Source organism: Pseudomonas sp. ICMP 561, assembly GCF_002699985.1.
GTDB classification, from domain to species: domain Bacteria; phylum Pseudomonadota; class Gammaproteobacteria; order Pseudomonadales; family Pseudomonadaceae; genus Aquipseudomonas; species Aquipseudomonas quasicaspiana.
Genome location: NZ_LKBT01000069.1, coordinates 1 through 57671, shown reverse-complemented (window position 1 = coordinate 57671; position 57671 = coordinate 1). Strand labels below are relative to the sequence as shown.

The window sequence follows — 57671 nt, the reverse complement described above, 5'->3', positions numbered from 1 at the left end:
GCTGCCAGCCTGGGCGAGCAGGGCGTCGATCTTGGCCAGCACCTGGCGAGTCTGTCCGGCGCAATCCTGGCTGCGGTCGTCTGGCACCTGGCCGGACAACCAGGCCAGACCATTGTGGACAACGGCGCCTGCAAGGCGTGGGGTGACGGAAATTCTCTGGATGCTCATGGCGACTCCTGACGGGATAAGTGAGTCAGGGAAACTAGCCAACTCCAACCTTCAGCGCCAGTACCGATTTGACGGTCAACCATAACCCCGTGCTAATCAACCAAAGGAGACACAGCGTGCAGGTAATCGTGATAGGTGCCGGTGTCGTCGGGCTGACCAGCGCCTGGTATCTGGCTAACCAAGGGGGTCAGGTGACCCTGCTGGACCGCCATCAGGAGGTCGCTCAGGAAACCAGTTTCGCCAATGGCGGGCAGCTCAGCTACAGCTATGTCGCGCCCTTGGCTGATCCTTCGGTGATCAGCAAGTTGCCGCAATGGCTGCTGCGTGACGACTCGCCCTTGCGCTTCCGCCCGCGTCTTGACCCCGCGCAATGGCGCTGGTGTACGGAGTTTCTCGCCAGTTGCACGACCTCGGCGGTGCGCCGGACCATTGGTGACATGCTCGGCCTGTCGTACTTGAGCCGCGATTCGCTGGATGAGCTGTTGAGCCAGCACGCGTTGCAATTCGACCTGTTGCGCAGCGGCAAACTGGTGATCTATCGCGATGCCAAGGCCCTGGCGGGCGCTGAACCCATGGTTGACTGGCAGCGCTCGTTGGGCGCGGATCAAAAAATCCTCGACGGTGCGGCGTGCGTCGCGCTGGAGCCGACCTTGCGCGGTATCGGCCATGAGCTCGCCGGAGGCATCTACACCCCCGGCGAAGCGACTGCTGACTGCGCGGGCTTTTGCACGGGGCTACGCGGTTTGCTGGAGCTGATGCCCAACGTGACTCTGGCGCTGGGAACCCAGGTGCGCGAACTGGTGCATGAGGGGCATCGGGTGGTGGCGGTGCGCACCGATAAGGGGGACCTGGAAGCCGATGCTGTGGTGGTCGCCGCCGGGATGTTCAGCGTGCCGTTGCTGCGTCCATTGGGTGTAAAACTCCCGCTGTATGGTTTGCGCGGCTACAGCCTGAGCGTGCCCATGGCGGCGGGCAGCGAAGCGCCGAGGCTGAGCGTGACCGATGCCTCACGCAAAGTGGTCTATGCACCGCTGGGTGAGCGTCTGCGTATCGCGGCGATGGTAGACATGGGCGTGGATCGCGCCGAAGTCGACCCGGCCCGGATTGCGTTGCTCAAGCAGCAGGTCGCCGAAACCTTCCCGCAGCTAGACCTTGATCAAGCCCGGACCTGGGCCGGTCTACGCCCCAGCACCCCGCACAGCAAACCGATCATTGATCGGGCAGGGCGTTTCAGCAACCTGTGGTTGAACGTCGGGCAAGGGGCTCTGGGCTTCACCCTGGCACTGGGCAGCGCCAGACTCCTCGCCGCGCAAATACTGGACCAGCCTTCGCCGATTGATCCAGCGCCGTTTCTATTGGGTTGATGTATTTTCTGCAGGCGCGCACGGGGCACCAGCAGACTCTGTCTTGCTCCAGACAGACCTCGCCCGTTGGGAGCCAACTTGTTGGCGAGGCGTTGTGCAGGCCACTGTTTTTTTCAGAGCAATGGCCTCTCGCGAACACGTCCCCATAGAGACCGCGCTATTCCGTATGACCAGCTTTAGCCGGGAGGACGTCGCATTGTAATGCGGCGGCAGAAGCTGATCGCGGCCCGTGGGCAACAAAACGTGGACAGCCAGGATCATTTATTTTTATTATAAAAATAGTTAGATTTCTTATTTTCTTATATCGATTCGTTCTATGGTTACAACCGTTTCCATATCCCGATTTTTTATCCATTACTTCACCGGGACCCATCGAGTGCCACCCCGACACATGATGGTTTCCATTCATCCCGTTATCGAGTTGACCCATGAGCAAGCTTGATCGACATATGCGCCTGGGCCTGTTCATTCAGGCCTCAGGTCATCATTCTGCGGGCTGGCGTTACCCTGGCGCCCAGGCAGGCAGCGAGAACTTCCCGTTGATCCGCCAACTGACCCTGGCTGCCGAACGGGCCAAATTCGACATGGTGTTCTTCGGCGACAAACTGGTCACCAATGGCAAGGAACATCCATCGATGATCGTGCGCCTTGAGCCGGTGGCACTGCTCGGCGCACTGGCTTCCATCACCGAAAAAATCGGTTTGGCCGCCACGGCATCTACTACCTACAGCGAGCCGTACACCATCGCCCGACAGTTCGCCACGCTGGATCATCTGTCCGCAGGGCGGGCTGCCTGGAACGTAGTCACCACTGGTTACGACAGCGCCGCCAACTTCACCCGCGCCACCCATCCTGACCACGCTCAGCGCTACGCGGTCGCCGAAGAGTTTGTCGATGTGGTGCGTGGTCTGTGGGACAGCTGGGAAGACGATGCCTATGTACAAGACCCGGATACCGGCGTCTTTCTCGACCCGGCCAAGCTGCATGGGCTGGATCATAAAGGCGAGTTTTTCTCTATCGCCGGACCGTTGAACGTCACCCGTGGGCCGCAAGGTCATCCGGTATTGATTCAGGCCGGATCGTCGGGGCCGGGCATGGCATTGGCCGCGCGAATCGGCGAAGTGGTGTTCACCGCTCAGCAGGGCCTGGCCGAGGCCCAGGAATTTTATCGTGACCTCAAAGGCCAGGTCGTCGCTCAGGGCCGCAAACCGGAACATTGTCTGGTGATGCCGGGCGTTATGCCGATCCTTGGCGCAACGGCCGCCGAGGCGCAGGCGCGCTTTGATCAACTGCAAAGCTGGACCGATCAGGAAGCAGCGTTATTGATGGTCGCCGACCGTCTTGGCCACGATTTGTCCGGGTTCGATCTGGATCAGCCGCTGCCGGACTTGCCACTGCCGCAAAACATGAAAAGCCGTGCTCAGTTATTGCTGGACCTGTCCCATCGGGACGGGCTGACCCTGAGGCAGATCTGCAACCTGGCGGCAGGTGCCCGCGGCCACAAAATCATCGTCGGCACGCCACAAACCGTGGCCGATGAATTGATCGCCTGGTTTGAGGGGGAGGCTGCTGACGGCTTTAACCTTATGCCGGCTTACTTCCCTGAAGGCCTGAATCATTTCATCGACGGCGTGCTGCCGATCCTGCGCAAGCACAAGCTGTTCCGCGAGGAATACAGCGGCGCAACGTTGCGCGAACACCTTGGCTTGCCCATTCCGGCCAATCGGCACGGGTAGCTTTCGAGGTCGAGTCCGATTCTGTAGGAGTCCGCGAGCTCTCATCAAACATGAAATAACTACCCGTACCGGGATGCTTTTCAGCTGTAGGAGCGCGCTTGCCCGCGATGGCATGGGGTCAGGCAGCGCATTTTTCGCTGACGCATCGCATCGCGAGCAAGCTCACTCCTACACAGTCTGTACAGGACCGGGTTCATCTCGGAACATCCATATTCATGCTATATGCTGATATAAAAAAATAAATTAATAATAAAAAATAATATTAGGTTAGATCGCATTGGCATTTCACAGGCCTGTGTTCAACGCTTATGTTCATGCTCAATCCGGCCTCATGGCCGTTAACCATGAACGGGTGGCCTTGCGCGCCACCCGCGTTCTAGCCACGAGGTTTTCATGACACAGACTGTAATTGCCACTCAGCATGACGAAGAGGTCAACGAGCTGCTGCGTCGGCGTTTGCCTGAGTACTCATTTGTGCCGGTTGGCACCGGTGCGCCGAGCTCTATTCCCGCCGAGGCGACTATTTTGCTGGCACGCCCGGTGTTCCGCGCGGGCAGTGGTGAGAAGCCGCCACGTCCAGAGGGCTGGCCGTTCAACCTGCAATGGATTCACCTGTCTTCTTCCGGCATTGATACCTACCCGGAATGGCTGTTTGAAGTGCCGCAGGTCACGTCGGCCCGTGGCACGTCTGCGGTGGCCGTAGCGGAGTTTGCGTTGGCGGCGATTCTTGCCAGTGCCAAGCGCTTTCCCGAGGTCTGGATCTCCGAAGCATCGCAGTGGCAGCGGCATTCTCTACAACTGGTCAGTGGCAGCGTGTTGGGAATCGTTGGCTTTGGCGCGATAGGCAGTGCGTTGGCGATTCGCGCACAAGCGTTGGGCGTGAAGGTGATCGCGACCAATCATTCAGGCAAGCCGTTTTATGTGCCGGGCGTTGAGCGTGCGAAGACTCTGCAGGCATTGTTTGCGGAGTCTGATCATGTGGTCGTCGCGGCCCCCGCTACGGAGGAGACGCGGCATCTGGTCAACGCCGAGTTGTTGAGTCACGCCAAGCCAGGTCTGCACATGATCAACATCGCACGAGGCAGTCTGGTCGATGAGGAGGCACTGGTGGCTGCGCTGGATGCCGGGCAGTTGAGTCGGGCAACGCTGGATGTCGCCCAGAAGGAGCCATCTCCCGCCGACCATCCGTTCTACAGCCACCCGAAAATCCGCCTGTCGCCACACGTTTCCCCGGCTACCGGCGACCTGTGGGGTAATGTTGTCGACCAGTTCGTGAGCAACCTGCTGCGTTTCCACAAGGGCGAGCCACTGGCTGAACGGGTGGATTTCAAGCGGGGGTATTGAGGGGGACTTCCGGGCACTTGTACCGGAGGTTTTTTGTGTTGCCTGCAAGATCGCTATCGCGAGCAAGCTCACTCCTACAGTCGGAACGGGGTCCTGTAGGAGTGAGCTTGCTCGCGATAGCGTCGATTCAGTCACCTCAAACCGCGATCTGTACCTCGCGTTCACCCAGCGCTTCGCTGACCGCCTGTACGATCACCTCGGCTTCGGTGCGCACCAGCCAGTCCGGGCTGACTTCAGCAAAGATCACTTCGCCGTGCTGACCGATCACCACCACTGCCGGTTGCGGCAATTCCCAAGTGCCGGTGCCCGTGACTTCGCCAATACCGCCGCCACCTTTGCTCAAAGCCGCTTTGCGCGACGCTTCGTCGAAGCTGTAGAGAATGCCCAGCTGCCGCGCCAGGGTATTGTCCTTGTCGGTCGCGACCTGAAACTGCAAGTCATGACGCTGTTTGATCTCGATCAGCCGTTCCGGTACTTGCGGGCTGACGGCTACCAGCGGCACACCCAATGCCTGCAGTTTCGGGAACAACTGGCGCTGGTAGTAAGGCAGGGCAATGTTGCACGCCGGGCAGCCCGCAAAACGGAAGAAAATCAACACTGCGGGGCCATAGGCCGTGAGTTTTTCACGCGTCAGCGTACCGCCTTCGACGTTGAGCAACTGGAAGTCCGGGATCGGATCGCCGCTCTGAATAAAGCGCGCATGTTGCGCGGCATCTACCAGGGTCTGGCGCTGGTTGATATTGACCTGCAAGGCTTCCGGTGCCCAGTTGGCCAGGCGTTCGGCATGCAGGTCTGCCAACAGTTGATTCAGTGATTCGCTCATGGGTGAAGCTCCTGATGTCAGTTTACTGGGGAAGGGGTTTGCTTTTATGCATGACGGCTTCCTTGGGGCTCGCAGATGTTGCTTGCGCGCACTTCTGTGGGAGCATGGTTTGCCAGCGATAAGTTCACCGCGGTCTGAAGTGAACCGAGTCCAGCCTTATCGCCGACAAGCCGCGCTCCCACGGGGAGTCACTTGGCTTGAATGTTTGGTTCATGCGTTAGCCGGACGCCGCACTCGATGCGGAATATCATCGTCGGCGATCAGCACGCGTTCCATGCGTCGCGGGTAGTCGCCGTAGTTGTAGACCGGGTAGTGCAGGGTGGAGCGGTTGTCCCAGAAGGCGATGGAGTGCTCGCGCCATTTGAAGCGCACGTGGTGTTCCGGCTTGTTGAATGCCTGAAGCAGGCGTTCGATCAGTCGCTTGCTGCGCTCAGGTTCCCAGCCGATCACTGAAGGGTTTTGCGAGAAATTGATGAACAGGCTGTCTTCACCGGTTTCCGGATGGGTACGCACCAGTGGATGCGCCAGGATCGGGTAGTCGTAGCCCACTGCATCCAGGGATTTTTTGAAGTCGTGGACCACAAACAGCGTGTCGATTTCTTCGCGCAGTTGATCCGGCAATGCCCGATACACCGCACCGGCGTCGGCCCAGACGGTATCGCCGCCGACCTCCGGCAAGTCCACCGCCCGCAGTACCGCGCCAAACGTAGGCTTCAGTAACCAACTGGTGTCGGTGTGCCAACGTCCCGTTGTTTTCGGACCGTACAGCTCTCGTGCCTCTTGGGCCTGAATCAAGTGTGCGTAGGGTTTGCTGGTGTCGTTCTTTTGCGTGGTCGGGTGTTCGTACAGCTCGCCGAACTCCTTGGCAAAAGCGATCTGTTGCGCGCTGTCGATGTTCTGGTCGCGGAAGAAAATCACTTTGTGTTCCAGCAACAACGCGCGGATTTCATCGCGTTGTTGGGGCGAGATGGGCCGAGTCAAGTCCACTCCGGCAATCTCTGCACCGATGGTGGGCTCCAGCCTGGTGACTTTCAGGGACCTGACTACTTGCAGTGCAGGTTGTTGGCGAGAAGGGGATTGGACCTGCTGCTCAGGAATCGTGGACATGGCGGTCACTCTCTTTGTTGTTAAGGATTAACCTCCGCCTGGAGAGGGGTCGGGTAGGGATGCTGTTGTGCTGATCGAGATATAAGCATAATGATTATTTTTAATATGCTATTTTTTTATGATTAACATAGAACAAAAATGCATTAACTGATTTCAGAGGCCTAACAGGTTGCCGGTTTCAAAATCAGTAAATTTAATAATTAGCTTAGATTAAAATGTGCTTTTTAAATGGTTTCTTATGCGTTTAGGCTGCTCCCACATGTACCGCATCTGTCGGTCCCGCATTTTTACGGAGCAGCCCCATGAGCAATGTCAGTCCCTTGCCTCTACAGTCCCAACAGTCCGGCAGCGTCCGCGAGCGTGTATCGCCAGAAGAGTGGGAGGTACGGGTCAAGCTGGCGGCGGCTTATCGTCTGGCGGCGCAGAAACGCTGGACCGACCACATCTACACGCACTTTTCGGCGCGCGTGCCAGGCAAGGAAGAGCACTTCCTGATCAACGCTTTCGGCTTGCTGTTCGATGAAATCAGCGCGTCGAATCTGGTCAAGGTCGATCTCGACGGGACCATCGTCGACGACCCGACCGGCTTGGGCATCAACTACGCAGGTTATGTCATTCATAGCGCTATCCATGCTGCGCGCCACGATCTGGTGGCGGTGCTGCACACCCATACCCGCGATGGCATCGCTGTTTCAGCACAAAAAGGCGGTTTGCTGCCGATCTCTCAACACTCACTGGGCTTTTCAGGGCGCATTGCTTATCACGGCTACGAAGGTGTGGCGCTGGACCTCGACGAGCGCGAAAGGCTAGTGGCGGATCTGGGCGACAAGAGCGTGATGATCTTGCGTAACCACGGGCTGCTGACCGGCGGTGTCAGCGTCGAGCATGCGTTCCAGCAACTGCATCGTCTGGAATACGCCTGCAACATTCAGGTGGCGGCGCAATCGGCGGGCAATGACGAACTGATCTATCCGCCGGCTGAAGTTGTGGCCCGGGTTGAAGAGCAGGCCAAGGTCTTCGCGGACGGCCATGGCCCAGGCGTTGCCCGCCACTGGAATGCCCTGATTCGTGAACTGGAGCGGACTGATACTTCTTATAAAGAGTGAGTTTCTGTTGCCGGTAGCCCCGGTCTCTATGGCACGACGCTACCTCGCAGCAAGCATTGGATTTGTAGGAGCTGCCGAAGGCTGCGATGGCGGTGTGTTCGGATGATCGTTTCGCAGCCTTCGGCAGCTCCTGCAGAAAATGCATTTCAATTCAATAATGTGCACTTTTTGATAGATCCCGTTTGATAAGCCTCACGTCTCAGGAAGAAACCCATGTCCGAAAAAGCCCTTGATTCACAACATTCGGAAGGCGGTTTTCTGATCGTCGACAAGGCCCCGTCCGTCGCGACTTCAGCACGTCGGGAGCGCTGGAAAGCCCCCGATTTTGCTGTACGTCTGCTGAGCCCCATTGCCTTGCTGTTGATTTGGGAGTTGGCTTCACAACTCGGCCTGCTGCCCAGCCGGGTAATTGCCGCGCCGTCGCAAATCGGCGGGACGTTGTGGGCGATGATCGAGTCCGGTGAGTTGGGTACTCACTTGTGGGTGTCTCTGCAACGGGCGCTGCTGGGGCTGAGTATTGGTGTGATCATCGGAGTGGTGGCCGCTTTGATTACCGGCCTGTCGAAGAAAGGCGAGGTGATCCTCGACTCGCCCCTGCAGATGCTGCGCACCATTCCTTCGCTGGCGTTGGTGCCGTTGTTCATTCTCTGGTTCGGCATCGGCGAGTTCACCAAGATTGCGCTGATCGTCACCGGCACCACGTTTCCGGTTTACCTCAACCTGTACTCCGGTATTCGCAACATCGACCCCAAGCTGATTGAAGCGGCCAATACCCTGGGCCTCAATCGTCGCCAGTTGATCTGGCACGTGATCCTGCCTGGTTCGTTGCCATCGTTTTTCGTCGGCCTGCGTTACTCGCTGGGGATTTCCTGGCTGGCGCTGGTGTTCGTCGAACAGATCAACACCACCGCCGGTATCGGCTATCTGGCCAGTGATGCCAGGGACTTCATGCGTACCGACGTGATCGTTATTTGCCTGTTGATCTACAGCATTCTCGGGCTGGTCATCGACGCAATCATTCGCACGCTGGAGCGCTATGCGCTGGCCTGGCGTCCCACTTTCGCAAGGAATTGACCATGGCTGCTCTGGATGTTTTGCATTCCCATCAAACCCCTTTACCGGCGAAAGAGCCTGCGCCGGTACAACTGCGTAATGTGGTCCGTCAGTTCGGTCAGCAGAAGGTGATCGACGAGCTGAATCTGGACATCGCGCCGGGTGAGTTCGTCGCGTTGCTGGGGGCCAGTGGCTCGGGCAAAACTACCTTGTTACGGGCGCTGGCCGGGCTGGACTCCATCGACAGCGGTCAATTGCGGGTTCCCTTGGCACGGGCGGCGGTGTTTCAGGAGCCACGGTTGATGCCGTGGAAAAACGCCTGGAAAAACGTCGTGCTCGGTCTGGATATCAAAAATCCACATGCCCGAGCCCTCGAGGCGCTGAATGAGGTGGGGCTGGCCCATCGGATCAATGCTTATCCGGCGACCCTATCAGGTGGTGAAGCTCAGCGGGTTGCACTGGCCCGGGGGCTGGTGCGCGAGCCCAGGTTGCTGTTGCTCGATGAACCGTTCGCGGCGCTGGATGCGCTGACCCGGATTCGCATGCATCAAATGATCATTGAACTATGGCGCAAACACACCCCGGCGGTGTTGCTGGTCACGCATGACGTGGACGAAGCGATTCTGCTGGCTGATCGGGTGATCGTGCTGGAGCAGGGGAAGATCGCCGCAGAAGTACGCATCGACCTGCAGCGTCAGCGCAGCACCGGACAGGCCGGGTTTCAGGCGATTCGTGCGCGGTTGCTGGGCTTGCTGGGTGTGGACAGCGCGGCGGCTCAGGAGGCTGTAGAGGCGCCTGCCGTGCAGGATAATCTGCGCCGGTTCGCGAATGTGCGGTGAGCCTTTCAAGGCTGGATTTGTGAATGAAAACCCTTTGTATGTGGGCTATTTTTGACTGCAAACACAAATCCTGTGTGCGAATTCATTCGCGAAGGGGCCGGTAAATCCACAGCCTTTGTATCGTCTGAAATACCGCCTTCCCGAATGAATTCGGTCCCACAGTTTTTGCACAGGCTTGCAACAGGGTGGTGTTAGCTCAATCTCAAATCACATGCGCCTGCTGCAACTCTGTCAGCGAAAGCGCTTTGAGGTTCGCCATCACGGCATCCCGCCGATCCCTCGGGTGCGCCAGTTCCACGGCCAGCTCCTGACGAATATTGCCCGGCCGGTTGCCCATCACCAGAACCCGATCACTCAGGTACAGCGCTTCATCCACGTCATGGGTCACCAGCAACAGGGCGATGGCGTGCCGTTGGGCGAGCTGCAGCAGCAAATCCTGAAGCTTCATCCGGGTAAAGGCGTCCACCGCGCTGAACGGCTCGTCCAGCAGCAGGACTTTGGGATGCGAGTACAGCCCGCGGGCAATGGCCACGCGTTGCGCCATCCCGCCGGACAGCGCCTTGGGCAGGGCATCGGCAAACCCCGTCAAACCGACTTCTTCGATCAGCCGGGTGACCCAGGCCTTGTCGTAATGCTTGTCGTCGCTGAAACCGATGTTCTGCTCCACCGTCAGCCACGGCATCAGGCGCGGTTCCTGGAACACAAACGCCACTTCGTCGGCGGTGCGGTTCAACTCGCCCTGATAGTCTTTTTCCAGCCCGGCGACGATCCGTAAAAGTGTGCTCTTGCCGCAGCCACTGGGTCCCAGCAGGCTGATGACTTCCCGGTCGTGCAATCGCACATGCACGTTGTGCAGCACGGTGGTGCTGCCGAACGACTTGCGGTGCACGTTGATATCCAACAGGACTTCGCTCATCTCTATTCTCCTGTGCCCTGGCCACTGAACGTGTCGCGCCAGGCCAGAAAGCGCTTTTCCAGACCGGCCAGAATGCCGTCGCTGATCTTGCCGAGCACCGCCAACACGATAATGGCTGCCAGCACGATGTCAGGCCGCGAGGTTTCCCGGCCGTCGCTGAGCAGGTAGCCGAGGCCTTTGGTGGCCGCTATCAACTCTGCGGCGACGAGAAACATCCATGCCAGGCTCATGCCGCTGCGCAAGCCGGTGAACNCCGGTGCAAAAGCCGGTGAACAGGCCGGGCAGGGCGGCGGGTAACAGAATGCGGCGGGTCAGCCGACCCCGACTGAAGCCATACATCTGGCCGACTTCCACCAGTTTGCGGTCGATATTACGAATCGCCGCCACGCCGTTGAGGTACACAGGAAAGAACGCGCCGATTGCGATCAGGACAATTTTCGAGGTTTCGTCGATGCCCAGCCATAACAGCAGCAGCGGCACCCAGGCCAGGCTGGGGATCGAGCGTAGACCTGCGAATGTGGGTTCCAGATAGGCTTCGGCTTCACGGCTCAGGCCGACCCAGGCAGCGAAAATCAATGCCAGGCTGGTGCCGATTGCGAAGCCGATCAACACCCGCAACAGGCTGGCGCTGATGTGTTTCCACAATGGTCCGTCAGCGAGGTCGCCAAGGGTCAGAGCGATCTCGCTGGGCGCCGGCATCTGATAAGAGGGCAGCCAGCCGATGCGCACGATGATCTCCAGAAATACGATGATCAGTAGCGGCAGCACCAGGCCCTTGCTACGCCGCTTCCATGCAGCGCCGGAGGACGGAGTGGGTAGCGCGAGCGGCGCTGGCAGGTCTTTGCTTTTGCTGTTCATGGGGGTTCTCTAGCTAAACATAACCATCTGAACTGGAATGCATTCCCCCTGTGGGAGCTGGGCTTGCCCGCGATAAGACTGGACGCGATTTACTTTAGATCGTGTCCAGCCTTATCGCGGGCAAGCCCAGCTCCCACAAGGGGAATGAAGCAGCTCTGGGTTTTACTTACTCGCCGTCAAGGTCTTGCTGAAGGCAGGATCGATCAGTTGATCAATAACCTGGTCAACATTGACGCCACGGCGAACCAGTTCTTCTGATACCAGAATCGGCGCTGCGCCCTTGGACGAGGCGACATCCTTGCCACTCAATTGCGGAGTGCTCAGGTCGGTGCGGGTCAATTGCAGCTTGGCAACGTCCAGCGGCAGGCCGGACTCCTTGGCCAGTAACTCAGCCAGTTCATCCGGGTGCTTGACCGACCATTCGCGTGCTTTTTCGTAGGCGCTCAGCACGGTTTCGATGGTCTGCGGATGTTCCTTCGCAAACTTCTCGGTGACGCTCAGCACGCCATAGCTGTTGAAGTCCTTATTGCGGTACAGCAGGCGCGAACCGGCCTGGACTTCGCTGGCAGCCATGTGTGGATCAAGACCGGCCCACGCGTCCACATCACCTTTCTCCAGTGCGGTACGGCCATCCGGATGCTGCAAGTGCACCAGTTCCACGTCGTCTTTTTTCAGACCCGCCTGTTGCAGGGCGCGCAAGGTGAACAGGTACGGATCGGTGCCTTTGGTGGCGGCGATTTTCTTGCCTTTAAGATCGGCGATGGTCTTGTACGGCGAATCCTTGCGTACCAGCAGCGCGGTCCATTCGGCGCGGCTGTAGACATAAACTGACTTGATCGGGCTGCCGTTGGCGCGGCTGAGCACGGCGGCCAGACTGGCCGAGGACGCGAAGTCGACGCCAGCGCTGTTCAGGTATTCCAGCGAGCGGTTACTGCCCTGGCTCAACACCGAGCCCACTTTGCTGTCAGGCAGGGCTTTTTCGAGCCAGCCGAAATGCTTGAGCACCAGGCTCACGGGCGAGTAATAGGCGTAATCCAGCTTCACTTCTGCTGGGGCGGTCTCTGCTGCGAAGGCTAAGGGATTCATGCCCAGAGCCAGCACACCGGCGCCGATCAACAGCTTCACGCGAGTAAAGGAAAACAGGGTTTTAGCGTTCATTTGGAACAGCTCCAGGCAAGGCGATGGCAGAGTTTTTTCTTATTCACAAAAATGGCAGTCAGCTGATCGGCTTCCTGCTTAAAAGGAATATTGCAGGCTCTGTGCCAAAGGGGCGGGAGTTGAAATACAGGGGCTGGGAAGGGACGCAGCACGGGTTTGCTGTCGGTGGAGGAACAGTCTGTTGGGCGACTGTTGCTGGGGCAACATTTTGCGGTGGTGAAGGACGATGGCCATTTTGGCTGTCATGCATTTTCTGCAGGGGCTGCTGTGTCCATAGCACTGCGCTGTTTTGCAGCAAACAGGGCCTGTAGGAGCGCGCTTGCCCGCGATAGCTTTACCACATTCGATACATTACTGGCCGTGGTGACGCTATCGCGGGCAAGCGCGCTCCTACAGATAAAAAGCATTCCAATCAGTGTGTTGGGTATTTAAGGCTTCCAGATCTCCACATCCTTGGCATCCACTGCTTTTGGCAGCAAGCCTGCTGCAAAGAACGCGTCGGCGATTTTCTGTTGTTCGCCCAGTTGGTCTGCCTTCACCGGGCGCACTTCATACGTGCGGTGGCTGTTGGCGATTTCTACCGTGGCCGGATCAAGGTTGCCCCACAGCGGGCCGAGCAGGGCAGCGGCTTCTTTCGGATTGCCTTTGACCCAGTGACCGGCTTTCTGCAGTTGATCGAACACCAGCTTGAGCACCTCCGGATGGGCCTTTGCGTACGGCGTACTGGTCAGGTAGTAGCGCTTGTAACTGGCCAGGCCGGTGCCGTCCGCCAGGGTGCGGGTGGGCAACTGGCGCTGCACGCTGGTCAGGAAGGGTTCCCAGGTCACCCAGGCATCAACCTTGTTGTTTTCGAACGCGGCACGGCCATCTGCAGGCGTCAGGTAAGCAGGCTGGATATCGGAGAACTTCAAGCCGCCTTTGGTCAGTGCTGCGATCAACAAATAGTGAGTACCGGCAGCTTTTGTTACAGCGACTTTCTTGCCTTTCAGGTCCGCCAGTTCCTTGATGGGCGAATCCTTTGGCACCACGATCGCCTGGGCGGAAGGCGACGGCGTCTCTTCGGCGAAGTAGGTCAGTCGAGCCTGAGCTGCCTGAGCAAAGATCGGCACGGTATCGGCGACATCGGCGCTGATATCGACGTTGCCGATATTCAACGATTCCAGTAACGGCAAACCGCTGGGGAATTCATGCCAGCTGACGTCGATGTTTGCATCGTTCAGGGCCTTTTCCAGCGTGCCCTGGGTTTTCAATACGGTGATCAGCGTCGAGGACTTCTGATAACCGATACGCACGGTTTCACGGGCTTGGGCAGGCAGCATCAGCGTCCATGCGGCAGCAATGGCCAGGCCCGCAAGCAGTGGGCGACGCAGGCGAATGTTCAATAGCGGTTTCGACATGGCACTCTCGAAGACAGATAAGTATTTGCAGACGAAGAAGAGGGCGCTATTGCGCCCTCTGGAAGTTTTGCAGCGTCATCAGGCGACTTTCTCCTGAGCCTCCCGCTCGCGCTTGGCGACCAGCTCGCGAGTCAGCGGAATGAGTTTCCTGCCGTAGTCGATGGCGTCGTCCAGTGGGTCGAAACCGCGAATCAGGAAGGTGGTGATGCCCAGGTCGTAGTAATCCAGCAATGCCTCTGCGACCTGCTCTGGCGTGCCGACCAGTGACGTCGAGTTGCCCTGCGCGCCCAGTAACCCGGCGATGCCTGTCCACAAGCGTTTGTCCAGGCGCGAACCTTGCGCCGCTGCCGCCAGCAGGCGACGCGAACCTTCGTTCGGCGGCTCGCGACGCACAAAACCATTACCTTCTGCGATGGCTTTGGCGCGCTCTAGAATGCTGTCGGCACGGGCCCAGGCTTTCTCTTCGGTTTCCGCCAGGATAGGGCGAAGGGACAGGCTGAATCGCACGGTCCGGCCATGTTTCGCCGCTTCGGCGCGGACTTCCTTGACGACCGCGCGGACCTGCTCGTAAGTCTCGCCCCACAGTGCATAGACATCAGCGTGCTTGCCTGCCACGGCGATGGCCGCAGGCGAAGAGCCGCCGAAATACACCGGGATGTGCGGCTGTTGCGGGGACTTCACTAGCGAGTGCGCGCCTTCAAACTGGTAGTACTCGCCTTTGTGGTCGAACGGCTTTTCGCTGGTCCATTCCTGACGCACGATGCCCAGGTATTCATCGGTGCGGGCATAGCGCTCGTCCTTGCCGATATGGCTGCCGTCGGCGCGCAACTCCTTGTCGTCGCCACCGGTGATGATGTGGATCGCCGTGCGCCCGCCGTTGAACACATCAAGCGTTGCAAACTGACGCGCCGCCACGGTTGGCGATATAAAGCCAGGCCGGTGGGCGATCAGGAATTTGAGTTTTGTCGTGACGCTGGAGGCGTGGGCGGCAACGAAGGCGCTGTCCGGGCTGTTGGAGTGGTAAGCCACCAGCGCGCGATCAAAACCAGCGTCTTCATGAGCCTTGGCAACTTTCGCCACATACTCGGGCTGGATGGTCGGGCCGCTGCGCGGGTGGATTTCCGAGCCGGGTTGGGTCGCGATGTAGCCGATGAATTCGATGCTCATGAACAGCTCCTTCTTGTATTCATAACGTATAGAGGGGGGGAAGCTCGGGTTGGGTTATCCCGAAAACTGGATCCGTACCTGCAACATATGGCTATAGAAGTGAGCTGTGAAATTCTATTTTGACCTAAGGTTATTATAAAAATATTGCATGTATTCTGCGCTCCATAATTCGAGTTTATAAAGTCGATCAACGGCCTCGAATGTGCCGAATTGCAATGCTTTCTCTGTGGGCAAATCTGTGTTTTCCGGCAAGTGCAAATTCCCGGTGGGAGCGAATTTATTCGCGAATGGGTAGGTAAATCCTCAGCCAATGTATCGCCTGAAATAATGAATTCCCGAATGAATTCGGTCCCACAGGTCCAACGCGAACTTGAGAGCCGGTTCGGCCTCTCCTGGCGTTCGATTCCCCGCTCAAACCGGCACATCACCCAGAATCGTCGCCCGATGCATGACCCGGCGCTGCGGCCGGTAGTCATCCACGGCGTAATGCTGGGTGACGCGGTTGTCCCAGAAGGCCACGTCATCGGCCTGCCAGCGCCAGCGAATGGTGAACTCGGGACGGGTCGCGTGGCTGAACAGAAAGGTCAGAATCGCCGCACTTTCTGTTTCACTCAGCTCGTTGATACGCGAGGTGAAACCATCGTTGACGAACAGCGACTTGCGACCACTGACTGGGTGCGTGCGAATTACCGGGTGCGAGATCGGCGGGTACTGACGGCGGGTCTGTTCCCAGCGGGCGATGTCTTCAGGTGTGGTGCCGAAGCGAGCCAGCGGAAACGAGCGGGTGAAATCATGCGTCGCGGTCAGGCCTTCGAGTAGCGTTTTCAGGGGCTGTGACAACGCTTCGTAGGCTGCGATGCCGCTGGCCCACAACGTATCACCACCGTATTCCGGCAGATGTTTTGCGCTGAGCACTGCACCCATTGCCGGTGTCGGCAGGAACGTCACATCGGTATGCCAGATGGCGTTGTCACGCACATCGGTGACGGCTGTGTCGAGGATCAGTATGTCGGGTTGTTCCGGCACGTTCGGGTAGATCGGATGGATATGCAGATCCCCGAAACTGGCAGCGAATCGCGCCTGTTGTCGGGGTGTCAGTGGCTGATTGCGAAAGAACAGCACCTGATGCCTGAGCAACGCCTGCTCGATGGCATCGCGTTGTTCGTGGGTCAGCTCCTGACTCAGATCAATGCCGCTGATCTGTGCGCCGAGGGCAGGGCTTAGGGGGGAGATCTGGAAGTTCATCATAAGATCCGGGTTTCTGCGGAGTTCGTCGTAGGACCGGCTTTAGCCGGGAGGACAGTATTCCTGACGAAGTAGTTTATCGAATGTACCGTCCCCCTCCCGGCTAAAGCCGGTCCTACGAGGTCTGTGGAGATCTATGGGGCAGAATCATTAATGACTCTGCCCATGCCACGGCACCAGCTTGCGCTGCAGGGCTCGCAAACCCATTTCCATGGCAAAGGCGATCAGGGCGATGACCAGGATTCCCAGTACCACCACATCGGTCACCAGAAATTGCGCCGCTGACTGAACCATGAACCCCAAGCCGCTGGTCGCGGCGATCAGTTCTGCAGCGACCAGGGTCGACCAGCCGACACCCAGCCCGATGCGCACGCCGGTAAGAATTTCCGGCAGCGCGCTGGGCAGGATCACGTGGCGAATCAGCTGCCAGCGAGTGGCACCCAACGATTGCGCAGCACGCAATTTCGTCGGGTCAACGGTGCGCACGCCGGTCGCGGTGGATATGGCGATGGGGGCGAAAATCGCCAGGTAGATCAGAAGCACTTTGGAGAACTCGCCGATGCCGCACCAGATCACGATCAGCGGCAAATACGCCAGCGGCGGGATAGGGCGATAGAACTCGATCAGCGGGTCGAAAATACCTCGCGCGATGCGGTTGTGCCCGATGGCGATACCCACCGGAATGGCCGTGAGTACGGCGACCAACAGCGCTAGGCCGATGCGCTGCAAACTCGCGGCCAGGTGCTGCCAGAGTGTGGAGTCCATGTAGCCGCTGGTCATCAGCAGCCAGGCTTTTTCCAGCACAGCCGAAGGCGGTGGCAGGAACAGCGGTTCGATCAACTGCGCGGCAGTCACCGCCCACCACGCGGCCAACAGCACCACCAGCGTCAGCACGCTGATTGCGCGGGTACCGAGGCTCCAGCGCCCAGGCGTGGTGCTCGGGTTAACGGTTTCAGTCCCAGTGTTCTGCAATTCATAGCTGCTCATGCGTGTTGCTCCCGAGAGACGCCACGCTGGGAAAACACGCTGGCCAGTACATGCTCCCGGGTGTCGATAAACCTTGGGTCCGACTTGATCGAGCGGGCCGACTCTCCCGCGGCATAACGTTGCCCGAAGTCCAGTTGCAGACGTTCGGCGATATGGCCCGGATTCGGTGCCAACAGAATCAGGTCGGTGGCGAGGAAAACCGCTTCTTCAATGTCGTGGGTGATCAGGAACACCGGCTTGGCAGTACGCTGCCAGACTTGCAGCAGCAACTCCTGCATCTGTTCGCGAGTGAACGCATCCAGTGCGCCAAACGGCTCATCCATCAGCAGTACGCGTGGATCTGCCGCCAGCGCACGGGCCAGGCCAACACGTTGCTTCTGGCCACCGGAAAGCTGCCATATCTGGCGCTGGTCGAAACCGGCGAGGTCCACCAGTGCGAGCATTTCCCTGGCTTTGGCTTCACGCTGGTCGCGTGATACACCGGCCAGTTGCAGGCCGAAGGCGACATTGGTCAACACGTTCTGCCAGGGCAGCAATGCATCGTCCTGAAAAACCACACCACGCTCGGCACTCGGGCCTTCGACCTTTACGCCGTCGAGGCTGATGTTGCCAGCACTGGGAGGTACGAAACCGGCGATAAGATTCAGCAGCGAGGTCTTGCCGCTCCCTGACGGACCCAGCGCCACCAGCAATTGCTGCGGGCCGAGACTGAGGGAAATGTCCGCCAGCACCGGCTCGGTCGCGCCGGGGTACTGTGCGCTGATGCGCTCCAGTTTGAGCAAAGCCATGGGTTTTAACTCCGCTTACTGGGTGATGAATTGGTTGCTGACGTAAGGCGCGTAATCAGCCAGCACTGCATCGACCTTGCCTTGCTCCTTGAGGAACGCAGCGGTCTTGGTCACGGCGTCGATGGTTGGCGCGCCAAGCAGGGCGCTTTGATCCGCCGCCAGTGGGTAGACGTTGCCTTGCAGCAGGCCGGGAATATCCGAAGTTTTCGCACCCGAGAGCTTCACCAGCTTGTCGACGTTGCTGGATTTTGCCAGCCAGGCGGCCGGGTCCTTGCGGTAATCGGCGTAGGCGTCGAGGGTGACTTTGGCGAAGGATTTGACGATTTCAGGGTGCTTGTCGGCGAAGTCCTTGCGCACGATCCAGGCGTCGAAGGTCGGTGCGCCGACCTTGGCCAGTTCACCGGAAGTGATCAGCACTTTGCCGGTCTCCTTGGCGACACCCAATGCGGGGTCCCAAACGTAGGTGGCGTCGATGTCACCGCGTTTCCAGGCGGCAGCAATAGCAGGTGGCGCTAGGTTAAGAATGGTGACTTTCGAAGGGTCGATATTCCAGTGCTTCAACGCAGCCAGCAGGCTGTAGTGACCCGTGGACACGAACGGCACGGCGATTTTCTTGCCGATCAGATCCTGAGGTGAATTGATCCCCGAACCGTTGCGAGCAACCAATGCTTCAGCGGCACCGATCTGCGTCGCGATCAAAAACGTTTCCACCGGCAGCTTGCGGGTCGCAGCTGCGGTGAAAGGGCTGGAGCCGAGGTAGCCGATCTGCACATCACCGGAGGCAATGGCAGTGATTACGTCGGCACCGTTTTCGAATTTACGCCAGGAAATCTTCGAGTCGGTGGCTTTTTCGTAGGCGTTATCCGCCTGGGCGACTTTGGCCGGGTCGACGGTGGTCTGATAGGCGACTGTGAAGTCTGCGGCTTGAGCCAGATACGAAGCGCCAGTCAGCGACAGCGCCACCAGGAGGCGAAGAGGGAAGTGCAGTTTCATCATGAAGCTCCGAATCAGGCTGGCCGGGGACTGGCTGAAGCAGGAGACTAAATGATCTAAGAAACTCTAAATAAATAACTTTTTTGCATTAGCTTATGAGCGATTTCGTTGAGGGATCGCCCATGGCTCTTCCCTTGAATCAGGGCGTTATTTCCAGACGGCTTCCTGGACATTAATCTTCTTTGGCAGCAGTTTGTTCTGGAAGAACAGATCCGCCGTCGCCTGTTGCGCGGCGATGATGTTGGCGTCTACCGGCAGGATCGGCGACGGCGGCCGGTTGTCCAGGTAGCGGGTGATCACCTGTTCCGGCAGCCCCATGGAGCTTGTCAAAATGTCGATGCTTTGTTGACGCTGGCTGCGAGTCAGGGCTTCGGCGGCGGTGAGTTCATCAAGCACTGCATGAACAAAGTCCGGGTGCTGTGTGGCGTAGTCGCGACGTGCGCTGTAGATCGGCCCGGACAAACCCAGCCCGGTACCGTCGGCCAGCAGACGGCTGTGGCCTTCGATCAGGGCCAGCGAGGCGTAAGGGTCCCAGATTGCCCAGGCATCGACGCTGCCTTGTTCGAAGGCGGCACGGGCGTCGGCGGGGGTGAGGTAAATCGGCTGGATGTCCTTGAAGGTCAACCCGGCTTTGTTCAGCGCACGCAGCAAGACGTTGTTGGAACTGGAGCCTTTCTGGAAGGCGACTTTCTTGCCTTTCAGGTCAGCGACGTTTTGCAGTGGGCTGTCCTTGCGCACCAGGATGGTTTCTGCGGCGGGCTTGGCGGGTTCGGCACCGACGTAGACCAGATCAGCACCAGCCGCCTGAGCAAACAGCGGCGGAATATCGCCGGTGGAACCTAAATCCAGTGCGCCGATGTTGAGCGCCTCAAGCATTTGAGGACCCGCCGGGAATTCGATCCATTGAATTTTGGTGTCGGCGAAGCGGTTTTCCAGCAGGCCTTTTTCCTTGGCGATCACCAAAGCGATGGAGCCTTTCTGGTAGCCAACTCGCAGGGTCTGTGGGTCTGCCGCCAGGGCAGAGTGGGCCGATGCAAGGCCAAGGAGGCCTGCGAAGAGTAGTGCGATGGATTTCATTTTTGCTCACTTATCTCTGACTGCAAATAAATCGTCAGGCTAATGAAGATCCCTTTGTGGGAGCCGGGCTTGCCCGCGATAAACGATAACGCGGTATGTCTTCAATCCGCGTCTCATGCATCGTCGGAATGCCGCCCAGACCAAGCCCGGCTCCTACAGGGGAATACATTTCACAGGGAGTGCATTTATTACGTTTGGGGTTTCACTCCGCCAACGACGGCTTTTCCCTTGCGTTGGTGCACTTGCGGCGGTTGGAGATCCCTTGTGGGAGCCGGGCTTGCCCGCGATAAACGATAACGCGGTATGTCTTCAATCCACGTCTCATATATCGTCGGAATGCCGCCCAGACCAAGCCCAGCTCCCACAGGGATTGCGTTCCACAAGGGAGATTGCATTCCACAGGAAGGTGTATTTATTGAGGTCGGTTACTCCGCCAACGACGGTTTCTCCCAGAGGTTGATGCCGCCTTCCTGAGCGAAACGGTCGATTTCGGTCAGTTCTTCCTGACTGAACTCGAGGTTCTTCAGTGCTTCGACGTTCTCGACGATTTGCTCCGGACGGCTCGCACCAATCAGGGCCGAGGTCACGCGCGGGTCGCGCAGGGTCCACGCCAGGGCCATTTGCGCAAGGCTCTGGCCGCGACGTTTGGCGATCTCGTTCAAGGCGCGAACGTGAGCGATGTTGGCTTCGGACAAGTGCGACGCCTGCAACGAGCCGCCCCCCGGACGGTTGACCCGGGCATCCTGCGGAACGCCGTTGAGGTACTTGTCGGTCAGCAAACCCTGAGCCAGTGCGGTGAAAACGATGACCCCGGCGCCCAGCTCATCGGTGGTGTCCAGCAAGTCCTTTTCTACCCAGCGATTGAGCAGGTTGTAGGCTGGCTGGTGAATCAACAACGGCACTTTCCACTCTTTCAGCAGCGCGGCGATTTCACGGGTTTTACTACCGGAGTACGAGGAAATGCCGATGTACAGCGCCTTACCCTGTTGCACCGCAGTGGCCAGGGCGCTGGCGGTTTCTTCCAGTGGCGTGTCCGGGTCGAAGCGATGCGAGTAGAAGATATCCACGTAATCCAGGCCCATGCGCTGCAGGCTCTGATCGAGGCTGGCCAGCACGTATTTGCGCGAGCCACCGCCCTGGCCATAAGGGCCTGGCCACATGTCCCAGCCGGCCTTTGTGGAGATGATCAGCTCATCGCGATACTGCTTGAAGTCCTCCTGGAACAGCTTGCCGAAATTAGTCTCGGCGCTGCCATAGGGTGGGCCATAGTTGTTGGCCAGATCGAAGTGATTGATGCCCAGATCGAACGCCGTGCGCAGCATGGCGCGTTGGGTGTCGAGCGGCGTGCTGTCGCCAAAGTTGTGCCAAAGGCCCAGCGACAGCGCAGGCAGGACCAGCCCACTGCGGCCGGTGCGGCGATAGGGGATTTTTTCGTAGCGATTTTCGGCAGCGGTATAAGTCATTGTGGGTCTCGTTGGGTAGTCGAAGACGGGGTCGCTTGCGCTGGCCAGTGATAGAATTCCAGGCCCAGAGCGCTGCGATTCTTGAAGCCTTTCCAGTAACTGTGATCAGGTTTTTCGCGTCCGGTTTCGTCTTTCGACCATTTGCCGTCGGCGGCCCGTGGCACCAGAGTCAGCCACGGCTGGCGATCGACGCTTTTGAGCTGCTGATCGAGAAAGGCCAGGACAAAGTGCTGGTTGATGTTGTTGATGCGACTGCTGTCCCAGACCGGCTCAGCATAGGCGGAAAAGTCGTCGGGGTGACTGCGCGCGGCTGCAGGCGGGGGATTGGGCGCAATGTTATGCCGTGCGTTTTCGTAAACCAGCAGGTAGCGGTCAGCGTTTTTCGCCCCTTCCGCCAGGCGTCTGACCCCGTCAGCGTAACCGGCGACATCGTCCTGATCGCCTGCGATGAACAGGCTGGGCACGCGCAGGCCCGCCAGCCCTTTTTCGTCCATCAGGCCTTGCTGGCCACCCCATGGCGCGAAGGCGATCAGCGCTTTGATGCGGGTGTCTCTTTTAGCCTCGAAATCCGGATTGCCCGCTTGTCTGGCCTGCAAAGCCGTGCCGGGGGCAAAGCGTAAAGCCGCAGCACCGGTACCGACGCCCGCTGCATTCAGCACGCCGTAGCCGCCCATGGAATAGCCGAGCAGCGCGGTGTGGCTGACGTCTATTTTTCCGGCGAAAGGGTTACCGCTGCCCGACTTCGCCCAGTCCGTGATCTGGTCCAGTACAAACAGAATATCCAGAGGGCGGTTGAGCAGGGTGCTGGCGAAACCGGCCCGGTCGGCGCGGGTGGATTCCGTGTGATCAATAGCGACGACGAAATAGCCGTGGGAGGCGAGGAACTCGGTCAGGTAACTCATCTGCAGGCGTGAGCCCGGATAACCGTGGGACACGATCACCAGCGGAAACGCTTTGTCCTTGAGCGGCTGCGCATCGCGGGCAGCGCGGCCTTCGAACGTGAACGGAGTATTGGGCCGGGCCGGGTTGTTGGCGCCTGCGCCCAGCACATCGGTGTACGTGCTCAGCTCGGCCTGGCCGTTTTTTTGTTGCGCGGGATACCAGACTTCCAGACGCAGCGGCCGGTCGTAACGCGGATTGCTGTCCGTGCTGGTCGCCGCGAGGATATTGAGTTGATCGCGGTGAACCACATCAACAGTGCGTACGCCCACTTGATAAGCGCCGCGTGCGGCCAGTTCAGGCGCGTCCGGGCGCGGGTCGCCATTGAGCGCGAATGCGCTGCACGAAAGGCTCCATACCAGCAGCAGGCTGGCGACTCTCAAGGGATTGCAGTTCACTCAGAATCCTCCGGAAAAACGATGACGTGGCCGTTGCAGGCCGAGGTTCTCCCGCAACGTACTGCCGCTGTACTCCGTGCGGAACAGCCCACGACGTTGTAGTTCAGGCACCACGTAACGAGCAACGTCTTCAAGACCGCCGGGCAGGTGCGGCACCAACACATTGAAGCCGTCGGCAGCGCGTTCTTCGAACCAGGCTTGCAGTTGGTCAGCGATTTGCGTCGGGGTGCCGATCAGGCTGTAGTGACCACGTCCTCCGGCAATGCGCCGGCCCAGTTGAGCAAGGGTCAGGTTTTCATCCCGGGACAATTGGGTGAGTAGCTTCTGGCGACTTTGCTGCCCGCTGTCGGTCAACGGTAGCGGCGGCAGCGGTTCGTCGAGGGCGTAAGCGGACAGATCGAAATTGCCCAGCATCCGGCCCAGCAAGGCGACACCGACTTGCGGCTCCACCAGTTCCTGAAATGCTTCGAATTTTTCCTTGGCAAGGGCTTCACTGTCGCCCACCACCACGAGTACGCCGGGCATGATTTTCAGGCTGTCAGGCTTACGGTCGAAGCGTGCCATGCGACCTTTGATGTCGGCATAGAACGCTTGGGCATTGGCCAGCGAGGTTTGAGCAGTGAACACCACTTCGGCGGTTTCAGCCGCCAGTTCACGACCCACTTCGGAAGAGCCCGCCTGCACGATCACCGGTTGACCCTGAGGTGAGCGGGCGACGTTCAGCGGGCCTTTGACCCGGAAGTGTTGGCCCTGATGATCCAGCACATGCAGCTTGGCCGGGTCGTAATACTCGCCGCTGGCCTTGTCACGCACGAAGGCGTCGTCTTCCCAACTGTCCCACAGGCCCGTCACGACCTTATGAAACTCGCGCGCGCGGCTGTAGCGTTCAGCGTGACCGATGTGTTCGTCGCGTCCGAAGTTCTGTGCCTCGGCGGCAGCATCGGAGGTCACCAGATTCCAGCCCGCACGGCCACCAGACAGATGATCCAGCGACGCGAACTTACGCGCCACGTGGTACGGCTCGTTGTAACTGGTGGTGGCGGTGCAGATCAGGCCGATGTGTTCGGTGACGGCGCTCAACGCTGACATCAATGTCAGCGGTTCAAAATGATCGGAGCGCGCCATGTGACTGGCGCTGGCGCCTGTTGCGGCAGCCACGCTGTCAGCGACGAACAGCGCGTCGAATTTCGCTGCTTCGGCCACCTGGGCCAAATGTTTGTAATGCTTGAAATCCAGCCCGGCGTTGGCCGGTACATCCTGATGACGCCAGGCCGCCACATGGTGCCCGGTGGCCATGAGAAAGGCGCCGAGTTTGAGTTGGCGTGGAGTATTGCTCATGTGAGTTCCTTGTGAGTGCGTCACAACCTGTTGGAGCGAGGCTTGCCCGCGAATGAGCCGACGCGGATAGTCAGGCACTCCTCTTTATCGTTCTTCGCGGGCAAGCCTCGCTCCAACAGGAGTTGGCTGGTCTTGAAAAATCAAAAATCCTTACGCAACTGCACCCCGAAATACCGCTCGTCATCACGCGGTACCGCGCGGGTGATGTAGTTGCCGGTAGCGGCCAGGCCGGGCGAATAGGATTTGTCTGCCAGGTTCTTGGCCAGTAGCGCCACGCGCCAACCGTTGCTGTAGTCGGCCAGTGCGACGCTGGCGTTCCAGATGCCGTAGGCACCTTGCACCGTGTCCGGGTTTTGAGTGATGTCGTACTGCACTTCGCTCTGCCAGCTGTAATCCGTGCCCAGTTCAACATCCAGGCCATTGTCCAGCGGGATGCTGTAGTCAGCCCGCACGTAGCTTTTCCAGTCCGGAGAGAAGGGCAGGGTTTTGCCGTCAACGTTGCACGATGCCGCCGCGCCCGCCGGGCAGGAGAAGGTGTCGATGCGAGCCTTGGTGTAGGCCACTGCGCCGGAAAGCTTGAGGTTTTGCGTGGCTTGCAAGGCGAAGTCGGCTTCCACGCCTTCGGTGGAAACACTGCCCGCGTTGATGAGTCGCGTGACTACGCTGCCGGCCACGGTATCGAGGAAGTTCGCCTGATAGTTGTCGTAGTCGCTGTGGAATACCGCCAGGTTGGTGACCAGACGATTGTTCCAGCTGGTGGCCTTGACGCCCAGTTCCCAGGTATTGGAAGTCTCTGGTTTGAGCGCGTCGGTATCACGCGGCTGCATGTTGAAGAACACGTTATAGGCCGGGCCTTTATAACCGCGCGAGTAGGTCAGGTAGGTCATGACGTTGTCGGTGAGGTCGTATTGCAGACCCAGACGCCCTGACCAGCCATCTTCATCCACCGAACCGGAACTGCTGGTGCCGGGGTTGATCCCTGCGACGGCGGTAGGCGACGTCGAAACCCGGCGGTGATCGTATTCCAGTTCGTCGTGGGTCCAGCGCAAACCGGCGATCCCGCGGAAGGCCGGGGTGAAGTTCAGCGTGCTTTCGCCAAACACCGAATAGCTGTCGCTGGTCGTCCCGTAATCGGCGACACCCACGGCGCTGGCGGTTGGCGTGACCAGCGTACGGCGATAGGTTTCTTCATCCTTGCCGTGCATGTAATACAGGCCACCGACATACTCCAGAAACTGACCTTTTGGCGAGGCCAGACGCAGTTCCTGCGAGTACTGATTGAAGTCCAGGTCGCCCTTGTCTTCAGTACCGGGGAATGCCGCCGTGATGTTCGACAAGCGATCGCCGTCCTGCCATTGAGTGTTGTTCCAGCCGCGCCATGCAGTGATCGAGGTCAGGGTGTAGTCACCCAGATTCCAGTCCAGCTGGGCCGACAATCCCTTGTTGATGTCTTCGACGTGGCTGCGGTAATCGCTGACGATGTCACGGTTATGGTCGCTGGCGCGTACCGGCGCCAAAGCACCTGCAAACGCCGGATTCAGCGTGGAACTGACCACTCCGTTGGGTACGTCATCGTGGGACTGCATGTAGTCGGCGATCACCGTCAGTTTGACGTCATCGTTGGGCGTGAATTCCAGCTTGCCGCGCGCGCCTTTGCGGTTGTAACCGTTGACTTCCTGACCGTTGGCCTTGTTGTCGACGTTGCCGTCATAGCTGCCGAACAGGGTCGTGATCGAAGCCTTGAGGGTATCCGGGATCAGGCTGCCGCCGATGCCGAAACGGGTACGGCTTTCGTTGCCGCTGTAGTACGACTGATCGATGTAACCATGGGTTTCTTCAGTGGGCGCCTTGCTGATCACGTTAAGCACGCCCGCTGAAGCGTTCTTGCCGAACAGTGTGCCTTGCGGGCCGCGCAGTACTTCGATGCGATCCAGATCGAGCAAGTCCAGCGTCGCCTGACCAGGCCTGGCGTAAACCACGCCGTCGACCACCGTCGCAACCGTCGGCTCGACGCCGGGTGAGGTGGAAATGGTGCCCACACCACGAACGAACAACGAGGTGTCCTTGTTTGATGCGCCGGTGCGGAAGTTCAGGCTGGGGATCTGCTGGACGATGCTGGATACGCCGTTACGGTTATCGCGCTCTAGCTGTTCGCCTTCAACCACAGAGACCGCCACTGGTACTTTCTGCAGCGATTCTTCGCGGCGGGTGGCCGTTACCGTCACCGCTTGCAGGGTTGCGGCCTGGCCGTCGGTATTGGTGGTGTTGCTGTCGGCGGCGAGGCCTTGTAGCGAAGTCAGTGCCAGTGCTGCTGCGATGGCCTGCGCCAGGCGCGTCGGTTTAATGATGTCCCCAGAGGTGTGTTGCATGTTCGATGCTCGCTTGAGATATGCCCTGACTGCCGTGACTCTTCGGTCACTGCTCCTGATGTAGGCGTTGGCTGTGTTCCGGCGGCATTCGCTCAAGCGAGTAGCTGACAAGATCATTCCGTTAGCGCTAACATCGTCAGTATCAGTAAAGACTGGATAGATCGTCCAATACTCAAAAATTACTTTTATATTCCTTTTTGTTAGAAGGGCATCAACCTTGAGCGATCAGAAAAGTCCGCCCCGCAAACGCCGTGGGGCAGGGCGCATCACGCTGGATACGGTGGCCAGACACGTCGGTGTTTCGACGATGACGGTCTCGCGTTATTTCAATCAGCCGGATCAGGTCTCGGACGAGCACCGCGAGCGTATTGCCTCCGCAGTGGCGGAGCTGGGTTATGTACCCAATCTGGTGGCGGGCGGTCTGGCGTCGGCCCGCGGGCGAATCGTTGGCATGGTGGTGCCGAACATCTCCGGGCCGATCTTTGCCAGCACCATTCAGGGCTTCAGTGACACGCTCACGCGGCACGGATATCAGTTGCTTTTGGCATCGAGTTATTTCTCTGCGGAGCAGGAGGAGAGCGCTGTTCGCGCCTTTCTCGGTTGGTCACCTGCAGCACTGGTAGTGACCAGCCATTTTCACAGCGCTGGCACGGAGAAAATGCTGGCTGACACGGATATTCCACTGGTGGAAACCTGGGATTACCAGCCGGATCGTGCGCCGATCCAGATCGGCTTTTCCCACTACGAGGTGGGTGTCACCGCTGCGCGTTACCTGCATGGCAAGGGCTACCGAAAGATTGCCTTTGTGCAGAACAGCGCTGCGGGTGACTTCAGTGCCATTGAGCGCCGCGACGGCTGCGCGGCGACGCTGATCGAGCTGGGGCTGACGCCGATCCTGTTTGCACCGGACCCGGATCGCGCGCCCTTCGAAGCGGGCAAACAGGCGATGCAGGCGTTGATGAGCGCGGCCGAGAAACCCGATGCGATTGTCTTCGCCAACGACAACCTGGCGGCGGGCGGCCTCCTGGCGGGGCAACGCGCAGGGCTGCGTATTCCGCAGGATTGTGCAGTGCTGGGGTTTGGTGATTACGCCTTCGCCGAGATGCTGCTGCCCAGTTTGAGCACGATCAAACCTCCTGCGCTGGAGATCGGTGTGCTGGCCGCGACGCGGCTGTTGCAGAGTCTTGGAGTGGTCGAGCTGGAAGGGGAGTTGCAGCGCTTGAATCTGCTCAAGTGTGAAGTGATTGAGCGGGAGAGTACGTGACGGCGCTGCGCTATGTTCCCCTGTTGGAGCGAGGCTTGCCCGCGAACTAGCCAACTCGTTGGGTCAGGTGCACCGCGTTATCGTTCTTCGCGGGCAAGCCTCGCTCCAACAGATCCCACGTTCGCAAATTGAAATCGGGTGTTATGCAATTTGAGAATAACCATCTGAGAAAATATTCTTTTAAGAAATATATCGGCTCGTGGATTATTTAGCTCAAGCGTCGTCGCAGAGCCATCCGCTCTGCCTCGGGCTTTTCATTTGAAGGTTTTGCAGGAGCAGACAATGGGCAATGTCCAAAGCGCCAGCGCACTTGATGTGCTGTGGCGTCCGGCACCGGGCGGCGAGCTGCTCGATCTGGGGCGCGTTTATCGCGGTCCCTTGGCGCTGTCGCGTCTGCACAGCACGCCGAAACGGATTTTGAGCCGTCGTGAGGCCGTGTTGCTGGGCGTATTCGCCTTGGTGTTGCACGGCGCGGTCATTTACTGGGTCAACCAGAATCCGCCAGCGCCGCTGCCGGTAGCGCCACCCGAAGTTCCACCTATGACCATCGAGTTTTCTCAACCTGCGCCGCCGGTTGTCAAGACTCCACCACCGCCGCCCGAGCCCATCGTGCAACCGGTGGTTCAAGAACCGCCACCGCCAGTGGAAGACGAACTCGCGGTCAAACCGCCACCGCCCAAGCCTGTTCCAAAGCCTAAGCCAGTGGTCAAACCTGTGCCCAAGCCGGTCGCCAAACCCGTGGAACAACCGCCAGCACCACCGGCACCGCCGCAACCGGTTGCAGCCCCTGCGCCGCCCGCGCCACCTGCACCAAAACCGGTAACGCCTGCATCTGCCAACGCCGGTTACCTGAAAAACCCGGCCCCGGAATACCCGGCACTGGCCATGCGTCGCGGCTGGGAAGGGACGGTGTTGCTGCGCGTGCATGTACTGGCCAGCGGCAAACCGGGTGAGATACAACTGCAGAAAAGCAGCGGACGCGATCAGCTCGACGACGCGGCCCTGGCAGCAGTGAAGCGCTGGAGTTTCGTACCGGCCAAGCAGGGCGACGTCGCCCAGGACGGTTGGGTCAGCGTGCCCATCGATTTCAAGATTCGCTGATTATTCCAGTCAGGATTCGGTCACTACCCGATCGGAGTCCAGACATCAGATTGACCTCGCGAGCTACCTGAACAAAAGGCGCATCGCTACACCACACATGCCTTGTTCAGAGAGAGCCGTGCCATGAACCTACTTGCTTCCCCTTTCGAATCCGTCGAGCACGCCGTCATCTGGCTGCTGGTCCTGTTTTCCGTTGCCACCTGGGGACTGGCCCTGCTCAAGGGCGTTCAGTTCACCCGCCTGAAGAATCAGGACCGCAAATTCCACAAGCAATTCTGGGCTGCATCGAGCCTTGACTCCGCCGCTCAACTGGCTCAGGAACAACCGGGTGCCGCCGCTCGTGTGGCGTTGGCCGGTTATGCCGCGATTCAGGTACCGGATGGCGCGCAAGCCACTGACCTGAGTCAGGCGATCAATCATCAGGACCGCCTGGAACGCGCTCTGCGTCAGCAAATCGTGCGTGAGCGCCGATCGCTGGAAACCGGTCTGGCGGTAGTTGCCAGTATCGGTAGCACCTCGCCGTTTATCGGTCTGTTCGGTACGGTCTGGGGCATCATGTCGGCGTTGAAAGGCATTAGTGCGGCGGGGTCGGCGAGCCTCGAAACGGTTGCCGGTCCGATTGGCGCAGCACTGGTCGCCACCGGTGTGGGTATCGCGGTCGCGGTACCGGCTGTGCTGGTTTACAACTACTTTCTGCGTCGCCTGAAACTGACGGCTGCTGATCTGGATGACTTCGCTCACGACTTCTACAGCCTGGCCCAGAAGAACTCGTTCCGCGTCCTGCTGCACCCTGTTTTGAACAAGCACGCTGCACCGACAGTTGGCCAGAAAGTGCAGGAGGCATCCTGAGATGGCTTTCTCCACACAAGACAGCGATGAAGTGCTGAGCGAGATCAACGTCACGCCGCTGGTGGACGTGATGCTGGTGCTGCTGGTGGTGTTCATCGTCACTGCGCCACTGCTGACCAACTCGATTCCGATCAATTTGCCGAAGACCGAGTCGGTCGCCCCGGTAGAGCAGAAAGACCCGCTGGTGGTGAGCATCGACGGGCAGGGCAAGTTGTTCATCAACAAGGATGAAGTTCAGCCGGACCTGCTGGAAACCAACCTCAAGGCCGCCAGGGAAAAAGCCCCGGACGTACGCGTGCAATTGCAGGCTGACGATGGCGTGAACTACGGGGAAGTGGCGCGCGCCATGGCGTCCATCGAGCGGGCAGGGATTACCAAATTGTCGGTGATCACTGCCAAGTGATGAGCTGAAAGCGACTAAAAAAACTTCGTTGTTTTTACAGGCTGTTCCTTTGGCATGAGGGCAGCCTGTTTTTTTATCTGAATTGCGCCGATCCCTGTGGGAGATTCTATGTTTGCTTGCAATCCCGTAGGACCGGCTTTAGCCGGGAGAGCGGTATTTCTGACGAAGAGTATGTAGTGAATGTCCCGACGCCCTCCCGGCTAAAGCGGAACGCCGCCCGGCCGGTCCTACGGATAGCGCGATCGCCTGTGGGAGCGTGGCTTGCCCGCGAAGAACGATAACGCGGTATGCCTGATCCACCGCAGTGCCTGAATCGCGGGCAAGCGCGCTCCTACGGATTCGGCGATCGTCTGTGGGAGATTCTATGTTTGCTTGCAACCCCGTAGAACCGGCTTTAGCCGGGAGAGGGCCAGTACATCCGGAGAGTATCTTTCGTCCGGAATAAAGTCCTCCCGGCTGAAGCCAGTCCTACGGAATGTTTGGTAGCGCGCAATTGCGTTTCACCCCTTCGGCCAACCGCCACCCAGTGCGCGGTACAGTCTGATCCGGTCAATCGCAGCCGCCGTCGCGCTGTCCACCAGAGCACTTTGGGTATCCAGCAATGCCCGTTGCACATTCAGCACGTTGATGAAATCTGCTGCCCCTTGTGTGTAGCGGTCGCGGGCGGTGCTCAGGGCTATGTTGTTCTGGCTGACGGCTTCTTGCAGGGCGCTGTGCTTCTGCTTCTCTGCGGCGTAGTCGGTCATGGCGTTATCGACTTCATGCCAGGCGCCGAGCACGACACGCTGGTAATTCAACGCTGCTTCCTGTTCCTGGCGTTTACGCAGTTCCAGAGTGCCGGTCAGGCGGCCGCCCTGAAAGATCGGCAGGTACAGGCTAGGGCCATAGGTCCATTGGCGGGAGCTCCACGCACCCACATCCGAGCCGTCCCGCGCTTGCGTACCGAAGCTCGCACCCAGGCTGATCCGTGGATAAAAGTCAGCTTGTGCAACGCCGATTGCTGAGGTGGCTCTGTGCAGGGCGGCTTCGCTTTGCTGGATATCCGGGCGCCGTTGGGCGAGTTCCGAGGGCAGACCCAGCGGCACGTCCGGTGCCGGATGAGGAATGCTTTTCGGTTCGAGCAGTTCAGCGCTCAACGCACGAGGCGGTTCGGCGAGCAGATAACTCAGGGCGTTGATCAGGCGATCCTGTTCGGCACCCAGAGTTGGAATCACCGCTTCGATGGTCGCCACCTGAGCGGCAGCGTTGGAGGTATCGAGGTTGGTAGTCACGCCATTGTCGAAACGGGCCTGAGTCAACGCCCGGCTCTGTCTGGCAATCTCCAGGTTCTGCCGGGCTACACCCAACTTGGCCTGTACGCCGCGCAGACGAATGTAATCGGTGGCGGTTTCGGCGGCGATGCTCAACAGCACGCCGTCGCGCTGGGCCTGGGTCAGCTCGATTTCCGCATCGGCGGCTTCGACGTTGCGCCGTACATGCCCCCACAGGTCAAGCTCCCAACTGGCGTCCAGCGTGGCGCTCCACAGTTCAAACGGGGCCTGGCCCTGTTCGCCGGAAGGATCATTAAGGCCTTCGGCACTGTTGCGTGCACGACGGTAACTGCCATTGGCGGCAACACCGGGTAATTGCTGGCTGCCGGTTACCTGACGCATGACCCGGCTTTGTTCCAGGCGATTACTGGCGGCGCGCACGTCGAGATTGGCCTTGGCAGAGCGCTCCACCAGTGCGGTCAATTGCGGGTCGCCCAGTTGCTGCCACCACTGGCTGTCAGCAGGGTTGCCCGGTGCCGTACCGGGGCGGACGCTGGTCTGCCAGGCCTGCGGCAGTTGCGCTTGCGGGCGTTGAAAGTCCGGGCCGACCGAGCAGGCACCGAGGCTGACCATGGCGGCGAACAGCAGGCAACGTTTCATCTCAATGCTCCTGCGCGGTGTCGATACGCGCCACGACCGACATGCCGATCCGCAGCTTCTGCAGATCCGGCTGATCGGCATCGAACCTGATTTTCACCGGCAGGCGCTGAGTGACTTTGGTGAAATTGCCCGTGGCGTTGTCCGGCGCAATCGGCGAAAACGAGACACCGGTTGCCGGGGCAATGCTGTCGATGTAACCGCTGAAGGTGTGATCGGGGAAGCTGTCCACGCTCAGCTCGACTTTCTGTTGCGGCTGCATGTGAGCCAGTTGGGTTTCGCGGAAGTTGGCGACCACGAAGGCGTCCTGCAACGGCACAACGGCCATCAAGGCTTGCCCCTGAGAAACATAAGCGCCGACCCGGACCGAGCGCTGGCCGACCATGCCGTCTTGCGGTGCGGTAATGCGGGTATAGGACAGATTCAGATCCGCCTGTTGCAAGGCCGCTTGGTCCTTCTCCAGCGCCGCCTTGGCGACTTCCAATTGTGCCTTGAGCACATCCAGACTCCTGGACGCCGCGACGCGCGAGGCTTCATCACGATCTCGAGCTGCCCGCCAGCCCAGCAGTTCGGCATCGGCTTTCTGGCGTTCCTGCTGAGTACCGGCACCAGCGTTGGACAGGTTCAGGTAACGCCTGGCGTTTTCCTGAGCGAACTTGAGTGATGCAGCGGTGGCGCGGGTGGTCGCGGCGGCTTGATCGATGACCGCAGCCTGACGCTGGATACTGGCCTTGAGGTTCTGAATCTGTGCCGATGCTGCTTCAACGTTGGCTTTGGCTGACAGTTGTGCGACCCGGTAATCGGCGTTGTCGATTTCAGCCAGCAAGTCTCCAGCCTTGACCCACTGGTTGTCGTCAACGGCGATTTTGCTGATCTGCCCGGAAAGGCGTGGCGAAACCAGTACCGAGTCGGCGCGGATATAAGCGTCGTCGGTCTGTTGCACGGTGCCGCCGCTGATCAGGCGATAACCGATGTAAGCGAGACAAACGACGACGGCGACGCAGGCCAGGGAGAGGGCGGTTCTGTGCTGTTTCATGACGGTACCGGAGGTTGCGGTGGATAGGCGCGCTTGGGCAGGGTCAGCAGAATGACCAGCAAAACGCCGATGACGGCCAGCAATGCGAGGAAGGCATCACTGAAACTCAATACGTAGGCTTGTTCCTTGACCTGACGGGCCAGCGCAGCAGTGCTCTGAACGCTATGCAAGGGCTCAAGACCCTGCAGCCTTGTGCCCACGCCGTCGAGCAGAACGTTGGAGTGGAAGTGCTCGCGATGGGTGACGAAGTTTTCCAGCGCAGCCCCGGCAATCACTGAAAACAGCCCGCGCAGTGTGTTGACCATGGACGATGCGAACGGACCTTCAAGGGGTTGAATCACGCCAGTAGCATTCATCAACAATGGCACTACCACCAACGGCTGGCCGAAGGTATGCAGTAATTGCAGCAGGTAGAAATCGTCGCGAATCCATTCGCTGGTGATCTGTGAACCGCCAAGGCAGGCGATGGTCAGCAAGCCGAGGCCGGAGGCAATTACATAGCGCGAGTCGACCCAGTTGCGGTTGATTACCAGCGCCACGAGCGGGGCAATCAGCAGTTGCGGCAAGGCGATAATCAACGCCGTGGGCATGGTTTGCAGCGGGCGGTAACCTTGAATCTGAGTCAGATAAGACGCCGGAATTGCGCTGCCTGCCAGCCCGACAAAGAGAAACAGACACAACGTGATCAAGCCGTAACTGAAGTTGCGGCGCTTGAGCAATTGCAGCTTGAACAGCGGCAGCGGATGAAACCATTCATTGATCAGAAACGCGGGCAGACACACTGCAGCGCCCAGTAACAGGAAGCTGATCAGTGATGAGTTGAGCCAGTCCAGACGCTCGCCTTGGGTGAGGGCGATGACCAGCATGGTGATGCCGCTGACCCCCAGCAATGCTCCGCGCCAGTCAGCCTGTTTGAAGCGTTCAAGACGCAACGGGTCCTGGGGCAATCCATACGCAATCAGCGCCGCACCGATCAGCCCTGAAGGGATGATCTGCCAGAACACCATTCGCCAATCGACGCCTTCGGTCCACAGTGCAGCCAGTGGCATCGCCAGGTTGGGGCCGAAGGTAGCCGTCAGCGCGTAGGCGGACAAACCGTACAACTTGATATGCCAAGGCAGAAAACGTAACGCGGCAGTCATCAGCAAAGGTGGCAGCGCACCGCCTGCAATGCCTTGCAATACGCGTAGGGTGACCAGGCTTTCCAGGTTGGGCGCGAAGGGAATGATGGCGCCGAAAAAAGTAAACGCGAAGGTCGCGACAATGGCGAAGCGCCGCAGGGAAAAGGTTACTGCAAACCAGGGGGCAAGCAACATGGCCGAGACTTCGGCAGCGGCGTAGACGGAGCTAATCCAGGTGCCGTCATCGTGTCCCAGACCGTACACGCCTAAAATGTCGGCCAGCGTGATATCGGTGACGCGATCATTGATCCCGGAGGTCAGAGCCGCAATCAGCACGCCGATCAGACCCAGGGCCAGACGGAGTGTAAAGGGAGCCGGAGAGGGCGGTGGGGAAGACGCTGACACGTAAAAAATCCTGCTGAGGGTGTTTCAGTTATTAACTGCAAGGCGGTACACTGTATCAATCAGTGGTACTTATGACAAGGTGTGTCCATGATGACGACGGATTCAGATCGCGGTGGTGTACAGGTTATTTCCCGTGCAGCGGCGATCCTGCGCAGCCTCGAAGGAGAGCCAGCCGGCTTGAGTCTTGGGGAAATCGCCAAACGCTGTGAATTGCCTCGCTCCACGGTGCAGCGACTGGTCGACGCACTGGCGCTTGAAGAGCTGCTGGAAGTCCACGGACGAGGCGGAATCTGTCTGGGCCCGGCGCTGATGCGTCTTGCTTCTCACAGTCATGTGGACATCGTGCAGAAGGCGCGGCCTTATCTTGAAAAGCTTGGGGCGGAAACCGGCGAGACCATTGTGCTGGCCAGTGCTGCGGGGGCTGAGCTATTGATTTTGCACACCGTGGTGTCGAGTCATTCCTTGAGGGTTTCTTCCGGGCCCGGGGGCATTCTGAACATCTATGGCATTGGCGGTGGTAAGGCCTTGCTGGCCAGGATGGACAACGAGTCAGTGGTCAAATTGATCGGCCGCAAGATCAAGGCACTGACGGCCAACACCCTGACCTTGCCGCTGCTGCTTGAGCAACTGGATGAAATACGGCAGAGCGGGATCGCGTTCGGTAATGAAGAACATACCCAGGGCGTGGCGTCCGTGGCCGTGAGTCTGCAGACGCCGCAGGGTTTCTACTCGATTGACGTGGCGGGCCCGGCCTGGAGAATTGTCCAGGCCAGGGAAAGCATCGAGAAAGCGCTGCTCAAGTGCCGGGAAGAGTTGATGAGCGGGTTGCGGGGTGTCGAATGACCGGGCGATTTGCATGTCCTTTGTGGGGGCCGGGCTTGGTCTGGGCGGCATTCCGACGATGAACGATAACGGGTCGGCTGATGGACCGCATCGCCTATATCGCGAGCAAGCTCTGCTCCTATCAAACAAACTACAACTATGTGATTTGGAGTACTTTTTCATCTGTAGGAGCGCGCTTGCCCGCGATCGCGTCAGCACAGGCAATATATTCATCGACTGACAGGCCGAATCGCGGGCAAGCGCGCTCCTACAGGGTCCGTGTTTGCTGCGCGACAGCGTGGTGTCAGGGACACCGGGGCGGCTCCCACCAAACACCACTTCACTAATGGGGTTGAAACGCAGACCTGGTAGGAGCCAACTTGTTGGCGAAGCGGAATTTCTGACGATGCAGGTCCGACGTCTCGCCAACAAGTTGGCTCCTACCGGGTCATCCGTTTGCTTCGCGACAGCGGTGTGCCATGGACCCAAGGCGCTACAGAGAACTCCTTAACTCCCCTGCAACGGCTTCGCATCCTGGAAGAAGTAGTCCTTCCACGACGCAGGCTTGTTCTTGATCGCGCCGACGCGGTGCAGGAATTCGGCCAGTGGGTAGGTGTTCTTCGGTGTGATGGTGAACTCGAAATCCTTGTTGTCGATGATTTTCAGCAGCTCATCCCGATCAATCTTCGCCTTGGTGACACGAATGTAAGTATCTGCCGCAGCGCCTTTGTCCTTGCGGATAAAGTCTTCAGCTTCGCTCAGTGCCTCGATGAACGCTTTATAGGTCTTCGGGTTCTCGTTGCGGAATTTCTCGGTGGCGAACAGCAGTGTCGGCGAGTTCGGACCCAGCAGGTCGTAGGTGTTGAGCACCACATGCACGCCTTTGGCTGCGACTTCCTGCTCCTGGAATGGCGGGTTGGAGAAGTGCCCGGTCAGCTCGGTGCCGCCTGCGATGATGCTTGCCGCTGCGTCAGGGTGCGGCAGGCTGACAGTGTATTTATCCAGTCGCGCATATTCCGCATCGCCCCACAGTTTGGCCGACGCATATTGCAGATAACGTGACTGAACCGAAACGCTCACCGCAGGGACTGCGATGCGATCTTTTTCGGTGAAGTCCGCAATGGTTTTTACCTTGGGATTGTTGCTGACCAGGTAGTAGGGGAAGTTACCCAACGAAGCCACGGCCTTGACGTTCTGCTTGCCGTGGGTCCGGTCCCAGATGGTCAGCAATGGCCCTACACCCGCACCGGCAATATCAACAGCGCCGGTCAGCAGTGCGTCATTGACGGCTGCGCCACCCGACAATTGCGTCCAGTCGACTTTGATGTCCACGCCATCCGCCTTGCCGTGTTTCTCGATCAGGTTCTGGTCGCGCACAACGTTGAGTAGCAGGTAAACGATGCCGAACTGCTCGGCGATACGCAGTTGCCCTTCGGCCTGAGCAGCGGTCGGCATGGCGAAGCTGCCGGTCAGCAGCGTCGCTGCCAGACCCAGGGAGGTGGCCAGGCGGGAAAGTCGAGGGCGACGTGTCGAGGTGTTTGTCATGCCGTGCTCCAGCGTTGAACAAAGAAAGATGTAAACGATGGGCAGACGATATAGGTATAAGAAAAAATATTTAAATAACATTAGCGAATAACGTTATGGCTGTTAACTGACTGGCTCCTGCACACCCGTGAGCATTCTGGAGCAGATCCTGCATAACCTCACCACGGCTAATTGTACTGGTTGTTGATATAACATAACATTAATGCGCTTTTTCAAGATTGTGCGCAGTCGTTCGTTTGAACTGATAGCAGCCGCTTTCGCACCAATCCCTCACCATGAGTTTTTCAATGACGACCCTCCCTCTGAAGCCTCAGGCTTCCACTCGATTGCAATCGATTGACGCGTTGCGCGGCCTGATCATTCTGTTCATGTTGCTCGACCATGTTCGCGAAACCTTCCTGCTGCACCTCCAGGTTTCAGACCCGATGGACGTGACCACCACGCCGCCTGAATTGTTTTTCAGCCGCACGCTGGCGCATCTTTGTGCGCCGCTGTTCATCTTCCTGACCGGTCTGTCGGCTTATCTCTACGGCGAACGCCACGGGGCGAGTGAGGTGTCGGGCTTTCTGTTCAAGCGCGGGCTGTTCCTGATTGCACTGGAAGTCACGCTGGTGAACTTTGCCTGGACCTTCCAGTTCCCGCCGACCACGGTTTACCTGCAAGTGATTTGGGCCATCGGCTTGAGCATGGTGGCGCTGGCCATCCTGGTAAAACTGCCGAGACCCGCGCTGGCGGTGATTGGTGTGGTGATTATTGCCGGGCATAACCTGCTGGATACGCTGCACTTCACCCAGGAGTCGGCGATGTATGTGCCGTGGGCGATCCTGCATGACCGCGGTTGGCTAGTGCCTTGGGATGGTTTGCGTCTGCGCACGTCATATCCGTTGCTGCCGTGGATCGGTGTTATCGCTCTGGGTTACGCGGCGGGCCCGTGGTTCGCATCCGGTGCTGATGCGCGCAAGCGTCAAAGCAGTCTGGTATTGGCTGGCCTGGGTCTGCTGGTGCTTTTCTTCCTGTTGCGTCTGGTTAACGGTTACGGCGAGAAGCCTTGGTCAATCGGTGAGACCAGCGTGCAGACGGTGATGAGCTTTTTCAACATCACCAAGTACCCGCCATCGCTGCTGTTCCTCAGCCTGACGCTGGGCATCGGTATGTTGCTGCTGGTCTGGTTCGAAAAGGCAGCAGGGCGGGCGTGGTTCAAGCCGTTGCTGGTGTTCGGTGCTGCGCCGATGTTCTTCTACCTGCTGCACCTGTATGTGCTGAAGATTCTGTACCTGATCGCCGTGGCGATATGGGGCACCAACAAAGGCAATTACTTTGGCTTCGATTCGGTGGGCGCGGTGTGGTTGTGTTCGGTGTTGCTGGCGGTGGGACTGTTCCCGGCTGTGAAGGCGTTCGCTAGCTTCAAGGCACGGCGTAAGGACATTGCCTGGTTGAAGTATTTCTAATATCTGAACTTGTAGGCGCGGTGTCTCGAGGCAAACGCTAGACCTGTAGGAGCGCACGAGCACCGCGAGGCCGCGATAGCGATCTGTCTGAAACACCGCTATCGCGGCCTCGCGGTGCTCGTGCGCTCCTACAGAAAAGCATTACAAATCAGGTGTTATCACTCGTGATGCGCCTCACCGACAAACGTCAGCGAAGTAAACAACCCTTGCTCATCAATGTCCGGATTGCCGCTCACTTTCACTACGGTCTCGGCTGCAATGACGTTCAGCCCCTCGTTGCGCACCACGACACTGGCCCGGCCTTGGGCGTCAGTGGTTGCGCTGACTTCATCCGGCTGGCTGCGGTAGTCGCCGATCAGTTTTATCCCTGCCAACGGTTTGCCATCCAGTAGCACTTGCACGGGTAACGCTTTGCCCGGGCCGACGCTCAGCGGGTCGGCCAGCGGCACGATGACCAGTTTCAAGCCTTTCAGTGTTGGCAGTTTCACGCCCGGTTCGTAGATCGCCAGGCTGTACTTGAAGGTCTGCAACGCTGTAACCGCCCCTGGGACTTTGGTGCGGCCTTCGTTGGTCCATTTCTTGTCCGCAGTCTGTGACCACATGCCGTTGTTCAGTGCGACGGACATCACCGCGGGCTTGCTCAAAGGTTGTAGCCGCGCATGGTCGGCAAGGCGTTCGACGGTCACCGGGATCATCTTGCCATTTATGTCATAGGCCCAGGCGCCGCTGACTTTTTCCGCTTTGAACTTGCTGTCCTCGGCACCATGGCCGTAAACCACTTCGATGTTGCCGCGCCGCTCTTCGGTCCATAGCCCATGGGCATTGGCCTGTTGCATGGAGAAAGCGCCGAGCAGGCTCAGGGCCATAATTGTTTTTGGAAAATGCATGGTAAGTCCTTGTTAATCAGAGGCTGAGGGTAAGGCTGACGGTGAAGTTGCGTGGTTCGCCGGGGGCGACCCAATAATTGCTGTAGGAACGCTCGAAGTATTTCTCGTCGAAGAGGTTGTTCAGGTTCAGGCCAACGGTGACGTTTTCATTGGCCTTGTAATGCGCCAGCAGGTCGACGGTGTGGTACGCGGGCAGCTCGAAGCTTTTGCCTGCCTCGCCGGACCGGTCGCCGACATACGTGAACGCTGCACCCAGATCCGAGCCTTTAAGCAGGCCGTTCTGAAACTCGTAAACCCCGAGCAGACTGCCGCTGCGTTTGGCCACGCCGAGGATGCGGCTACCCGTGGGAATGGTCGTGTCGCCTTTGGTGACCTCTGCGTCGATGTAGGCAAACGCGCCAATCACTCGCACCGCATCGGTCACTTGCCCGGTGAATTGCAGGTCGACACCCTGGCTGCGCGCCTTGCCAATGGCGCGACTGAAGTCGGTGCCCGGTTCGGGCGTCAGTACGTTTTCCTTTTCGATATGGAAAGCGGCGACGGTGGCGCTCAGACGATCATCGAACAGTTCGGTCTTGATCCCTGCTTCATAGCCAACACCTTCTTCGGGATCGAAGCTCTTTCGAGCAGCGTCAGTCCCGTTGTTGGGTTTAAACGAAGTGGAAGCGTTGGCGAACAGGCCGACTTGCGGCGTGAGTTGGTAGAGCAGGCCGGTGCGGTAGGTCAGCGCGTTGTGCTGCTGCTTGTTGGTGAGGTTTACGGTGTAGTCGTCGATGCTCTGTTCGAAATGCTCGAAGCGCGCGCCGATCATGCCGCGCAGCTTGTCGGTGAAAACGATCTGGTCTTGCAGGTTCAGCGCCTGGCTTTCGACGTGCTCGAAGAAGTCCGTACCGGAACGTATACCGTTGGGCTTGGGCTGGCCGTAGACCGGCTGGTAGATATCGATGGCATAAGGGCTGCCCGCGGTATTGGTCACGCGCTCGTTCTTGCGGTAATTCTCGTACTCGGTGCCGATCAACAGTTGGTGTTCCCAGCTACCTATGTCCACCAGACCGCGCAGTTCCAGCTGGGTAATGCTGTCGTGCCAGCTCATGTCCCGCTCGCGGTAGCGGCGGTTGACTGTGCGGCCATCAGCATTCAGTGCGCGGCTTTCCGAGGCGTAACCTGACAGCTCACCTTCCTTGTAATGACTGGCCAGACGCAACGACCAGAAGTCATTCAAGTGATGCTCCAGCGCCGCCTGGATCATGTTGTTGTCGTTATCGATGTCGCCGTCGTTTGGCTCACCGAGGAAGGTTCGCCGGGACATGCCGCTCCACTTGTTGTTGGGGGCGACGATGCCGCGGTCAAAGGTCGAGCTATGACGGACAAACTCGGTCTCCACCGACAGAGACGTGTCTGGACTTAACTGCCAACTGATCGTCGGGGCAACGAAAACCCGCTTGCTGTCGACGTGATCGCGAAAGCTGTTGTTGTCTTCTACCGCGAGGTTCACTCGGGAAAGCACACTCTTGTCGCCATTCAGCGGGGCGTTGACGTCCAGTGCGGTGCGGTAGCGGTCCCAACTGCCTGCGCTGGTCTGCAGGGTGGTGAAGGCATCGGCCTGAGGTTTTTTAGTGACGATATTTACCGTACCGCCGGGGTCGCCTCGGCCATACAGGCTGGCGGCAGGGCCTTTGAGCACTTCGATGCGCTCGACGTTGGCGGCATCCGGTGTACTCGGATAGCCACGGTTGGCGCTGAAACCGTCCTTGTAGAACTCGGACGTAGTGAAGCCGCGAATGCTGTATTCGTAGAGGGTCAGGCCGCCGAAGTTATTCTGTTTCGATACGCCACCGGCGTAATCCAGCGCGCGCTCCACGTTATGACTGCCCAGGTCCTTGAGCACGCTGGCGGGGATCACGCTGATGGATTGCGGAATGTCTTTGATCGCCGTATCGGTCTTTGTGGCAGTGGCGGAGCGGGTGGCGCGGTAGCCGCTGACCGGGCCCGTCGCTGACTCATAATTGGCGTCAGCGTTGACCGTGATCGTGTCGAGTTCATAGGTTTGCGGTGTTTGTTCTGCGTAGCTGGCGTCGGCCAAAAGACCAAAAGCGAGGCCTGCGAATGAGGCCATTTTGCGAGGGGGCATTTCTGACATTCCTTATAGATTCGTTACAGTATAACGTCTCTATCAGGAATTATTTCTATTTGTGTTGAAGGCTGGATGTTTCTGAATGTTGCGGCGGGGCGGAGTGCTTATCTCGACCCGCCGCTACCCATCAAGTCCGGAAACGCTTGACCAGACTGTCCAGTTCGCTGGACAGGGCGGCCAGACTGCGGGAGTCGGCACGGGCTGACTCGGCAAGTTCGGCCACCAGCTGCGCATCGCCATGGATCTGGCTGATGTGCCGGTTGATGTCTTCCGCTACATGGTGCTGCTCTTCAGCAGCGGTCGCGATCTGGGTGTTCATGTCGCGGATCACATCCACCGACTCACGGATCTGCCCGAAGCTGCTGCGTGCCTGGCCGATTTTCTCGACCGATTGCTGCGACACGGCGAGGCTGGCGTTCATTTGTTGCGTCACCGACGACGTGCGGCGGGCGAGGGTACCGAGCAGGTTATCGATCTCGGCGGTGGAATCAGCCGTCCGCTTGGCCAGAGCCCGGACTTCGTCGGCCACCACCGCAAACCCGCGACCTTGCTCACCGGCCCGCGCTGCTTCGATGGCTGCGTTGAGTGCCAGCAGGTTGGTCTGTTCAGCAATGGAGCGAATGGTGTCGAGAATCGACTGAATGGCGTTGCTGTCTTTTTCCAACTGCACCATCGCGGTGGCTGATTGGGACAGTTCAGAACTCAACTGATCAACGCTGCTCACCGCATCGTCGATCTGGCGCTGGCCTTCGCGGGCCTGACGCTGGCCGTTGTCTGCCGAGTCCGCGGCCTGACTGCACGAGCGGGCGACTTCGTTGGCCGTGGCGACCATTTCATGGAAAGCAGTCGACACCATGTCCACCGCTTCACGCTGACGTCCTGCGGCGTCGGCCATGTTGTTCGACACCTGGGTCGAGCTGGTGGAGGTATCGAGAATCTTGTTCGCGGCCAGGCCGATGTGCTGAATCAGGCTGCGGATAGCGGCGAGGAACTTGTTGAACCAGTTAGCCAGTTGCGCCGTTTCATCATTGCCGCGCACATCCAGGTTATGGGTCAGGTCGCCTTCACCTTGAGCAATGCCTTCCAGACCGCTGGCCACACTGCGAATCGGGCGCACGATGAGTGAAGCGAAGCTGGCGCCAAGGATCGCGAAAATAATCGCCAGTACTGCAGCAATTACGGCTATCAGCCAGGTCAGGCGTGTGGCCGATCCCATCACTTCGTCCTGCTTGATCAGACCGATGAAGTTCCAGCCCAATTGTTCGGATGGGTACACGTTGGCCATGTAGCGCTCGCCATCAAGTTCGACTTCGACCAGTCCCTTGGTGGTTTTGGCCAGTTCGGCGTAACCATCGCCAAGGTCGGAAATTTTCTTGAAGTTGTGCTCGGGTTTACGTGGATCTACCAGAATGTTGCCGCTTTTTTCCAGCAGCATCAGGTAACCGCTTTCGCCCAGTTTGATCTGCTTGACGATGCTCGTCAGCTGCTTGAGTGTTACGTCGATGCCCACCACGCCGCCGGGGTTGCCCAGTGAGTTACTGATGGTACGCCCGGTATTGACCATCACCGCGTCGTCAGCCGCCCAATAATAAGCGTCGCTGCGCACGACCTTGCCCGGAGTGGCCAGGGCCGCCTTGTACCAAGGTCGGACTCGCGGGTCGTAATCACCAAATTTCTGGCCTTCAGGCCAAGGTACATAACTGCCGTTGGCGAGGCCGTAGGAAATGTAGGAGTAAGCGGGGTGGCTTACGCCCATGCGGTCGAACAGGGCAATGATGCTCTTGTCCGTTTCGGATTCGGGAGCATTTTGCTGATCAGAGGTCATGAAACTCTTTAGGCCATTGCCTGCACCGGTCAGCAGAGGATTGGCAGCAAGGTATTCAACGTTTTGGCTGATCCCGTCGAAAAACAGCTGCATCGCATTGGCGACCTGCCGTATTTCACGGCCACTGCTGTCGGAGAATCCATCGGTCGCATCGCTGCGCAGGTTGATGATGACGATGCTGGCAACGACGATGATCGGCAGGGACGCGATTATTGCGAATGCCCACGTCAATTTTTGTTTGATATTCATCCATGCTCCGATTGCAGTTCTGGCTAACACCCTGAGCAGTCTCAGGAGGGGTTTGGCAGGCACGCAGATGTGTTGCTAATTAGTATTATGGTATGCCGCTATCGGCAGTATTTCGGAGTTCTTGAGCAAGACGTACCGGGGGAAATCGGTTGGCGCTGAATCAGAGGGTTTGCGCTGCAAAACCCAGGTCGCGACTGATGCCGGCACTGCATTCAAAAAGCAGTTGCTGGAAGCGGTCCGTGGCACCTTCGGGATCCATGACCGCATCCGGTCCGGAGAGATTGATTGCCGCCGTCACCTGGCCGTTGTGATCCCGGACAGACGTTGCAATCGCTGTGGAGTAGTCGGACCGATGCAGTACCCACCCGCGGTCCCGGTCCTCGGCGATCAGTCGTTGCAATTCAGGCAGGGTTCGCGGGGCGGGAGTGGGGTAGTCGTCCAGCCGCACGTGTTGATACAGCTGTGCCAGCTCTGTTTCGTTCAAAGCCGTCAACAACATCCGCCCCATGGCCGTGCAGTGACAGGCGATACGTGTGCCGATGGGGATGTTTACCGAAAGCCGCTGGGCTGCAAACGCGCGGAACAGATACAGGCTGTCGGTCTGTTCGCGAATGCTCAGGTGGCAGGACAGCGAGGTGCGGTCGCGCAGCAGGTTAAGGTGTGGCATGGCCACTTCCACGATGTCGCGACTGGCCAGGTAACTGAAGCCGTCACTGATGACCCTGGCTCCCAGCTCGTACTGCGTGTTGAGCTTGTTCAGGTAGCCCATGCTGGTGAGGGTAAACAGAATCCGGTACACCGCTGAAGTGCTGACGCCCAGGCGCTCGGCGATCTCCTGAATGCTCAGGCTGCGGGTCCGGGCGTTGAACATCCCCAGCACACTCAACCCCCGAGCCAGGGCCGGGACGCTGTAGTCGGTGTCTTTTTCAGGAGTATCGAGCATGAGTAATTCCGCAGGTGCTGTTCGGGGAAGTAGGCGTTGAACCGATCCTGTAGGCGGTTTCATGTGGGAGCCGCGCCGGTGTCACTGACACCGCGCTGTCGCGCAGCAAACAGATATCAATGTGGGAGCGAGGCTTGCCCGCGATAAGGGCGCCGCGGTTTATCAGATAGACCACGGTGCTTGTATCGCGGGCAAGCCTCGCTCCCACAGGTTCTGGTGTGATCCCGCGATTTTGGCTTTTTCATCCTTCGCCACATCAACACCAGCGATCACTTGAGAATCAACACCCCGTCAAACTCGCCCATGGCATCCAGCACGGCGCCCTTGAAGTACTCCAGTGAAGCGCGGTCGCAGAGGAGCTGGAACGCGGGCAACTCCTGCGAGCCCAGGTTGATAACGATCACATTGATCCGCGCCGCTGAGGTTTGCGCTACTGCGCCCTCCGGGAACGCCTGCGGGCGCAAATCCACGCCGCAGAGTTTGGCCATGACTTCGCTGACGTGCAGGCCACTGAGTTGTAGCCAGGCGTGGCTGTCTTGCCGGGGCAGCAGGTAGTTGGCGTTGTGATCCAGCTCCCAGCGGGCTTCTTCATCGGCGATGCGTTGGCCTTCATCCTCAAGGCTGCCCAGGATCAGGTATTCCGTCTGAGACAGCCGGGCAACATGACTGCCGTCGGCCTGGGTCACCGCACGGTTTGGCGCGTCCGGCAGATAGAAGCCCCGAGCGCTGAGGTACTCGGCGCTTTGCTGGCCGCGAAAACCGACTCTGGGTACATCAGTCAGGTCAAGCAGGGCGCATTGTTGGAGCGGGCCTGGCCCGATGTAACGTTCCGCTTGCAGGCTGGACATGGCTCAAAGCTCCTGACGTTGGTTTTCGGGATCGAAGAATGGCAGTTTTACGACCGTGGCCTGGACCACCACGCCGCCTTCGACGCGAATTGGAATCTGTTGCCCCGGCTGGCTCTGATCGAATGCCGCGTAGGCCAGACCAATGATCTTGCCCAGGCTCGACGAGTATTCGCAGGACGTGACGTTGCCACTGATGTCCGGACCTTTCAGTACCAGATGACCTTCCAGCGGCTGCGGGCTGTTTTTCGGCAGGGTGAAGCCCACCAGTTTGCGTTTCATCGGTTGCGCTTCGAGGATGTCCACCGAGCGTCGTCCGACAAAGAACGGCTTGGTGCGGCTGACCGCCCAACCCATGTCGATTTCGGCCGGGTGGGTCATGCCGTCGGTGTCCTGACTGATGATTACGTGACCTTTTTCCAGGCGCAGCAAACGCTGCGTTTCTACGCCAAACGGGCGCATGTCGTGTTCTTTGCCCGCTTCTATCAGCGCGTCCCAGAGCGTGAGCGCATGACGTGCCGGAACGTGGATTTCATAACCCAGCTCACCTACGAAACCGACCCTCAACAAGCGCGCCTTGATCCCTGCGACCGTGCCTTCGCGCACCCCCAGATAGGGAAAGCTTTCTGCGGATAAATCCAGATCGTTGCAGACCTTTTCCAGCACCTTGCGCGAGTCTGGTCCGGCCACGTTGACCGCGGAAATTGCGACTGTGACGTTGGCGATGTCGACGTTTAGGCGCCACTGGGCGTTCCACTTAAGCATCTGCTGATAGATGCGATCAACGCCGCTGGTAGTGGCGGTGACGTAGAAGTGGTTGTCGGCGAAACGTGCACACACTCCGTCATCGATCACCACGCCGAGCTCATTGGTCATCAGCGCGTAGCGTGAGCGACCCACCGGCTGTTTGATGAAGGCAAAGGTGTACATGCGGTTAAGCAGTTCGGCGGCATCCGGGCCGCGCACATCCAGACCGCCCAGCGTCGATACGTCGATGATGCCGACCTTGTTGCGCACGTGCAGGGCTTCCTGCTGCATGCAGGTTTCCCGCTCATGGGGTTTGCCGTAATAGGCCGGGCGCTGCCAGATGCCCGCGGGCATCATCTTGGCGCCTGCTTCGACATGGCGCTTGTGCATCGGTGTCTGGCGATACGGATCGAACGCCCGCCCGGCTACATGGGCCAGCTTCTCGGCTTCGAACGGTGGACGAGCGGTGGTCACGCCGGTTTCGCTGACGCTGCGTTGTGTTGACGAAGCCACCAGCCGCGCCGTGGGCAGCGCCGAATGGCGACCCTGCGACGGCCCCATGCCGACGGTTGAGTAGCGTTTGACCAGTTGCACATCGCGATAGCCGATGCGGGTGGCATTGATGATGTCGCGCACCTGCAGGTCCTCATCGAAATCGACGAAATCCTTGCCTTTGGGATGGGGGAAAATCGGCCACGGGAAGTTGACCTGCGCTTCGGCCTGCAAGGGCAGTGGTTTGACGCTCAATTCAAGACTCAGGGCGACGACGATGTTGGCCGCTGCATGAGTTGCATCAGCCAGCACGTTGTCCAGCGCATGGTAGCCGTGAGCCGAACCGGCCACGTTGAGGTTGTTCGGCAGGCCGCTCAGGGTGAACTCGGCCAGTTGATCGTCGTAGCTGAGTTTGCCGCCGGCCTGACACAGCAATTGATAAACCGGCATGTAACCACCGGACATGCACAGCAGATCGCAGTCCACGATCTGGCCGCTGCCCGCCACCTGACCCTGGCCGGTAATCTTGCGAAGATCAACGCCGCTGACATGACGCATGCCTTTTTCATGCAGCGCTTCATATACCGTGCTGCCTTGGTGACAGCTGATGCCGCGTCGTTCCAGGGCCACTAGCAGCGCCCGGTCTGCCGGGTGAGCGCGCATGTCTACCACCGCCGCCACGGTGACACCCTGTTCGTGCAAATCCAGCGCGGCGAGGTAGCCGTCGTCATTGCCGGTCAGGACCACCGCGCGTTTGCCGGGTTTGACCGCATACAGCTTCATCAGGCGTTGCGCGGCGCTGGTCAGCATGACGCCGGGCAGGTCGTTATTGCGGAAAATCACCGGCTGATCGAATGAGCCGCTGGCAATCAGGCACTGGCTGGCGCGCACTTTGTACATGCGCTTACCTTGAATCACCGGCAAATAATTGTCGGTGAACCAGGCGTTGCAGGTGGCTTGTTTGAGGACGCGAATATTGGCGTGGTGTTCGACGGCTTCCACCAGTTCACGGCGCAGTTGTTCGCTACGCTGGCCGTCGATGTCGAAACGGGCGTAGGTGAGCGAACCACCGAGAATGGGCTGTTGCTCGATCAACAGCACTTTGGCCCCGGCGTTGGCTGACGTGAGTGCCGCCTGCAACCCGGCAGGACCGGCACCGATCACCGCCAGGTCAGTGAACAGATAGGCCTTGTCGTAATACTCGGGTTGAAACTTCAGGTCGAGCACGCCCAGCCCGGCTTTTTTACGAATGATCGGCTCCCAGACTTTCCACGCGCCCTTGGGCTTGTAGAACGAACGATAGTAAAAACCCACCGGCATGAATTTCGAGAATTTGCCGAGGTAGGCATCCTTATCGTTGTCCAGCGAACCGTTGAAGTTCTGTCCGCTGGCCTGCAAGCCTTCTTTCAGGGCGAAAGTATCCGCCAGCACGTTGGGCTCATGGGGCAGTTGAATCAGCGTGTTGGCGTCCTGGCCCGCCATGGTCAGCGGTCCGCGTGGTCGGTGGTACTTGAACGAACGCGACAACAGGAAGCGACCATTGGCGAGCAGGGCACTGGCCACGCTGTCGCCCTGATAGCCCTGATAGAGCCGGTCATCGAAACTGAAACTCAGGGGTTTGTTGCGGTCGATCAGCAGGCCCATCGGCGCGGCCAGTCGGGTCCCCCGGAATTCTTCAGGCATGCTCATCGGGCGGTCTCCTTGGCGGGGGCAGCGGTAAATTCGACCCTTGAGGTGAACACCTCTTTGGGGTCGAAGGTGCGGATGATTTCATCGCTGCCGGTATGGCGCTCAACCAGAAACCAGTAGCTGGACGGCGTGTGCATCCACCATTCGCGGACTACGCCCAGCATATCTTCGCTGTTGAACACGTAGTCGGCCCATTCGCTGTCGCTGCAGGTGGCTGGGTCCGGCATGTGCTTGAACTCGCCGCCATAGGTGAATTCGGTGATGTTGCGCGGCCCGTTGAGCGGGCAATTCATGATCTTCATATTCCGCTCTCCTTAGTGGCTGGCCGCGGTCGCGCCCATTTCGTTGACTTGCTGGAAGGTCGAAAACCGCTCCAGGCCGAACGGCTTGATCAGGTCCGGGGTCTTGCCACCGCTGGCGACCAGCTCGGCCATGGTCTTGCCGCAGATGGGCGTCGCCTTGAAACCCCAGGTACCCCAGCCTGCGTCCAGGTAATAATTCTTCACCGGTGAAAGCCCCATGATCGGGCTGTAATCGGGTGTCATGTCCGTGATCCCGGCCCACTGCCGCATCAGCTTGGCGTTGGCCAGAAACGGGAACATTTCCACCGCGTGGGCCAGCAGGCTTTCTTTCAGGTCGAGGGTCGAACGGGTGTTGAACAGCGGGTACGGATCGGAGCCGCCGCCGAAGACCACTTCGCCACGGCTGGTCTGCTGCACATAGCAGTGCAAGGCAGAAGAACTTACCAGCGGGTCGAGGAACGGCTTGAACGGCTGGGTCACCATGGCTTGCAGCGGGAAAGTCTGAATCGGTGAGCGAATGCCAGCCTTTTTCATCAGTTGTGAACTCATCCCGGCCACCGCCTGCACGGCACAGCCGCACTTGATGGTGCCGCGATTGGTCTTCACCGCAGTGATGGTGCCGTTCTCGATGACCAGTTCCTGAACCTCAGTGAGCTGGTGAATTTCCACACCGCGCTTGGCCGCTTGCTTGGCGTAACCCCAGGCGACGGCATCGTGGCGTGCGGTCGCGCCGTCCATATGCCAGAGACCTGCCAGCACCGGGATATGGCCTGGATCAAGGTTCAGGCTTGGCACCAGTTCGCGGATCTGCTGGCGGTCGATCATCTCGGTGCGGCCGCCAAAGTGCTTGTTCACTTCGGCACGCTGCCGGAACGAACGCACCGTGGCATCGGTGTGCGCGAGGGTCAGCTGGCCGCGATGGGAGTACATGATGTTGAAGTCGAATTCGTTGGACAGCCCCTCGAACATCCGCACCGATTCGGCATAGAACTTCACGCCTTCGCTGGTCAGGTAGTTGGAGCGAATCACTGCTGTGTTGCGTGCTGTATTGCCGCCGCCGAGATAGCCTTTTTCCAGCACGGCGATATTGGTGATGCCGTGGTAGCGCGACAAGTAATAGGCTGTGGCCAACCCGTGTCCGCCGCCGCCAATGATCACCACGTCGTAAGAAGATTTGAGCTCTTTGGGAGCGGGCAAGTCTACCTCGACCGGGTACTCTGAGCTCAGCCCGTATTTCAGCAGGTTGAAAGGCATGCGGCCTCCGATTGGCTACGTTGCGCGAGGGCCTGCTGGCGTGCAGCGGTGACCGTGTTTTTCATCAGGAAAGCGATGGTCATCGGCCCGACACCGCCGGGTACCGGGGTGATGGCTGAAACCTGGGGCAGGGCGCTGTCGAAATCCACATCGCCGACGAGTCGGCTGCGACCGTCTTCGTCGATACGGTTGATGCCGACGTCAATCACTACTGCGCCAGGCTTGAGCCAGTTGGCGTCGATCATGCGGGGCTTGCCGACGGCGGCGATCACGATGTCGGCCAGGCGGCACAGCGCCTTGGCGTCGATGCTGCGTGAATGCACGATGGTGACCGAGCAATGGGCCTGCAAAAGCAGGGCGGCCATGGGTTTGCCAACGATATTGGAACGGCCGATCACCACCGCGTGCTTGCCGCTCAGATCGCCACAGGCTTCACGCAGTAAATGCAGGCAGCCGCTGGGTGTGCAGGGTGTAAGCACGTCGCGACCCTGACTGAGCCCACCGACGTTTTCACTGTGAAAGCCGTCCACATCCTTGCGCGGATCAATCGCCTGCAATGCGCGGGCCTCCTGAATGTGGGCGGGCAACGGTAGCTGTAGCAGGATGCCGTGCACGGCCTGATCAGCATTCAATTCCGCGATCAGGTCGAGCAATTGAATTTGAGTAATGTCGGCGTCCAGGCGGTATTCCAGCGAGCGGATTCCAGCCTCTTCAGCGCGCAGGATCTTGTTGCGCACATAGACCTGACTCGCCGGGTCCGCACCCACCAGAATCACCGCCAGTGCCGGTTCGATGGCGTCTTTTTTCAGGGCGCTGACGTCCAGTTTGACCTGGGCAAGGACCCGCGCCGCGCTGGCTTTGCCGTCAATGATTTTGCTCGCGTTCATCGGAACACCACTGTTCTGTCCTGATTGAGGAATACCCGGTGCTCCAGGTGATATTTGACGGCCTTGGACAGCGCTACGGTTTCGGTATCGCGGCCCATCGCGACCAGATCAGCGGGCAGATAGGCGTGGTCGACGCGCTGTACTTCCTGCTCGATGATCGGCCCTTCGTCCAGATCACTGGTGACGTAATGCGCCGTGGCCCCGATCAGTTTCACGCCGCGTTCATAGGCCTGGTGATAGGGTTTGGCACCCTTGAAGCCGGGCAGAAACGAGTGGTGAATGTTGATCGCCCGGCCGGAAAGCTGCTTGCACAGGTCGTCGGAGAGGATTTGCATGTAGCGCGCCAGTACCACCAGATCGGTGCGGGTGTCGTCGACCACCTTCAACAATTCGGCCTCCTGACTGGCTTTGCTGTCCTTGGTCACCGGTAGGTATATAAAGCGAATACCTTCGCGTTCGGCCATCGGTCGCAAGTCCAGATGGTTGGACACTATGGCGGTAATGGTCATGTCCATCTCGCCCTTGTGATAGCGGTACAGCAGATCCGTCAGGCAGTGGTCAAACTTGCTCACCATCAACAACACCCGCATCGGCTGGCGGGTGTCATGCAGTTCCCACTGCATATCGAATGCCTTGGCCACCTCGTCGAAGTTGGCTTTGAGCTGGGTTATATCGCCGAGGTGCCCGTCGTTGAAACGGAACACTGCACGCATGAAAAACCGACCGCTGAATTCGTCGTCGAACTGCGCCATTTCACCGATGTAGCAGCTGTTGTCCGCCAGATAGGAAGCCACGGCAGCCACAATGCCGGACGTCGCCGGACAGCTGATCTTGAGAATGAAATGGTTCTTTTCGTGTTGCATGGCTTGTCCTCGGAGAAGTGGCGGCAGCTCAGCGCAGGGCGAAAATTCATCAGTAAAAAGGTTTTTTCTGGGTGAATAAAAATTCCCATCAGGAATTAAATATTCATGAGGCGGTTTTATAGGCGAAAGAAAATCCTGCGTCCAGAATTTTCTGGAAACTTTTTTTACTGTGGGGAAATTTTGGGTGTTGCAAGATTTAATGGGGAAACAGCCGGCAGCGCGCAACTGTTGGGGTGGAATGCAATTCCCTGTTGGAGCGAGGCTTGCCCGCGAACCAGGCGACTCGGTGCATCAGACGCATCGCATTATCTTTCTTCGCGGGCAAGCCTCGCTCCAACAGGACCCTGGTTAAGCTGTGGAATTTCAGCGGGAAGCCTCACTCCCCCTGCGCCCCATAATTCATGATCGACAACAAGCGGATTGGCACTTTGACCAGTTCTTCCGGGCCATGGGGAATGTCGCCGTCGAAGGTCAGGCTGTCACCGGCTTCCATGCGGTACAGCTGGTTGCCGTGGCGATATACCAGTTCGCCCTCCAGCAGGTGCAGAAACTCGGTTCCGGGGTGGGAGAAGGTCGGGAATTCCTCGCTGGCGTCGTCCATGCTCACCATGTACGCCTCGAAACTCTTCTTCGGGCCTCGGGTGTGGTTGAGCAGGTGGTAGGTGTGGCCCTTCTCAGTACCGCGCCGGACCACTTCGAGCCCTTCATCGGCCTTGACCAACAGCGCGCTGCTGCCTTTCTGATCGTACTGGGCGAACAGCTTGGACATAGGCATGCCCAGCACATCACACAGCCGACTCAGGTTATCCAGACTGGTGGAGACCTGTGCGTTTTCGATCTTGCTCAGCATGCCCTGACTGATGCCCGCGATACGCGCAACGTCGGCCAGCTTCAGCTCCTGCGCCTGGCGCTGGCGTTTGATCTGAATGCCCAGGTACTGCTCAAGCTTCAACTTCGGTTCAGGTTCGTTCGGCATGTTCATCAGGTGTGCACGTTTTCCGTTCGTGAAATTTAATTTCGCACTGAGAATGTGCGTTTTTCTCCGCTCTTTATTTTGTGGCGGCTGATTATTCCTCGTGGGAAAACGAGTTTCCCATATATACAGCAGAATTTCGCCCCTCGATTCCTTTCTGCCGTTGGTATACCAAGTTGGCAAGTAGCTTGCATTCCTGTTGGGAAAGTAACTTTCCCTTTCGGAATATTCATTGCTCCGATGGAAAGTGAAACCGTCATCCCTACTACAACGCTTGCCTATCGCGAGGAGTGATCACTCATGTTGCCACCAGAAACACAGCGCTTGATCGAGGAGCACGGGATCAAATACGTGCTGGCGCAATTCGTCGATATTCATGGCGCGGCGAAAACCAAATCGGTGCCGGTTTGTGGTCTGGAGGCCGTAGCCGAGGCGGGTGCCGGGTTCGCAGGCTTCGCTATCTGCGGCATGGGTATGGAGCCGCATGGCCCGGACTTCATGGCCAAGGGCGATTTGTCGACACTGATCCCTGTGCCGTGGCAACCCGGTTATGGCCGGGTGGTGTGCATCGGGCATGTTGACGGCCAGCCACATCCTTACGACAGCCGCTATGTGTTGCAGCAACAAGTGCAGCGTTTGGAAGACAAGGGCTGGACCCTCAATACCGGCCTTGAGCCTGAATTCAACCTGATGCGTCGCGATGAAGGCGGCAAGCTGCAACTGGTCGACGCCAGCGATAACCTCGACAAACCCTGCTACGACTACAAAGGCCTGTCCCGTTCCCGGGCTTTCCTTGAGCGCCTGACCGAAGCCTTGCAGCCGGTGGGCTTCGAGATCTATCAGATCGACCACGAAGACGCCAACGGCCAGTTCGAGATCAACTACACCTACAGCGATGCCATGGAGTCGGCGGACCGCTTCACGTTCTTCCGCATGGCGGCCGGTGAGATCGCCAATGACATGGGCATGATCTGCTCCTTCATGCCAAAACCGGACCCGAAGCGCGCCGGTAACGGCATGCACTTTCACCTGTCGATCAGCAGCGCCGAAAGCAAAAACCTGTTCTTCGATGCCAGCGACAAGCACGGTATGGGCCTGTCGAAAATGGCCTACCACTTCGCGGCGGGTCTGCTTGCCCATGGCCCCGCGCTGTGTGCCTTTGCCGCACCGACCGTCAACTCCTACAAGCGGCTTGTTGTGGGTAATTCGCTATCAGGCGCGACCTGGGCGCCAGCCTTTATTGCCTTTGGCGCCAACAACCGCTCGGCCATGGTCCGCGTGCCTTACGGCCGCCTGGAATTCCGTCTGCCGGACGCCGGGTGCAACCCCTATCTGGTCAGCGCCGCGATCATCGCTGCGGGCCTGGACGGTATCGACCGCCAGCTGGAACCCGAGCAGATCTGCAACGAAAACCTCTACAGCCTGAGCCTTGAAGAAATCGCCGCGCGCGGCATCAAGACGCTGCCGCAGTCCCTCAAGGAAGCCTGCGATGCCCTGGAAGCGGACCCATTGTTCGCTGAAGTGATGGGTCAGGAAATCGTTGGCGAATTCATCAAGCTCAAGCGCATGGAGTGGGTGGAGTACAGCCGCCATGTGAGTGATTGGGAGATCAAGCGTTACACCGAGTTTTTCTGATTTAGCTGGGCGGCAGCTGCGAGTTTCAAACTGCAAGCGGCAAGGAAAAGCAGTCTGCGGCAACGACACAAAACTATTTATCTACCCGGTCAGCTTGCAGCTTAAAGCTTGCAGCTTAAAGCTTGCAGCTTACCGCTCCCGAACAAGGTGAGGCTATGTGCGGAATCGTTGGCTTGTATTTGAAAAATCCGGCGCTGGAGTCCCAGCTCGGCAAGTTGTTTGAACCGATGCTCGAAGCCATGACGGATCGCGGCCCGGACAGCGCAGGGTTTGCGATTTATGGCGATGAAGTGGGGGACGGCTGGATCAAACTGACCTTGCAGGCGACCACTGAAGACTACGACTTTCAGGCACTGGTTGCCGCGCTGGAAGGTCGTCTGGCGACGTCGCTGGACTGGTTTCAGAACGCCAGCGCCATCGTGCTCAAGGTCAAGGCCGAAGAAGCGGTGGTGCGTGCCGCCGTGGCTGAACTGGCACCCAGCGTGCGGATCATGAGTGCCGGCAAGAGCATCGAGATTCTCAAGGGTATGGGCCTGCCAAAGGAGATTTCCGAACGCTTCGGTCTGGCTAACATGAAGGGCAGCCACATCATTGGCCACACCCGCATGGCCACGGAAAGTGCGGTGACCATGGAAGGCAGCCATCCGTTTTCGACAGGCGCGGACCTGTGCCTGGTGCACAACGGCTCGCTGTCCAACCACTTCCGCCTGCGTCAGGAACTGCGCCGCGAAGGCATCAATTTCGACACCGAAAACGACACTGAAGTGGCCGCCGGTTACCTCGCCTGGCGTCTGCAACAGGGCGATTCGCTGAAGACCGCCCTGGACAGTTCGCTGGAAGCACTGGACGGCTTTTTCACTTTCGCCATCGGCACCCGCAACGGCTTCGCGGTGATCCGCGATCCGATTGCCTGCAAGCCAGCCATCCTCGCTGAAACCGATGATTACGTGGCCATGGCCTCGGAGTATCAGGCGCTGTCGAGCCTGCCGGGTATCGAAAACGCCAAGGTCTGGGAACCCGTCCCGGCCACCATGTACATCTGGGAACGCGAGTCGGCTTAAGGAGCGCACACATGAAAACCATCGATCTTTCCACCTCCACCGTCCGCGAGCTGAATCAGGCGCTGCACGATCAAGTCAATAACGTGCAGGACCGCGAGTGGGTGGTGACTCACGCCAACGGCGCACACAACCTGGCGGTCGGCGTCAACGAAGCGGTGTCCATCGATATTCAGGGCCATGCCGGTTACTACTGCGCGGGCATGAACCAGAAGGCCTCGATCACCGTGCACGGCAATGTCGGCGTGGGTTGTGCCGAGAACATGATGTCCGGTTACGTGCGGGTCAAAGGCAGCGCGTCCCAGGCTGCAGGCGCCACGGCTCACGGCGGCTTGCTGGTCATTGAGGGTGACGCCGGAGCGCGCTGCGGCATTTCCATGAAAGGCATCGACATCGTGGTCGGTGGCAGCATCGGCCACATGAGCTGCTTCATGGGTCAGGCCGGGCGACTGGTGGTGTGCGGTGACGCGGGCGATGCGCTGGGCGATTCGCTGTATGAAACCCACATCTACGTCAAAGGCACCGTGGAATCCCTGGGCTCGGACTGCATCGAGAAAGAGATGCGCGCCGAGCATCTGGAAGAACTGCAAGGGTTGCTCAATCGCGCCGGTTTCGAGCACAAGGCCGCTGATTTCAAGCGCTATGGCTCGGCCCGTCAGTTGTACAACTTCAAAGTCGATAACGCGTCTGCGTACTGATTCAGGAGCCACACCATGAGCGACTCTATTAACCCGAAAGCAGCGACTCCCGTACTGCGCGAATCAGCGACCTTCGACCGGCTGACCATTCAGGAAATCCAGCGGGCCGCCGAAACCGGCATCTATGACATTCGTGGCGGCGGCACCAAGCGCAAGCTGCCGCACTTTGATGACTTGCTGTTGCTGGGCGCCAGCGTGTCCCGCTATCCGCTGGAAGGCTATCGCGAGAAGTGCGGCACCGACGTGATCCTCGGCAACCGTTTTGCCAAGAAGCCGCTCCACCTGAAAATCCCCGTGACCATTGCTGGCATGAGCTTCGGCGCATTGTCGGCCAACGCCAAGGAAGCCCTGGGTCGCGGCGCGTCCATCGCCGGGACCAGCACCACCACCGGTGACGGCGGTATGACCCCGGAAGAGCGTGGTCAGTCTCAGCATCTGGTTTATCAGTACCTGCCATCGCGTTACGGCATGAACCCTGATGACCTGCGCAAAGCGGATGCCATCGAAATCGTGCTGGGGCAGGGCGCCAAACCGGGCGGTGGCGGCATGCTGCTGGGCATGAAAGTCACCGAGCGCGTGGCCGGCATGCGCACCTTGCCGATTGGCGTCGACCAGCGTTCGGCCTGTCGCCACCCGGACTGGACCGGCCCGGATGACCTGGCGATCAAGATTGCCGAGATTCGCGAAATCACCGATTGGGAAAAACCGATCTACGTGAAGATCGGCGCAAGTCGCCCGTATTACGACGTCAAGCTGGCGGTCAAGGCCGGTGCCGACGTGATCGTGCTCGACGGCATGCAAGGCGGTACGGCGGCAACGCAGGAGGTGTTCATTGAACACGTCGGCCTGCCGATTCTTTGCTCCATCCCGCAAGCCGTTCAGGCGCTGCAAGAGATGGGCATGCACCGCAAGGTTCAGTTGATCGTTTCCGGCGGCATTCGTAACGGTGCCGATGTGGCCAAGGCCATGGCACTCGGTGCCGACGCTGTTGCCATCGGTACTGCGGCGTTGATCGCGCTGGGCGATAACCATCCACGTCTGGACGAGGAGCTGAAAAAGATCGGCTCGGCGGCGGGCTTCTATGACGACTGGCAGAACGGTCGCGACCCTGCGGGCATCACCACGCAGGATCCGGAGTTGTCCAAGCGTCTGGACCCGGTGGAAGGTGGCCGCCGTCTGGCCAACTACTTGCGAGTGCTGGTCCTGGAAGCACAGACCATGGCCCGCGCCTGCGGCAAATCGCACCTGCACAACCTTGATCCTGAGGATCTGGTGGCATTGACGGTTGAATCGGCGGCGATGGCGCGGGTGCCGCTGGCAGGGACTTCGTGGATTCCAGGGGCGGTTACGGGGTATTGAGAGGTATGCGGTAGACGGCGCGGTGTCCTTGGGCACCGCGTTGTTGCGTGGCGAACTCGGTTTCCTGTGAGAGCGGTGCTTGCCCGCGATAAGCATATGTATCTACACATTTTTTCCATGCGAGGACTTTTGCGTACATATCCGTTCTCGCGTGAACGGCTTCTATTGGTTGCGCTTTTACAGCGCCTCACTTTTGATAGAGCGCAAAAGTAAGCAAAACGCTCTTGCCGGTATGACTCACCCACATGGGTTACAAATCAGTTCACGCACATAGGTAACAGTTTTTAACTGGCAGGG

The 57671-nt window shown here is 58.9% G+C and carries 46 protein-coding genes and 3 pseudogenes (1 of these 49 running past the window's edge); 16 read left to right on the top strand and 33 right to left on the bottom strand.

Translation table 11 applies throughout. The features are described 5' to 3' along the window. Window positions 1-168, bottom strand: the 5' portion of a protein-coding gene (locus tag AO242_RS26995; RefSeq protein WP_087265214.1) for a RidA family protein. Its footprint begins 186 nt before the window's first position; 168 of the gene's 354 nt are visible here — the first part of the coding sequence; its start codon is at window positions 166-168; the stop codon falls past the left edge of the window. Between the two features lie 116 nt (window positions 169-284). Here AO242_RS26995 and AO242_RS26990 point away from each other — a divergent pair, with 116 nt between their 5' ends. The 3 genes from AO242_RS26990 (at window position 285) to AO242_RS26980 (ending at window position 4612) form a co-directional block, all read left to right on the top strand. Next, window positions 285-1532 (top strand): D-amino acid dehydrogenase, encoded by a 1248-nt coding sequence (locus AO242_RS26990; RefSeq protein ID WP_099271078.1) that lies wholly within the window; start codon window positions 285-287, stop codon window positions 1530-1532. A 428-nt stretch (window positions 1533-1960) separates the two neighbouring features. Further along, window positions 1961-3268 (top strand): LLM class flavin-dependent oxidoreductase, encoded by a 1308-nt coding sequence (locus tag AO242_RS26985; protein WP_099271077.1) that lies wholly within the window; start codon window positions 1961-1963, stop codon window positions 3266-3268. A 393-nt stretch (window positions 3269-3661) separates the two neighbouring features. Next, window positions 3662-4612: a D-isomer specific 2-hydroxyacid dehydrogenase family protein gene (locus tag AO242_RS26980; RefSeq protein ID WP_099271076.1), complete on the top strand. Its 951-nt coding sequence runs from the start codon at window positions 3662-3664 to the stop codon at window positions 4610-4612. 136 nt (window positions 4613-4748) lie between these two features. Here the strand turns inward: AO242_RS26980 and AO242_RS26975 are convergent, their stop codons facing one another. Then, window positions 4749-5435, bottom strand: coding sequence for a peroxiredoxin-like family protein (locus AO242_RS26975; RefSeq protein WP_099271075.1), 687 nt, complete (start codon window positions 5433-5435; stop codon window positions 4749-4751). A 210-nt stretch (window positions 5436-5645) separates the two neighbouring features. Then, window positions 5646-6542, bottom strand: a complete 897-nt coding sequence (locus AO242_RS26970) for a TauD/TfdA dioxygenase family protein (RefSeq protein ID WP_099271074.1) — start codon at window positions 6540-6542, stop codon at window positions 5646-5648. Between the two features lie 302 nt (window positions 6543-6844). On the opposite strand from AO242_RS26970, the gene AO242_RS26965 reads away from it, so the two are divergent. From AO242_RS26965 to AO242_RS26955, 3 genes are all read left to right on the top strand, one after another. Then, window positions 6845-7648, top strand: coding sequence for a class II aldolase/adducin family protein (locus AO242_RS26965; protein ID WP_099271073.1), 804 nt, complete (start codon window positions 6845-6847; stop codon window positions 7646-7648). Between the two features lie 213 nt (window positions 7649-7861). Next, window positions 7862-8722 carry an ABC transporter permease gene (locus AO242_RS26960; RefSeq protein ID WP_099271072.1) on the top strand — a complete coding sequence of 287 codons (861 nt, stop codon included), beginning with the start codon at window positions 7862-7864 and terminating at the stop codon, window positions 8720-8722. Between the two features lie 2 nt (window positions 8723-8724). Continuing rightward, window positions 8725-9540 (top strand): ABC transporter ATP-binding protein, encoded by an 816-nt coding sequence (locus tag AO242_RS26955; protein ID WP_099271071.1) that lies wholly within the window; start codon window positions 8725-8727, stop codon window positions 9538-9540. Between the two features lie 202 nt (window positions 9541-9742). Here AO242_RS26955 and AO242_RS26950 read toward each other — a convergent pair whose 3' ends face one another. From AO242_RS26950 to AO242_RS26885, 14 genes and pseudogenes are all read right to left on the bottom strand, one after another. Then, window positions 9743-10456, bottom strand: a complete 714-nt coding sequence (locus tag AO242_RS26950; RefSeq protein WP_099271070.1) for an ABC transporter ATP-binding protein — start codon at window positions 10454-10456, stop codon at window positions 9743-9745. A 2-nt stretch (window positions 10457-10458) separates the two neighbouring features. Then, window positions 10459-11314: pseudogene (locus tag AO242_RS26945) on the bottom strand (ABC transporter permease). Window positions 11315-11476: 162 nt separating this feature from the next. Next, window positions 11477-12400, bottom strand: coding sequence for an aliphatic sulfonate ABC transporter substrate-binding protein (locus AO242_RS26940; RefSeq protein WP_257153531.1), 924 nt, complete (start codon window positions 12398-12400; stop codon window positions 11477-11479). A 500-nt stretch (window positions 12401-12900) separates the two neighbouring features. Further along, window positions 12901-13869, bottom strand: a complete 969-nt coding sequence (locus AO242_RS26935) for an aliphatic sulfonate ABC transporter substrate-binding protein (protein ID WP_099271068.1) — start codon at window positions 13867-13869, stop codon at window positions 12901-12903. A gap of 78 nt (window positions 13870-13947) precedes the next feature. Further along, on the bottom strand, window positions 13948-15036 hold the full coding sequence (locus AO242_RS26930; protein ID WP_099271067.1) for an LLM class flavin-dependent oxidoreductase: 1089 nt from the start codon (window positions 15034-15036) through the stop codon (window positions 13948-13950). A 411-nt stretch (window positions 15037-15447) separates the two neighbouring features. Continuing rightward, window positions 15448-16284, bottom strand: coding sequence for a taurine dioxygenase (gene tauD, locus AO242_RS26925; RefSeq protein WP_373562262.1), 837 nt, complete (start codon window positions 16282-16284; stop codon window positions 15448-15450). A gap of 147 nt (window positions 16285-16431) precedes the next feature. Continuing rightward, complete coding sequence (gene tauC / locus AO242_RS26920; RefSeq protein WP_099271065.1) at window positions 16432-17268, bottom strand: taurine ABC transporter permease TauC; 837 nt, start codon at window positions 17266-17268, stop codon at window positions 16432-16434. Further along, complete coding sequence (tauB, locus tag AO242_RS26915; protein ID WP_099271064.1) at window positions 17265-18056, bottom strand: taurine ABC transporter ATP-binding subunit; 792 nt, start codon at window positions 18054-18056, stop codon at window positions 17265-17267. The genes tauC and tauB overlap by 4 nt, the downstream gene beginning before the upstream one ends. 15 nt (window positions 18057-18071) lie before the next feature. Beyond that, window positions 18072-19049 carry a taurine ABC transporter substrate-binding protein gene (gene tauA, locus AO242_RS26910; protein ID WP_027900643.1) on the bottom strand — a complete coding sequence of 326 codons (978 nt, stop codon included), beginning with the start codon at window positions 19047-19049 and terminating at the stop codon, window positions 18072-18074. Between the two features lie 147 nt (window positions 19050-19196). Beyond that, window positions 19197-20126, bottom strand: coding sequence for a sulfonate ABC transporter substrate-binding protein (locus AO242_RS26905; protein ID WP_099271063.1), 930 nt, complete (start codon window positions 20124-20126; stop codon window positions 19197-19199). Window positions 20127-20551: 425 nt separating this feature from the next. Continuing rightward, entirely contained in the window at window positions 20552-21589 is a 1038-nt protein-coding gene (gene mgrA, locus AO242_RS26900; protein ID WP_099271062.1) for an L-glyceraldehyde 3-phosphate reductase, read from the bottom strand. Beyond that, window positions 21586-22926: an alpha/beta hydrolase family protein gene (locus tag AO242_RS26895; RefSeq protein WP_257153516.1), complete on the bottom strand. Its 1341-nt coding sequence runs from the start codon at window positions 22924-22926 to the stop codon at window positions 21586-21588. The genes mgrA and AO242_RS26895 overlap by 4 nt, the downstream gene beginning before the upstream one ends. Then, the gene (locus tag AO242_RS26890; protein ID WP_099271061.1) at window positions 22927-24264 is read right to left on the bottom strand and encodes an LLM class flavin-dependent oxidoreductase; all 1338 of its coding nucleotides are present in this window, start codon (window positions 24262-24264) and stop codon (window positions 22927-22929) included. Between the two features lie 140 nt (window positions 24265-24404). Beyond that, complete coding sequence (locus tag AO242_RS26885; protein ID WP_099271060.1) at window positions 24405-26633, bottom strand: TonB-dependent receptor; 2229 nt, start codon at window positions 26631-26633, stop codon at window positions 24405-24407. Between the two features lie 217 nt (window positions 26634-26850). Here AO242_RS26885 and AO242_RS26880 point away from each other — a divergent pair, with 217 nt between their 5' ends. From AO242_RS26880 to AO242_RS26865, 4 genes are all read left to right on the top strand, one after another. After that, window positions 26851-27897, top strand: coding sequence for a LacI family DNA-binding transcriptional regulator (locus AO242_RS26880; RefSeq protein WP_099271059.1), 1047 nt, complete (start codon window positions 26851-26853; stop codon window positions 27895-27897). Window positions 27898-28179: 282 nt separating this feature from the next. Continuing rightward, the gene (locus tag AO242_RS26875) at window positions 28180-28998 is read left to right on the top strand and encodes an energy transducer TonB (protein WP_099271058.1); all 819 of its coding nucleotides are present in this window, start codon (window positions 28180-28182) and stop codon (window positions 28996-28998) included. A gap of 123 nt (window positions 28999-29121) precedes the next feature. Beyond that, complete coding sequence (locus AO242_RS26870; protein WP_027902822.1) at window positions 29122-29847, top strand: MotA/TolQ/ExbB proton channel family protein; 726 nt, start codon at window positions 29122-29124, stop codon at window positions 29845-29847. Window position 29848: 1 nt separating this feature from the next. Continuing rightward, on the top strand, window positions 29849-30250 hold the full coding sequence (locus tag AO242_RS26865) for an ExbD/TolR family protein (RefSeq protein ID WP_096116022.1): 402 nt from the start codon (window positions 29849-29851) through the stop codon (window positions 30248-30250). 500 nt (window positions 30251-30750) lie between these two features. Here the strand turns inward: AO242_RS26865 and AO242_RS26860 are convergent, their stop codons facing one another. From AO242_RS26860 to AO242_RS26850, 3 genes are read right to left on the bottom strand one after another with little or no spacing between them, the layout of a single operon-like run. Then, window positions 30751-32160 carry an efflux transporter outer membrane subunit gene (locus AO242_RS26860; protein WP_099271057.1) on the bottom strand — a complete coding sequence of 470 codons (1410 nt, stop codon included), beginning with the start codon at window positions 32158-32160 and terminating at the stop codon, window positions 30751-30753. Between the two features lies 1 nt (window position 32161). Next, on the bottom strand, window positions 32162-33193 hold the full coding sequence (locus tag AO242_RS26855; RefSeq protein ID WP_099271056.1) for an HlyD family secretion protein: 1032 nt from the start codon (window positions 33191-33193) through the stop codon (window positions 32162-32164). Continuing rightward, window positions 33190-34719 carry an MFS transporter gene (locus AO242_RS26850; protein ID WP_099271055.1) on the bottom strand — a complete coding sequence of 510 codons (1530 nt, stop codon included), beginning with the start codon at window positions 34717-34719 and terminating at the stop codon, window positions 33190-33192. Before AO242_RS26850 ends, AO242_RS26855 begins: the two co-directional genes overlap by 4 nt. Before the next feature lie 87 nt (window positions 34720-34806). Here AO242_RS26850 and AO242_RS26845 point away from each other — a divergent pair, with 87 nt between their 5' ends. After that, entirely contained in the window at window positions 34807-35562 is a 756-nt protein-coding gene (locus tag AO242_RS26845; RefSeq protein ID WP_099271054.1) for an IclR family transcriptional regulator, read from the top strand. Window positions 35563-36048: 486 nt separating this feature from the next. Here AO242_RS26845 and AO242_RS26835 read toward each other — a convergent pair whose 3' ends face one another. Next, complete coding sequence (locus AO242_RS26835; RefSeq protein ID WP_027902828.1) at window positions 36049-37086, bottom strand: ABC transporter substrate-binding protein; 1038 nt, start codon at window positions 37084-37086, stop codon at window positions 36049-36051. A gap of 287 nt (window positions 37087-37373) precedes the next feature. On the opposite strand from AO242_RS26835, the gene AO242_RS26830 reads away from it, so the two are divergent. Continuing rightward, window positions 37374-38534, top strand: a complete 1161-nt coding sequence (locus AO242_RS26830; protein WP_099271052.1) for a DUF1624 domain-containing protein — start codon at window positions 37374-37376, stop codon at window positions 38532-38534. Between the two features lie 158 nt (window positions 38535-38692). Here AO242_RS26830 and AO242_RS26825 read toward each other — a convergent pair whose 3' ends face one another. The 12 genes and pseudogenes from AO242_RS26825 to AO242_RS26770 all read right to left on the bottom strand — a co-directional run bounded on the left by AO242_RS26825 (window position 38693) and on the right by AO242_RS26770 (window position 52633). Beyond that, entirely contained in the window at window positions 38693-39421 is a 729-nt protein-coding gene (locus AO242_RS26825) for a DUF4198 domain-containing protein (RefSeq protein WP_099271051.1), read from the bottom strand. Window positions 39422-39437: 16 nt separating this feature from the next. Beyond that, entirely contained in the window at window positions 39438-41552 is a 2115-nt protein-coding gene (locus tag AO242_RS26820) for a TonB-dependent siderophore receptor (protein WP_099271050.1), read from the bottom strand. A 130-nt stretch (window positions 41553-41682) separates the two neighbouring features. Next, window positions 41683-42282 (bottom strand): annotated as a pseudogene (locus tag AO242_RS30320) (methyl-accepting chemotaxis protein); the annotation flags it as partial. 258 nt (window positions 42283-42540) lie between these two features. After that, window positions 42541-43473, bottom strand: a pseudogene (locus AO242_RS30315) (HAMP domain-containing protein); the annotation flags it as partial. A gap of 316 nt (window positions 43474-43789) precedes the next feature. Beyond that, window positions 43790-44572, bottom strand: a complete 783-nt coding sequence (locus AO242_RS26810) for an IclR family transcriptional regulator (RefSeq protein WP_099271048.1) — start codon at window positions 44570-44572, stop codon at window positions 43790-43792. Window positions 44573-44841: 269 nt separating this feature from the next. Further along, window positions 44842-45420: a sarcosine oxidase subunit gamma gene (locus AO242_RS26805; RefSeq protein WP_099271047.1), complete on the bottom strand. Its 579-nt coding sequence runs from the start codon at window positions 45418-45420 to the stop codon at window positions 44842-44844. 3 nt (window positions 45421-45423) lie between these two features. Beyond that, window positions 45424-48339, bottom strand: a complete 2916-nt coding sequence (locus AO242_RS26800; protein ID WP_099271230.1) for a 2Fe-2S iron-sulfur cluster-binding protein — start codon at window positions 48337-48339, stop codon at window positions 45424-45426. Between the two features lie 2 nt (window positions 48340-48341). Beyond that, window positions 48342-48647 carry a sarcosine oxidase subunit delta gene (locus tag AO242_RS26795; protein WP_099271046.1) on the bottom strand — a complete coding sequence of 102 codons (306 nt, stop codon included), beginning with the start codon at window positions 48645-48647 and terminating at the stop codon, window positions 48342-48344. A gap of 12 nt (window positions 48648-48659) precedes the next feature. Then, on the bottom strand, window positions 48660-49901 hold the full coding sequence (locus AO242_RS26790) for an FAD-dependent oxidoreductase (protein WP_099271045.1): 1242 nt from the start codon (window positions 49899-49901) through the stop codon (window positions 48660-48662). Continuing rightward, window positions 49883-50788 carry a bifunctional methylenetetrahydrofolate dehydrogenase/methenyltetrahydrofolate cyclohydrolase FolD gene (gene folD, locus AO242_RS26785; RefSeq protein ID WP_099271044.1) on the bottom strand — a complete coding sequence of 302 codons (906 nt, stop codon included), beginning with the start codon at window positions 50786-50788 and terminating at the stop codon, window positions 49883-49885. The genes AO242_RS26790 and folD overlap by 19 nt, the downstream gene beginning before the upstream one ends. Further along, window positions 50785-51651, bottom strand: coding sequence for a formyltetrahydrofolate deformylase (gene purU / locus AO242_RS26780; protein WP_099271043.1), 867 nt, complete (start codon window positions 51649-51651; stop codon window positions 50785-50787). Before purU ends, folD begins: the two co-directional genes overlap by 4 nt. A 376-nt stretch (window positions 51652-52027) precedes the next feature. After that, window positions 52028-52633 (bottom strand): helix-turn-helix domain-containing protein, encoded by a 606-nt coding sequence (locus AO242_RS26770; RefSeq protein WP_027901065.1) that lies wholly within the window; start codon window positions 52631-52633, stop codon window positions 52028-52030. 291 nt (window positions 52634-52924) lie between these two features. Here AO242_RS26770 and glnT point away from each other — a divergent pair, with 291 nt between their 5' ends. The 4 genes from glnT to AO242_RS26750 all read left to right on the top strand — a co-directional run bounded on the left by glnT (window position 52925) and on the right by AO242_RS26750 (window position 57374). Then, window positions 52925-54259 carry a type III glutamate--ammonia ligase gene (glnT, locus tag AO242_RS26765; RefSeq protein ID WP_099271042.1) on the top strand — a complete coding sequence of 445 codons (1335 nt, stop codon included), beginning with the start codon at window positions 52925-52927 and terminating at the stop codon, window positions 54257-54259. A 155-nt stretch (window positions 54260-54414) separates the two neighbouring features. After that, complete coding sequence (locus AO242_RS26760; protein WP_099271041.1) at window positions 54415-55320, top strand: class II glutamine amidotransferase; 906 nt, start codon at window positions 54415-54417, stop codon at window positions 55318-55320. A gap of 11 nt (window positions 55321-55331) precedes the next feature. Next, on the top strand, window positions 55332-56015 hold the full coding sequence (locus tag AO242_RS26755) for a protein glxC (RefSeq protein ID WP_095097189.1): 684 nt from the start codon (window positions 55332-55334) through the stop codon (window positions 56013-56015). A 15-nt stretch (window positions 56016-56030) separates the two neighbouring features. Beyond that, a complete protein-coding gene (locus AO242_RS26750) occupies window positions 56031-57374 on the top strand; it encodes an FMN-binding glutamate synthase family protein (RefSeq protein ID WP_027901061.1) in 1344 nt (447 codons plus the stop codon). Window positions 57375-57671: the final 297 nt, after the last annotated feature.

What these genes read in the sequence shown, in the direction of transcription:
- AO242_RS26985 (WP_099271077.1), top strand. Translation starts at nt 1,961, where the DNA reads ATGAGCAAGCTTGATCGACATATGCGCCTGGGCCTGTTCATTCAGGCC.
- AO242_RS26980 (WP_099271076.1), top strand. Translation starts at nt 3,662, where the DNA reads ATGACACAGACTGTAATTGCCACTCAGCATGACGAAGAGGTCAACGAG.
- AO242_RS26975 (WP_099271075.1), bottom strand. Translation starts at nt 5,435, where the DNA reads ATGAGCGAATCACTGAATCAACTGTTGGCAGACCTGCATGCCGAACGC.
- AO242_RS26970 (WP_099271074.1), bottom strand. Translation starts at nt 6,542, where the DNA reads ATGTCCACGATTCCTGAGCAGCAGGTCCAATCCCCTTCTCGCCAACAA.
- AO242_RS26965 (WP_099271073.1), top strand. Translation starts at nt 6,845, where the DNA reads ATGAGCAATGTCAGTCCCTTGCCTCTACAGTCCCAACAGTCCGGCAGC.
- AO242_RS26960 (WP_099271072.1), top strand. Translation starts at nt 7,862, where the DNA reads ATGTCCGAAAAAGCCCTTGATTCACAACATTCGGAAGGCGGTTTTCTG.
- AO242_RS26955 (WP_099271071.1), top strand. Translation starts at nt 8,725, where the DNA reads ATGGCTGCTCTGGATGTTTTGCATTCCCATCAAACCCCTTTACCGGCG.
- AO242_RS26950 (WP_099271070.1), bottom strand. Translation starts at nt 10,456, where the DNA reads ATGAGCGAAGTCCTGTTGGATATCAACGTGCACCGCAAGTCGTTCGGC.
- AO242_RS26940 (WP_257153531.1), bottom strand. Translation starts at nt 12,400, where the DNA reads ATGAATCCCTTAGCCTTCGCAGCAGAGACCGCCCCAGCAGAAGTGAAG.
- AO242_RS26935 (WP_099271068.1), bottom strand. Translation starts at nt 13,869, where the DNA reads ATGTCGAAACCGCTATTGAACATTCGCCTGCGTCGCCCACTGCTTGCG.
- AO242_RS26930 (WP_099271067.1), bottom strand. Translation starts at nt 15,036, where the DNA reads ATGAGCATCGAATTCATCGGCTACATCGCGACCCAACCCGGCTCGGAA.
- tauD (WP_373562262.1), bottom strand. Translation starts at nt 16,284, where the DNA reads ATGATGAACTTCCAGATCTCCCCCCTAAGCCCTGCCCTCGGCGCACAG.
- tauC (WP_099271065.1), bottom strand. Translation starts at nt 17,268, where the DNA reads ATGAGCAGCTATGAATTGCAGAACACTGGGACTGAAACCGTTAACCCG.
- tauB (WP_099271064.1), bottom strand. Translation starts at nt 18,056, where the DNA reads ATGGCTTTGCTCAAACTGGAGCGCATCAGCGCACAGTACCCCGGCGCG.
- tauA (WP_027900643.1), bottom strand. Translation starts at nt 19,049, where the DNA reads ATGAAACTGCACTTCCCTCTTCGCCTCCTGGTGGCGCTGTCGCTGACT.
- AO242_RS26905 (WP_099271063.1), bottom strand. Translation starts at nt 20,126, where the DNA reads ATGAAATCCATCGCACTACTCTTCGCAGGCCTCCTTGGCCTTGCATCG.
- mgrA (WP_099271062.1), bottom strand. Translation starts at nt 21,589, where the DNA reads ATGACTTATACCGCTGCCGAAAATCGCTACGAAAAAATCCCCTATCGC.
- AO242_RS26890 (WP_099271061.1), bottom strand. Translation starts at nt 24,264, where the DNA reads ATGAGCAATACTCCACGCCAACTCAAACTCGGCGCCTTTCTCATGGCC.
- AO242_RS26885 (WP_099271060.1), bottom strand. Translation starts at nt 26,633, where the DNA reads ATGCAACACACCTCTGGGGACATCATTAAACCGACGCGCCTGGCGCAG.
- AO242_RS26875 (WP_099271058.1), top strand. Translation starts at nt 28,180, where the DNA reads ATGGGCAATGTCCAAAGCGCCAGCGCACTTGATGTGCTGTGGCGTCCG.
- AO242_RS26870 (WP_027902822.1), top strand. Translation starts at nt 29,122, where the DNA reads ATGAACCTACTTGCTTCCCCTTTCGAATCCGTCGAGCACGCCGTCATC.
- AO242_RS26865 (WP_096116022.1), top strand. Translation starts at nt 29,849, where the DNA reads ATGGCTTTCTCCACACAAGACAGCGATGAAGTGCTGAGCGAGATCAAC.
- AO242_RS26860 (WP_099271057.1), bottom strand. Translation starts at nt 32,160, where the DNA reads ATGAAACGTTGCCTGCTGTTCGCCGCCATGGTCAGCCTCGGTGCCTGC.
- AO242_RS26855 (WP_099271056.1), bottom strand. Translation starts at nt 33,193, where the DNA reads ATGAAACAGCACAGAACCGCCCTCTCCCTGGCCTGCGTCGCCGTCGTC.
- AO242_RS26845 (WP_099271054.1), top strand. Translation starts at nt 34,807, where the DNA reads ATGATGACGACGGATTCAGATCGCGGTGGTGTACAGGTTATTTCCCGT.
- AO242_RS26835 (WP_027902828.1), bottom strand. Translation starts at nt 37,086, where the DNA reads ATGACAAACACCTCGACACGTCGCCCTCGACTTTCCCGCCTGGCCACC.
- AO242_RS26830 (WP_099271052.1), top strand. Translation starts at nt 37,374, where the DNA reads ATGACGACCCTCCCTCTGAAGCCTCAGGCTTCCACTCGATTGCAATCG.
- AO242_RS26825 (WP_099271051.1), bottom strand. Translation starts at nt 39,421, where the DNA reads ATGCATTTTCCAAAAACAATTATGGCCCTGAGCCTGCTCGGCGCTTTC.
- AO242_RS26820 (WP_099271050.1), bottom strand. Translation starts at nt 41,552, where the DNA reads ATGCCCCCTCGCAAAATGGCCTCATTCGCAGGCCTCGCTTTTGGTCTT.
- AO242_RS26810 (WP_099271048.1), bottom strand. Translation starts at nt 44,572, where the DNA reads ATGCTCGATACTCCTGAAAAAGACACCGACTACAGCGTCCCGGCCCTG.
- AO242_RS26805 (WP_099271047.1), bottom strand. Translation starts at nt 45,420, where the DNA reads ATGTCCAGCCTGCAAGCGGAACGTTACATCGGGCCAGGCCCGCTCCAA.
- AO242_RS26800 (WP_099271230.1), bottom strand. Translation starts at nt 48,339, where the DNA reads ATGCCTGAAGAATTCCGGGGGACCCGACTGGCCGCGCCGATGGGCCTG.
- AO242_RS26795 (WP_099271046.1), bottom strand. Translation starts at nt 48,647, where the DNA reads ATGAAGATCATGAATTGCCCGCTCAACGGGCCGCGCAACATCACCGAA.
- AO242_RS26790 (WP_099271045.1), bottom strand. Translation starts at nt 49,901, where the DNA reads ATGCCTTTCAACCTGCTGAAATACGGGCTGAGCTCAGAGTACCCGGTC.
- folD (WP_099271044.1), bottom strand. Translation starts at nt 50,788, where the DNA reads ATGAACGCGAGCAAAATCATTGACGGCAAAGCCAGCGCGGCGCGGGTC.
- purU (WP_099271043.1), bottom strand. Translation starts at nt 51,651, where the DNA reads ATGCAACACGAAAAGAACCATTTCATTCTCAAGATCAGCTGTCCGGCG.
- AO242_RS26770 (WP_027901065.1), bottom strand. Translation starts at nt 52,633, where the DNA reads ATGAACATGCCGAACGAACCTGAACCGAAGTTGAAGCTTGAGCAGTAC.
- glnT (WP_099271042.1), top strand. Translation starts at nt 52,925, where the DNA reads ATGTTGCCACCAGAAACACAGCGCTTGATCGAGGAGCACGGGATCAAA.
- AO242_RS26760 (WP_099271041.1), top strand. Translation starts at nt 54,415, where the DNA reads ATGTGCGGAATCGTTGGCTTGTATTTGAAAAATCCGGCGCTGGAGTCC.
- AO242_RS26755 (WP_095097189.1), top strand. Translation starts at nt 55,332, where the DNA reads ATGAAAACCATCGATCTTTCCACCTCCACCGTCCGCGAGCTGAATCAG.
- AO242_RS26750 (WP_027901061.1), top strand. Translation starts at nt 56,031, where the DNA reads ATGAGCGACTCTATTAACCCGAAAGCAGCGACTCCCGTACTGCGCGAA.